Genomic DNA, 57340 nt, shown 5'->3' with positions numbered 1-57340 from the left:
GACGGGCGCTTGATCAACGCAACGACGTTGCGGAACTGGTAGTAGTGCCGCAATGGGCTATGCATTGGATAGTTGCGCCCGAGCACGCGGACCGGCTCACCGCCGAGCTCGTGACTCATGCGCACACCCAGGGGACACCGAGAACCTGGAAGCCTTTCCGCTTTGCGCGCACACACCATTCGAGATCGACGAAATCGATAAACAGCGCGTCGTCCATCGGACCAATGCTTGCCCACCAGCGCAGGTTGATACATGAGCCCGAGGTAATCAGAAAGTCGACATCGATCGGCTGATTGCCTGTTGGCGATACACGTTCCAGCGCCCACCATTTGAAGCGAACGAACGATGCGACGCCGCGCAAGCGAGGGTCGTCGTAGGCGGGCCCGACCAGCGCAACGCGTTGTTGCGACGCGTTGGCGCGCGCGATGATCGCCGGCAACTCGACAAACAGCGATCCGGGCGGTTCGCTGTCCTGGTCGAAGAGGATCGCGACTTCGAAATCCTCGCGAATGAGTATGTCGATACCCTGATTGATCGCGGTGGCAATGCCGAGGTTCTCGCCGTTCGGCAAGTATTCGATCGAATCCGATAAGCCCAGATCGCGGGCGGTAGAGACTGACGGCGTGTTTGTCGATGACAACGCATCGCATGAAGGACGCGAGGCGGTTGGCGCGCTGCACGCAGGCCGCGTCGGGATGGTAGAAAACCACGACTGCGCCCGAACGCGGCTTCGGCGGCTCGCCATTCACTTCGTTGACATGCATAGGCGCAAAGCGTCCCGCCAGTCGGGCGCGCGTACGCCAAAGCTGGCAGCGAGCTTGTCGTTCGACATCCGTGAGTTGCTCGGGCGTGTGGCCGGCGTCGGATACGACGCAGCAGGTATGGGCTTCACCGTGGGCTTCTTCTCGAGTTGCGAATACTCGAAAATAGCTTCAGCGAAACCGTGCCACGACGTACTGCCCGAGGCGGTCAGGTGATAAACGCCTGAATGCTTTTCCCACCAGTCGGACTGATTCGGCGCAACGGCTTGCGCAAGCACGTTTGCGCTCAGGGCCGCAATCGTGTTGGACCACGTCGGCGCTCCATACTGGTCGGCAACCACGCTGAGCTCATCGCGCTCTGCGCCGAGGCGCAGCATGGTGAGCAGGAAGTTTTTGCCCCGCGCCCCATATACCCAGCTCGTGCGGAAAATCAGATGCGCGCAGCCGGACTGCGCGATCGCCTGTTCGCCCGCGAGCTTGCTCTTGCCGTACACGTTTTGTGGATTGACCGCGTCGGTCTCGACATACGCGCCGGCCTTGGTGCCGTCGAATACGTAGTCCGTCGAATAGTGAACCAGCGCAGCGCCGAGTCGCTTCGCTTCTTCCGCGAGCACGCCGGGCGCTTCCGCGTTCAGACGCATGACCGCGTCGATATCGGTTTCGGCTTTGTCGACCGCCGTGTGTGCAGCGGGATTTACGATGAGTGCCGGCTTCACTTCGCGCACGACGCGCCGCACCTGCTCCAGGTCGGCGAGGTTCAGCGCGCTGCGCTCCAGCGCGACGACTTTGCCCAAACCTTGCAGCGTGCGCGCCAGTTCAAAACCGACCTGGCCATTGACGCCGGTCAGAAGGATCGTTGGTTGATCACCCGCGCTCATACGACCTCAGGAGAAATGCTCAGCGTCGGCGAGGCGCTTGGCCGCCGCATCTTTCGCCGCGAGCAGCGGCTCGAAATCAACAGGCCATTCGATACCGATGGCGGGATCGTTCCAGAGAATGCTGCGCTCATGCTCGGGGAACCAGTAGTCGGTCGTCTTGTAGAGGAACTGCGCGGACTCCGACAGCACAAGGAAACCATGCGCGAAGCCAGGCGGCACCCACAATTGCCGATGGTTCTCCATCGACAACGTCACGCCAACCCACTTGCCGAAGTTCGGCGAACTCTTGCGAATATCCACGGCGACGTCGAACACTTCGCCTTCCACGACACGCACGAGCTTGCCCTGCGCATGTTGAATCTGATAGTGCAAGCCGCGCAGCACGCCTTTCGCGGAACGCGAATGATTGTCCTGCACGAACGTCACGCCAGCCTCGACATGCTCCGCGAATTCCACGGCATTAAAGCTCTCGTAGAAATAGCCGCGCGCATCGCCGAACACCTTCGGCTCGATGATCTTGACTTCGGGCAGCGCCGTAGCGGTTACTTGGATGGCCATGCAACTTGGTCCGTAAGAATGTTTTGCAGATACTGCCCGTAGGCATTCTTCGCGAGCGGCGCGGCGAGCGCGAGCAACTGCTCGGCGCCGATCCACTGCTGGCGATACGCGATTTCCTCGGGACATGCGACCACGAGGCCCTGGCGCTTCTGCAACGTCGCAATGAACGTGGCCGCTTCGATCAGCGAATCATGCGTGCCCGTGTCGAGCCACGCGTAGCCGCGACCCATGATCTCGACATTGAGCGCGGCGTTGGCGAGGTAACGCGAGTTGACGTCGGTAATTTCAAGCTCGCCGCGCGGCGACGGCTTGATGTCCGCCGCGATGTCGCAGACCTGCTTGTCGTAGAAATACAGACCCGTGACCGCGTAATTCGAGCGCGGCTTCGCGGGCTTCTCTTCGATGGACAATGCGCGGAATTGCTTGTCGAACTCGACTACACCATAGCGCTCCGGATCATGCACGTGGTAGGCGAACACGGTCGCGCCGTCGGCCTGATCGTTCGCACGCTCTAGCTGCTTCGCGAGATCATGACCGTAGAAAATGTTGTCGCCGAGAATCAGCGCCGACGGGTCGTTGCCGACGAACTCGCGCCCGATGATGAACGCTTGCGCGAGGCCGTCCGGCGAAGGCTGAACCGCATACTGAATGTTCATGCCCCACTGGCTGCCGTCGCCGAGCATGGCTTCGAAGCGCGGCGTGTCCTGCGGCGTGGAGATGATCAGCACGTCGCGAATGCCCGCCACCATCAGCGTGGACAGCGGGTAGTAGATCATCGGCTTGTCGTAGACCGGCAGCAGCTGCTTCGAAACGACATGGGTGATCGGATAGAGCCGGGTGCCGGATCCGCCCGCGAGAATAATGCCTTTGCGCGCCATGACCGTGCCTTTACGCGCGTTGCGCGTAGTTGGTCTCAACCCACTTGCGGTACTCGCCCGAAGCGACTTCGTCAGACCATGCCTGATTGTCGAGATACCACTGAACAGTTTTTGCCAGACCCGTTTCGAATGTCTCCGCGGGCTTCCAGCCCAGTTCGCGCTCGAGCTTGCGGGCGTCGATTGCGTAACGGCGATCGTGGCCCGGACGGTCCTTCACGTAAGTGATCTGGTCGCGGTACGAACCGGCCGTTTTCGGACGAAGCGTGTCGAGCAGATCGCACAGCGTGTGCACGACCTCGAGGTTCTTCTTCTCGTTCCAGCCGCCGACGTTGTACGTTTCGCCCGGCACGCCGCGCGCGAGCACTTCGCGAATCGCGCTGCAATGGTCGCCGACATACAGCCAGTCGCGCACGTTCTGACCGTCGCCGTACACCGGCAGCGGCTTGCCGCCGAGCGCGTTGGCGATCATCAGCGGGATCAGCTTTTCGGGGAACTGGTACGGGCCGTAGTTGTTCGAGCAGTTCGTGGTCAGCACCGGCAGGCCGTACGTGTGATGGTACGCGCGCACCAGATGGTCCGAGCCCGCCTTGGTCGCCGAATACGGGCTATTGGGCGCGTACGGCGTGGTTTCGGAGAACTGCGGATCGGTCGCGGACAGGGAGCCGAAGACTTCGTCGGTCGAGACGTGCAGGAAGCGGAACGCTGCCTTCGCGGCTTCGTCCAGCGTGTTCCAGTAGCTTCGCGCGGCTTCGAGCAGCGTGAACGTACCGACAACGTTGGTTTGCACGAAATCGGCCGGGCCGTGGATCGAGCGATCAACATGGCTTTCCGCGGCGAAGTGCAGCACCGCGCGCGGCTTGTGTTCGGCGAAGAGCGCGTCCATGGCGGCGCGGTCGCAAATGTCCGCGCGCACGAAGACGTGCTTCGGATTGCCTTGTTGCGACTTGAGCGTGCCGAGATTGCCGGCATAGGTCAGCTTATCGACGTTCAGCACCGCTTCGTCCGACGTATTCAGCCAGTCGAGCACGAAATTGGCGCCGATAAAGCCGGCACCGCCCGTAACCAGGATCATGAAATTCCCTTCCAGATATCAGCGACGGCCCGACATTCATGAGCCGGCCGCTCGCCACGCGTTGTGGTGTTCGATTATTGCGGCGCCCGCGGCCTTGCACGGCACGCAGGCGCTTGGACGCCAATCTTATGAAGCCCAGATTATAAAGCCGCGCGGAGCAAAAACTAGAACCCTAACAACTTGAAACAGCTTGACAAGTATGGTTTCCGGTGCAGTTTGCGAAGTCGCATAGGGGCGTTGATGCTTGCCGGGTCGGCGGGGCGTATGCAAAAGATTAACGCGCGGTCAGATGCTCAGGCCGAAAGGCAAATCGCGGCGTTGCGCGAAAGGAATCGAAAAGCATAGAAGGGACATGCCGCGGACCGCGTCATTGTGCCGCCGGCGGCATTTGCAGGACGGGCGAGCGCCCGTCCATGAGCTGTAGGCGCTTCAGGCCGCGAGCATCCAGCGCAGCGTATCCATGAACGGAATGGCTTGCACCTCGGGAACCAGCGAGCGCAGTTTGGCGGGCGAACCGGCAAGGACCTTCACATCCGTTTGGCGGACGAAAGCCGGATTGACATGCACTTGCAGCTTATGTCCGGTCATGTCGCTGGCCGCGGACAGAATCTCGCGCAGCGTATACGGCGTGCCGGTGCAGACGTTCACCGTCTCTCCTGCCGCATCGGACGTCAGCAACGCTTCGTAAGCACCCGCCACATAGCGCACGTCTGAGAAATCGCGCGCAACGTCAAGATTGCCCAGCTCGATAGATGGCTCGCGCCGCGCGAAATGCTCGACGATCTTCGGCACCAGGAAATTGGACGCCTGGCCGCGCCCGGTGTAGTTGAACGGCCGCGCGATCAGGATAGGCAGCCGCTCGAACCACGTATGCACCATGGTTTCCATCGCCGCCTTGCTCGCGGCGTAGTGGTTGACGGGCGTGAGCGGGAAGCTTTCGTCGATCGCATCGCTCGTCACGTTGCCGTACACGTTCGCACTGCTCGCGATGAGCACCTTGCGCGGCGTGTGGCCGGTCGCGGCGCACGCTTCCAGCAGGTTCAGCGTGCCGATCACGTTGACTCGGTAGAAGTCGAGCGGATCGTCATGGCCGACGAAGCTGATCGCCGCAAGATGCACGATGTAGTCCGGCCGCACGGTTTCCATCACATGCCGGCAGTTTTCCGGCGACGTGATGTCTAGCCTCAGGCGCGTGGCCGTTTCGGGCTCGTCATGCCCGGCAAAGGTTTCGATCACGGTATGGCCGCGACCGGCGAGGTTCTCAACCAGATAGCGGCCAGTAAAGCCGCTCGCTCCAGTGACGAGCGTGCGGACGGGTTGCTTCGCATGGGAAGACGACATGCTTTCTCCGTTCACGAGGGTCAGCCTGTTGTGATGCAATATTGCGCCGGTCGTTCACTGCGGCGGATGCGAACTGCCGCCAGCTTGCAGGCGTAGTGGTCGCGTACTGACCGCCTGTGGCCGCGCTGTGGCCTTCAACCGCTCGGCACACACGTCATGGCCGCCGCACCGCGCGATGCCGGCGCTGCAAACGGGCTATTATGTCACGCTCTTTTGCTGCACCGCCCCAACGCGGCAAGCCTCCTGCATCGCCGCGCGTATCGAACCGCCAACATTCCGCCGATGACACCGTCAACCGCGCCTTCTCCCGCTTTGCCAATCTCGCAGCAGCCCGTGCCTCTGGCTTTCGGCGATCTGCAAGGCTGCCGCACGCCATTCCAGCGACTGCTCGCGAAGGCCGCGCCTCCCGCCGGCACGCCGCTGTGGTTCGCGGGCGACCTGATCAACCGCGGCGCCGAATCGCTTGCGACGCTCCGCGACATCATTGCGCTCGGCGATCGCGCGGTGCCGGTGCTGGGCAATCACGATCTGCATTTGATGTCGGTATCGGCGGGCATTCGCAAGTCGAAAAAAGGCGACACGATCGACGACATTCTCTCGGCGCCCGATGCCGCCGATCTGCTCGAATGGGTTCGCCATCGCCCGATCGCTCATTACGAGAACGGCATGCTGATGGTGCATGCGGGCGTCGTGCCGCAATGGGACGTGAACCTCACGCTCGAACTCGCCGACGAATTGCAGCGCGCGCTGCGCGCGCCGAACTGGAAGGAAACGCTCGCCGGTCTGTATGGCAACGAGCCGAGTTTATGGACGCCGCAATTGAAAGGCATCGAGCGGCTGCGCGTGACCTGCAGCGCGTTGACGCGCGTGCGCTTCTGCAAAGCCGAAGGCGCAATGGACTTCAGCAGCAGCGGCGGCCTGAACGCCGCGCCGCCTGGCTGCATGCCGTGGTTCGACGTGCCGTGGCGCAAGACCGCGGACGTCACCGTCGTATTCGGCCATTGGGCCGCGCTTGGCCTGACGTTGCGCGACAACCTGATCGGGCTCGATTCGGGCTGCGTGTGGGGCGAGAAACTGTCAGCGGTGCTGCTCGCGGCGAATCCCGCGGAGCGCACGCTCACTCAAGTGGAATGCGAGAACTGCCGCGCGCGCGGCGGCAACTAGACAGCGCTCGTCCGAAAGACGTTGAGACGCTCAGACGCTTGGCGAGCGGCCGGACTGATCGACCGGTTCGATCAGCGTCTCGTTGCTCGCTGACGACTCCACGCGCTCGACGACCAGTGCGCCGCTCGTTGCCGCGCCACCCTGCATTTCCGTCAGCGCGGCCGCAACGGCGCCCTGCGCTTGCGCCGCCAACGCGCGGCGGTCGGCGCCAGGTAGAAGCGGTTCGCACACGTAGACATGCGCGGTCAACGGGCCGCCGCGCAGCAGCAGATTGAGCGAGTCGGCGAGCGAAAGATCGTCGATATAGGCAGGCGCCGTCGACTGCCGGCCATGCGCGTCTTCATACATGATGCACAGCGGCTGCACCGGCACGGACGCCGACACCGCCGCCTGAAACATGTTCGCGTGAAACGGCAGCAACTCGAGACCATTCGACGTCGTGCCCTCCGGAAACACGCACATCAATTCGCCGGCGCTCAAACGGTCGGACAACTCGTGCATGATGCGCTTCGCGTCGCTGCGTTTCTCGCGCTGGATGAACACTGTATCGAGCTGCTGCGCGAGCCAGCCGACCAGCGGCCAATGCCGGATTTCCGCTTTCGACACGAACGGCGTCGGCCGCCATGCATTGATCACGTAGATGTCGATCCACGAAATGTGATTGGCGACCACCAGCGCACCGCGATCGAGCCGCGCGCCATCGTTATGGACGACGAGGCGCATGCCGCACAGCCGCAGCATCTTCAGCGACCACGCGCGATTGAGCGCGTGACGCCGGTCGGCATCGGCTTTCGGAAAACGCGTGGCGACGATCCACATGCCGTGCAGAAGATGCGCGATGAGACGGGCCTTACGTAATGCGAGCTTCATGGTCGGAGCATTTCCTGGCGAGTCTATGCGGTCTATGCGGTGGCTGCGGTCAATGCAAAGTCAGTACGTGTCGATGCCTGAGTCATACCGCGAATCTCCGCGCAACATCAACGCTGTTCGAACGCGAGACGACCCGACACGATGGTCGCACGCACGCGCGCCGGCAGTTCGTAACCGAGGAACGGCGTGTTATGCCCCTGGCTCTTCAGCGCGCGCGGCTCGACGCGCCAATGCGCGTGACGGTCGAACACGCACAGGTCCGCCACGCTGCCCACCGCGACGCGGCCAGCCGCGTCCAGATCGAGCACTTGAGCCGGCGCGGCCGTGATGCGGTTGAGCGCCTTCGCGAGCGGCACGCCGGCTTCGTCGGCCCATTTCACCGTCAGCGACAGGAACAGCTCTAGGCCCGTTGCGCCCGGTGTGGCTTCGCCGAACGGCAGCAGCTTTTCGTCGTCATCGACGGGCGTGTGGTCCGAGCAGATCGCGTCGATCGTGCCGTCGACGAGACCCGCGCGAATCGCTTCGCGATCGCGCTGCTGTCGCAGCGGCGGATCGAGGCGGAATTGCGCGTCGAAGTAACCGATGTCGAGATCGATCAGATGGACGTGATTCACGGTGACGTCGCACGAAACCGGCAAGCCCTCGGCCTTGGCCTCGCGCATCAGCGCAATGCCCGCCGCCGACGACACATGCGACAGATGCACCCGCGCGCCCGTCACGCGCACGAGTTCGAAGATCGTATGCAGCGCGATGGTTTCTGCCGCGACGGGCACGCCCGACAGGCCGAGCCGCGACGCCAGCGCGCCGCTCGCGGCCACGCCGCCCTTGCCGAGGTAGGCGTCCACAGGACGCAGCCACACGGTGAAGCCGTACGTCTTTGCGTATTGCAGCGCGCGCATCAGCACCTGGGTATCGACCACCGGCGCGTCGGCCTGCGAAAAGCCGATGCAACCGGCCTCGGTCAACTCCACCATTTCGGTGATGACCTGGCCTTTGAGGCCGACGGTCAACGCGCCGAGGGGATACACGTGCGCCTGATCGAGATTGCGCGCGCGGAACTTCAGCATTTCTACGAGGCCGGGTTCGTCGAGCGTGGGATCTGTGTCGGGCGGGCACACGAGACTCGTCACGCCGCCCGCGAGTGCCGCGGCCATTTCCGATTCGAGCGTGGCCTTGTGCTCGAAGCCAGGCTCGCGCAGACGCGCCGACAAGTCGACCAGACCGGGCGCGATGTGCAAGCCGCGGGCATCGATGATTTGCGTCGCCTCGAAGTCGGCGTGCGCGTTGCCGAGTGCGACGATCTTGCCGTCCGCGATGAAAATGTCCTGCTGCTGTTCGGTGCCCGCTGCGGGGTCGATCAGCGTGCCGCCTTGAATGTGAATCATGAACTCTCCCTCTGCTAAACGTCGTTCGATACTGTAGCAGGGGTTTCGCGGGTCACAGACTTTGACTTGGCGCGTTGCCGCGACAGAGGTTTGGGTCTCACCGCCACGCCCGTCCCAGGCGTGTGCGCGTCGATCAAGACGACCGACGCTGCATTTTGGTCACGTGGTGCTGAGTGGCCGCAATGCGGACACTCATGCACACGTTGCGCGAGCGTTTTTGGTACGATCTCCCAGCACGCGGCGCAGCGCTGCGAAGGCTTTAACTGGAGCGCGTTCGAGATATGTAGCCTCGTACCAGCCTCTACCGCTTTGTACGCGAGCATTTTGTGCGTCATGCTGAACCCGGCCGACAGGATCTCGCGATTCAGTCCAGCCTTTTGCCTAACCATCCGGCCAGGTTTGTCATTCGTGCGCCCGGCCGAACGGCTCATGTTCTGCGTGCGCAGTTCCTCCGTGGCGAGCACTGCACAGGACGCGACCATGCCGGAGGTCGTGGTGTGAAGAAACTCACGACGAAGGTTGCCGATGCGCGTATGAAGTCTCGCCACTTGCCGCCCGAGCCGCTTATGTCGGACAGACCCACGCTGTTTCCTCGCCTTGCAACGCTGCAGGTCCGCCATCCGCGCAAGCTCGTTGCGGATGAATCGTGGATTGGCGATGGTCTCGCCATTGTCGAACGTGGCCCAGTCGTTGATACCGAAGTCAACGCCGCGGTGATCGTCACCACTGCGCACGCGGGCGGAGGCCGCCGCCGATACTCGCAACGTGACAGACGCGAACCACTCGTCGTTCTTGCGCAGGATCGTGAGGTCGTTAGGCTTCACACTGTCGCCGAACCGATGCCGGCCACGCGCGCGGATCGACATGGCGTCCTTGCCGCTGCCTAGCCGAATCGTCGCGCCGCGCGCGCCGCACTGCATGAGTTTCCAGCCTGCCGGGTCCGGGTAGCAAAAACCTGAAAACCGCTTGCTGGCCTTGAAGCGCGGGAAGCCCGGCGTCTGTCCAGCCTTGAGACGGCGAAAGAACGCCTGAAACGCCAGATCCAGCCTGCGAAGTGTCTGTTGGAGGGCGTGACTGCCTAGTCCGACAAACTCCGGGCGATCAGCCTTAATCGCCGGCAACACGTTTTGCTGTTCGTAATAACCGATAGACCTACCAGTCTTCCGATAAGCGTCGATTCGCTCCTCGAGCGCCGCGTTGTACAACTCACAGTGCAAGCGGGTCCACGCCGTCAGACGCTCGGCCTGCGTAGCAGTGGGGTAGAGCCTGAAGGTGACTTTGCGGCGTTGCATACTTTCCATACCAACGTGATCGAAGCCTAGAGCGGAATGTAGACAACATCAACAGCTCTAGCCGCCATCTCCCGCGGGCGATAATTTATGCGCTGCTCCAATGCTAGCTTCTCAATCATTATTGCCCGCGACAATCCCCATCACCGCCATGCGCACCGCGATGCCGAACGTCACCTGATTCAGGATCACCGATTGCGGACCGTCCGCGACCTGCGAATCGATCTCGACGCCGCGGTTCATCGGGCCCGGGTGCATCACGATCGCATCCGGTTTCGCGAGCGCGAGCCGCTCGGGCGTCAAGCCCCAGCTCTTGAAGTACTCCTGCGCCGAGGGCAACAGCGCGCCGCTCATCCGCTCGTTTTGCAAACGCAGCATGATGATCACGTCGACGTCCTTCAGCCCTTCGTCGAGGTTGTGGAACACCCGCACACCCATCTGTTCGAGGCCGCCCGGCAGCAGCGTGCGAGGACCGATCGCGCGCACTTCCGGCACGCCGAGCGTGGTCAGCGCATGAATGTCCGAGCGCGCGACCCGCGAATGCAGAATGTCGCCGACAATCGCCACCCGCAGATTCGTGAAGTCCTTCTTGTAGTGGCGGATCGTGTACATGTCGAGCAGCCCCTGCGTGGGGTGCGCATGACGGCCGTCGCCGGCATTGATCACATGCACGTGCGGCGCGCAGTGCTGGGCGATCAGATACGGCGCGCCGCTCGAAGCGTGACGCACGACGAACATGTCGGCGTGCATCGCCGACAGATTGTTGATCGTGTCGAGCAGCGATTCGCCCTTGCTCGTCGACGATGCATTGATGTTCAGATTCAGCACGTCCGCCGACAAACGCGTGGCCGCGATTTCGAACGTGGTGCGCGTGCGCGTGGAGTTCTCGAAGAACAGGTTGAACACCGACTTGCCGCGCAACAGCGGCACCTTCTTCACCTCGCGATCCGTCACGCTGACGAACTGGCTCGCGGTGTCGAGAATGTGATTGACGATCGCCTTCGGCAAACCTTCGATCGACAACAGATGCTTGAGCTCGCCGTTTTTCGTGAGCTGCGGGTTGCCCTTCAGGAAGCCATAACGGAAGCGCTCGGTGGCGCTATCGGCGGAATCCTGCGGAGCCTGGGTAGCGGTGTTCATGATTTACCTGCTTGAAATACGGGCTTCAACGTGTTGGTGCGATGCGGCGTTGGCAGCCGCACTTGCATCTGCACTCAATCGACGCGTGCTTCGGTATGAAACGTGAAACGCGGCTGATCGGCGCTGCTGGTTTCGTCGCGCGCGAGCACGAGCGTGGCGTCGGCGGGCACATCCACCACGCCGCCGACAAAGCGTGCCGCCACCGGCAACTCGCGCCCGCCGCGATCGGCGAGCACGGCCAGTTCGACCGCTGCCGGACGGCCGTAGTCGTACAGCTCATTGAGCGCCGCGCGAATCGTGCGGCCGGTGTACAGCACGTCGTCGACCAGCACGATGCGGCGGCCGTCGACGGAAAAAGGCAGCGACGTCGGGCTCGCCTGCGAGTGCAAACCTTTCTTCGCGTAGTCGTCGCGATGCAGCGCGACATTGACGACGCCGAAGCTCGGCAGGTTCAGATCGCGCGCGAGCCGTTCGGCGAGCCATGCGCCGCCGCTGTAAATGCCGGCCAGCACGGCGCCGTCGGCGCCGTCGTGCGCACCGAGCTTGTCGCCGTACGCGGCGCGAATCTGGTCGAGCAGCGCGCGGTATAGCGCTTCAGCGTCAATGGAACTCATGGGTGTCGGAAAGTCCGTCAAGATATTGCTGAAGGATGATGCTGGCGGCTTCGGCGTCGAGCATATCGGCGCGGCCCTTGTTGGCGCGCGTGGTCGCTTCCGCCTCGACCGACGAATAGCGCTCGTCGACCCACGTCACCGGCAAATTGAAGCGGCCGTTCAACTGATTGCCGAAGCGCTTTGCGAGCTGCGTCATTTCGTGCGGCGTGCCGTCGGGATGCATCGGCAAGCCGACCACGAGCGCGTCCGGCTTCCATTCGGCAATCAGCCTGCCGACTTCGGCGAAACGATATTCGCGGCTGCGATTCTGCACGATGACGAGCGGCCGCGCGCTTCGGGTAAGCGAATTGCCGACCGCGACGCCGATGCGCTTTTCCCCGTAATCGAACGCGAGCAGCGTCGCCTCGCGTCCGCCCGGCAGGCTCATGCGGCGCCTCTCATGCGTGCCCGGCCTCGCCCGACAGCATGGACAGCGAGACCCCGAGCAGCGCGAGCGCGGCTTCGAAGCGCTCTTCGGCGGGCACGTCGAACACGATTTTCGGATCGGCCTCGACGGTGAGCCAACCGTTCTTCGAAATCTCTTCTTCGAGTTGGCCCGCGCCCCAGCCGGCGTGGCCGAGCGTGAGCAGAAAACGCTCGGGACCGGTGCCGCTCGCGACCGCCTCGAGCACGTCTTTCGACGTGGTCATCTCAAGACCGCCCGGCACCGACATGGACGACGTGTAGGTATTGCCGTCTTTCGGATCGTGCAGCACGAAGCCGCGCTCGGTTTGCACCGGGCCGCCGAAGTACACGGGAACGTGAAGAAGAGGCTCGATTTCGAGCTTGAGGTCGATGCGACTGAAGAGCGCTTCCAGGTCGATATCAGTCGGCCGGTTGATCACGAGGCCGAGCGCGCCGCGCTCACTGTGATCGCAAAGGTAGACCACCGTTCCGGAAAACGTCGGATCGGCCATGTTCGGCATGGCGATCAGGAACTGGTTGGTCAGATTGATGCGATCGGTACTCTTAGACATAGTTCGGATTTTAGCAAAGACGGTGCAGGATGGCGGGGCTTTGAGCAGCGTGGAGCGGCGGCCGGAGTGATGCGGCGTGCCGCGAGCCATCGACGGCGATTCATGTTGCACTCTATCACGCACGCGCGCGTTGCCACGGTGCCGATTCGAGGTGCGCGGCGGCTTGCGCGGCGCGGTGTTGGCGTGGCTTGGCCGCGTGGTTCTCATGCGGCCCGCGGGAGGAGCGCGGCGCCTTGCTGGCGTTGCTTGCCGCTCGCGCTTGAATTACGCGCCACCCTGTTCAGGTTACGTGCCGCTCGCGCGAACTGCGCGCCGCCTTGCCCACTTGCGTGGCGCTCACGCCTCGATCACGCGCCGCCCTGCTCGATCGCCCGCGTCAACGCAGCGAGCGCAGCGCTGCTGGCCGGCGGCGCCACGCCCGCTGCCACCTTGTGCAGCGTCGCGCGCAACGCCTCGGCCGCATTTTCGAGCGCACTGGCCGCGGGCGCGTCGACGATCACATGCGCGCGCACCGCAGGCGTCGAAACGCCGGCGTGCGCGCGACGCCGCCATGCGAGCCCGAGCGCATCCGCGAGCAGCGCGACGTGGCCGAGGCCCAATGCGCAAGCCGCGGACCCGAGCCGGTACGCGGCGTCGCCGGCTTGCAGTGCTTCGCTCGGGTCGGCCTTTTCCGGCTGATCCGCGGCGCGCGCGTGTTCGGCGAGCGCGGAGATGGCGGCGTCCGCCGTCTGCAAAAAGTCCTCGTAGGCATGGGCATTGACGCTCAGCACGCCGAGGTCGCGGGTCATTGACGTTTGCGCGCTGAACGATTGCGCCTCGACCGCGCCGGCTTCCCAAAGCATTTCCGATGCCTGCGTGCCCGCGACGTGCCAGTCGACCGTCAAGCCGTAATCGTGCAGCACCTCGACCTGATCGGCGTCCTCAGCGGCGGCGCCGAACAGCGCGTAATCGCGCCATAGCAGGGCGAGCGTGGCCCGCACGAGCGAGCGCTGCGCGCGTTCGATGCCGCGCGCGTGGTCCGCAAGCGCGAGATTGCAGCGCGCGTAGAAGCGCCGCGCGTCGGGCTCGCCGGCCGCGCGCCCGCTGACGCGCAACGCGCGCGCGCAGGCCTTGGCGAGACGCCAGAAATCATACGGGTCGGGACCGGCCAGCTCGGTGAGGACGGCGTCGAGTTCGTCCAGTGCCGCTTGCGTCGCTGCGCGCGCCGCCGCGCTGCCTGTGTCCGGCTGCGAGCGCAGCACCGGCAGCAGCGCGCGCTCATAGCGCGCCCGCAGATGCGCCAACTGCTCGGCCGGCTGCGCGTGAAACGACACGGGCGGCACGGGGCGCGCGGTCAACGCGAGATCTTCGTACGCAACGGGCGACGCGGCGCTGTGCTCGCCGAGATGGGCGCACAGCGCGCGGTAGTGATCGAACAGCGTCGGCGAACAGGCGAGTTCGCGCAGATTATGACGCTCGAGCGCCGCCCGGAAGTCGCGCAACGCGGCGCCGAAGCCCGGCCGCACGCTCTCGGCCTCCGCCGGATCGCCGGCCGCGAGCGGCGAAAGCCTCACCAGCACATCGGCGAAACGCGTGGCGCTCAGCCAGCCGGCGCTGCGCAACGCGTGCGAGACGCGCACCAGGGCGGTCGTGCAACCGGTGTGCTGCTCGAACGCCAGCAGCGCTTCAGCGAGCGCCAGCTCCGCGGGGCGTACGGCGCCGCCGCGCGGGTTGGGCAATGCGTCGAAGGAAACGGGAGCTGCGGATCGAAGAGTCATGAGTTGGCGACGGAAAGTCGGCGGGCCGCCGCCTGGCGCTGCGCGCAGACTGAGCGCCTAACGCGCGAACCGGCGACTGAACAGTGACAAATGCGCAATGACAAACGCGCAACGACAATGCGCGGCGATGCGTGCCCAGTGACAAATGCTGAAGAGCCAATGCCCCGTGCAATACCGGGCGATGTCAGCTTGTGATTGCGACACCGCCGGCACGGCGACGTTCCGGCGCGATGCCACACTCTGGCCGAGCGCCGCCGGCCGACTTCGATGTCAGATCTGGACCATCTCGAAGTCTTCCTTGCGCGCGCCGCATTCCGGGCACGTCCAGTTAATTGGGACGTCTTCCCAGCGCGTGCCCGGCGCAATGCCTTCGTCCGGCAAACCGGCTTCTTCGTCGTAAATCCAGCCGCAAATCAGGCACATCCAGCTTTGATATTCCATTCTTGTGTCGCGTCGTGAAGTCCGGGGAAACGGGAGCCATGATGGTACCGTGTTGCCGCCCCAATGCCTAGCAATGGCAAACGCCCAATGCAGGCGGCTCACGACGGCGGGCAGCGCTGGGCGGATCACGCGGCGCAACATGTGGCGTCGCGCCACACGGCGGGCGCGCGTTGCGGTGCGAAACGGCCGGCACAATTGCGACAGAAGCGACAGGGAACGGCTCTGTGCGAAAAAACGCCCCCGCGCCGGTTTAGGACGCATAATTGAGCCAATTGCGCACCTGATGCGCCGAAAATACTGCTCCTCGTAAATCTTCATGCCCAGCGACACGCCTCCGATCGTCCTCACCTTCGGTCTTTCCGATCCCACCGGCGGCTCAGGCCTGCAAGCCGACCTGATGACCCTTGCCAGCATGGGTTGCCATGGCGTCTCCGTGCTCACCGGCTACACCGTGCGCGATTCCGCAACCTGCGACGAGGTTAACGGACTCGATCCCGAAGTGGTCGCCACCCAGGCGCGCATGCTTCTCGAAGACATGCCGATTGCTGCGTTCAAGGTCGGCGCCTGCACGCGCGCCGAAGTCGTGAGCGCGATCGCCGAGGTTGTGGCGGATTACGACGACATTCCGCTGATTCTCGCCCCGGACTTCACGCTCGACGACGAACACGTGCTCGCCGCCGACGAACTGCGCGAGGCCATCGCCGATCTGCTCGCGCCGCAAACCACCTTGCTGGTCGCCGATTCCGCCACGCTGCTCGCCCTCGCCCAGCCGGACGGCGACGCCGAAGCGCCGAGCCTCGACGCGGCGATCTCGCATCTGCTGTCGCATGGCTGCGAATACATTCTGTCGACGGAAACGGGCACGCACCGGCTCGTCAACACGCTTTTCAGCGAAGACGGCCAGTTGCGTCAGGACATGTGGGACCGCGGCAGCAACCGGATCATGGGCATCACCGACACGCTCGGCTCGGCGATCGCGGCGCTGCTCGCCAACGGTCAGGAGCCTGCCGAGGCGGTTCGCGAGGCGCAGGAGTATCTGTATCAGGCGATACGCAGCGCATTCCGGCCGGGCATGGGCGCGTATATGCCGGACCGCTTTTTCTGGGCTCGCGGCAGCGACGACGAAACGCCGCCGGCCGCCGGCAAGGACGCGGCGCCAGGTGAAGCAAGACACTGACTCGCGCGCGGTCCGTATCGCATTTTGCGAATTTGGCGCGCGGAGCATGCCGCTGGCGCGGTCCCGCGCCAGACAGCCGCTTGATGCGATGGCCCGCCGTCGGCATCTCTACGCCTTGGTTTAGTCATGCAACTCCGCGTACGCAGGCGCCTTTCACCCTGCCGCGAGCAAACGATCCTGGCCGAGATCGATCGACTCGACAATCCGCGTCCTAATAGCTTAGTGGTGTTGGGCTTTGACGAAGCATTTCTCGCGAAAGTGCGCGGCCTGGCCGGCCGTTTCGACCTTGCGCCGACGAAGAATACCGGCGGTTTGCTCAAAGGGAAGCGCAACCACTTGTGGACATGTACGACGGTTTCGTCGACTCGATGCGCGACGGCGTCGTCTCCAGTTCGGCCGTGAATCTCAGTCGCCCGGAACGGAAGGTGCTGCTCGAAGGGCGCATCGGCAGAGAAGTGATTGCGAGCGGATGGACCGGGGACATCGACTGCATGTAGCGAATGCCGGATACCCGAGCGCGCACGCCGGCTTTTCGATTGCTTTGCCGCCGGACGCGCCCGACGGCTTCCATGTCGCTGTCGCCCATTCCGCGAGCGCTTGCACAGCGGGCGTGTGGCGGGTTGGCACTGTGTTTAGTCGCTGTGTTAGCCCCTCCGTTTAGTACTTCAGGAACATGAAAATGGAAGAGCCCTGCAGTCCAGTGCAACGCTTTCGCAGCGCCACCATCACGCTCGAGGACAGAATGCGCATGCACGGCCAGAAGCCGGTCACGATCTGGCTCACGGGCCTGTCTGGAGCAGGCAAGTCGACCATCGCATTCGAACTCGAACGGCAACTCGTTGCGCAAGGCCACGCCTGCTATGTACTCGACGGCGACAACGTTCGCCGCGGCTTGGGCAGCGATCTCGGCTTCGATCCGCGCGACCGCCACGAAAACGTCCGCCGCGTCGCGCATGTTGCACAGTTGATGAACGACGCGGGCCTCATCGTCATTGCGGCGCTTATTTCGCCGATGCATGCCGACCGCGCCATGGCGCGCGACATCATCGGCGCCGGCAGTTTCATCGAGACGTACGTATCCGCATCGGTCGCCACTTGCGCTGGCCGCGATCCGAAAGGACTGTACGCGAAGGCACTGGCGGGCGAGATTCCCGCGTTCACCGGCATTTCGGCGCCCTATGAAACGCCGGTCAATCCGGAAGTCGTCATCGACACCGCTTCATTGACGCTGAGCGACAGCGTGGCCCGCATCTTCGGCTACTTGCGCGCGCATTCGCTCGCGGTTGCGGCATAGGCACACGCATAGTTTTCCGAAGCGCTGCGAAGCGCGAAGCGAAAGAAAAACCCGCATTTCTGCGGGTTTTTCTTTGGCAAGGCGCACCTCGCGGTGCGCTTTCGCATGAGCTCCCGACCGAGCCTGTAGGCCAGGCCCAACCGGGGAGCGGACACAAAATTACATGTCCATGCCCATGCCGCCCATGCCGCCGGGCATGCCGCCAGGCATCGGTGCATCTTCCTTCGGCAGTTCGCAAACCGCTGCGTCGGTCGTCAGCAGGAGACCTGCCACCGATGCTGCGTTTTGCAGTGCCGTGCGCGTGACCTTCGTCGGGTCCACGACACCGGCGTCGACCAGGTCGACGTACTCGCCGGTCGCTGCGTTGTAGCCGTAGTTGCCCTGGCCAGCAGCAACTGCCGCCACCACGACGCTGGCTTCTTCGCCGCCGTTCGTGACGATCTGGCGCAGCGGCTCTTCCATTGCGCGCAGAACGATCTTGATACCTGCGTCCTGATCGGCGTTAGCGCCCTTCAGACCGGCGATCGCCGTACGTGCGCGGATCAGCGCGACGCCGCCGCCAGCAACGATGCCTTCTTCCACAGCTGCGCGCGTTGCGTGCAGTGCGTCTTCGACACGTGCCTTCTTTTCCTTCATTTCGACTTCGGTCGCAGCGCCGACCTTGATCACTGCAACGCCGCCTGCCAGCTTGGCAACGCGCTCTTGCAGCTTTTCACGGTCGTAGTCCGACGTTGCTTCTTCGATCTGCTTGCGCACTTGCTTGACGCGCGCTTCGATGTTCGCACCTTCGCCAGCGCCGTCGATGATCGTCGTGTTTTCCTTGCCCACTTCGATACGCTTCGCCTGGCCCAGTTCTGCCAGCGTTGCCTTTTCGAGCGTCAGGCCGGTTTCTTCAGCGATGACCTGGCCGCCGGTCAGGATCGCGATGTCTTCCAGCATGGCCTTACGGCGATCGCCGAAGCCCGGAGCCTTCACAGCAACCGTCTTCAGAATGCCGCGGATGTTGTTCACCACCAGCGTTGCCAGTGCTTCGCCTTCGACGTCTTCTGCGATGATCAGCAGCGGACGGCCCGCCTTGGCGACCTGTTCCAGAACCGGCAGCAGATCACGGATGTTCGAGACCTTCTTGTCGTGCAGCAGCACGAACGGGTTCTCGAGCACGGCAACTTGCTTGTCCGGGTTGTTGATGAAGTACGGCGACAGGTAGCCGCGGTCGAATTGCATACCTTCGACGACGTCCAGCTCGTCTTGCAGCGACTTGCCGTCTTCGACGGTAATCACGCCTTCCTTGCCGACCTTGTCCATTGCTTCAGCAATGCGGTCGCCGATCGACGAGTCGCTGTTTGCCGAAATCGCGCCGACTTGAGCGATTTCCTTGTTGGTCGTGCACGGCTTGCTGATCTTGCGCAGTTCTTCGATTGCAGCCGTCACAGCCTTGTCGATACCGCGCTTCAGGTCCATCGGGTTCATGCCCGATGCAACGTACTTCATGCCTTCGCGGACGATCGACTGAGCCAGGACCGTTGCGGTCGTGGTGCCGTCACCTGCGTTGTCGCTGGTCTTGGAAGCCACTTCCTTGACCATTTGCGCGCCCATGTTCTGGAGCTTGTCTTTCAGTTCGATCTCTTTCGCGACCGACACACCGTCCTTGGTGACCGTCGGGCCGCCGAAGCTGCGTTCCAGGACAACGTTGCGGCCCTTCGGACCCAGCGTGACCTTCACAGCATTCGCGAGGATGTTCACGCCTTCGACCATCTTGGCACGGGCGGAATCACCGAATACGACGTCTTTAGCTGCCATCTTCTAACTCCTTGAATTCTCTGGATATAACCGTGTAAGTAGCGCTTTGCGCTTACTTGTTGACCACGGCCATGATGTCTTCTTCGCGCATGACCAGCAGTTCGTTGCCGTCGACCTTGACGGTCTGGCCTGCGTACTTGCCGAACAGAACGCGGTCGCCAACCTTCACGTCGAGGGCGATTTGTGCGCCCTTATCGTCACGCTTGCCCGGGCCGACGGCCAGGATTTCGCCCTGATCCGGCTTTTCTGCTGCGGCTTCGGGGATCACGATGCCCGACGCGGTCTTGGTTTCTTGATCCAGACGCTTGACGATCACGCGATCATGCAAAGGACGAAGGTTCATACATACTCCTCTCTTGATTGAGACTGAAGAACGCTTGGAAAACCCGGCTGGCCGAGCCAACCGGCGAAGTTGTTAGCACTCTCGTGCGACGAGTGCTAATTATATGGACAGGTGGTGACAAATTCAAGAAGGGAGGGATCGTTGGCGAGTTTCGTCCAACTTTGAAGCTGGTTTGCTTCAGCTTGAGCCGCGAGCGTGCGGAGCAGGACAAATTACCCTTGTACATACAAAGGCTTACGGTCGCGAATTGCCGTAATTCGACGCGGCAACCTTTACGTTTGGCCCGTCAGATTCGATGTGCGAGGCAATCCACGCAAGGTCGGTAAAAACCCTTACCAGCCGGAGCTTCACGCTACGCTGCTTGAAGGTCTTGACGGCCGCATAAGGTTAGGCCGCAACCACAGAACCGCCAGCGAGCCGCTTGCGCCAGGCAATCCAGCCGACAACAATCGATAGTATCGCCACGACAAGCGGCGCCACCCCATGTCCGTATTCGCCGTGCACTGTCACGGTTGCCAGCGCGGCCAACATCACAGTGCAGCCGAGCGCCGCGCCCCACAGCCGCGTCCGTGCTCGCGCCAGCAGAACAGCGGTCATGAGCTCCAGCGAACCGGTCACGAAATGGAACCAGTGCGGGTATCCCCACTTCAGGTATTCCTCGAAGATGGATCGCGGGGCGACGATGTTGCTGAGTGATCCCACGACGAAAAAAGCCGCGAGAACCAAAGGTAATATCTGGCGCCAGGAAAACTTGGACATTCGTTCTGCCTTCTCCAATGAAGGGCTGCCGAGCATCAGTGTGGCCGCCTGTCGACGAGCCGATACGAACTGCGCTGTTCATGCCGTGGTGGCCTTGTAGGCCGCCGCAAAGACATCGCGAGGCGATGTCGTGCCCGCGACGTGCTCGGTGCCCGCAACGCCGAGATCCATCCAGCCCGCGTTGACGGCATCGAACATCGCTTCGGCGGGTCCGGTGTGGCCCTTCGGAACGCCGAGCTGTTCGAATGCTGCCGCCCACCCGGCCCGCGGGATGGCAAAGGCCTTGACGTCGCGCTGCAAGACTTCGCCCAGTTGGGCGGCGACTTCGTCGGCGCTGACCATCGAGCCAAGCTCGACAACGCGATGCCCGGACCACGTCGGCCCGGTCAGCAGCGTCACCACCTGGGCGCCGATATCGTCGGTCGCGATCATGGTCGACTTCCGGCTCGTCGGGTTGTAGTAGACGGGTAGCGTGCCGTCCTGGGCAACGTGCAAGCCGTAAAGGAAGTTTTCGAAAAACCCGCCGGCTCGCACATAGGCGATCGGCAACGTCAGGTGGCGCAGTCCCTCCTCAAGAAGCGACAGGGCCGTGATTATTCCCAGCCCGCTCGTTCTGTTCGCACCCATCGACGACAGCACAACCACCCGCGGCGGCACTGTCCTGTCCAGCGCTTCGACATAGTTCGCGATCACGCTCTTTGCTTCCCTGAAATCCGGCGACGGTGCCCAGACCGCCGGCAGCATGACAAATGCACCTTCGACTCCTTCGAGCGCCCTCTCTACGGCGGCCGCATCATTCCAGTCGCCGTCGACCAGTTCCACACCTTGATCCGCCCAATTGGCCGCCTTCTCGCGATTGCGGACCAGCGCCCGGACTTTCTTGCCTTGCGCCAAAAGATGTTGCGCCGTTGCGCCGCCTACGCGTCCCGTGATTCCCATAACCAGAAACATGTACTTCTCCTGAAATTAGTATCCTGCGACTCCACCACACGCCCGGCCCAGAGCTCCGCCGGAGTGAGGAACGGTCTTTGTTTGAGGGCAGGTCTATCATAGAGACCTCTGCCTTCCATCGTAAGGAGGCAGTTTTTTGTTACCAGAAGAGTCAAAGGGAACCCGAATGAGCACGTCCCAGAATGCGATCGACAGATTCAGCCGATATCAGCGTCAATTGGCCGACGCCCAGCCGGCACACTGCGCGGTTCGCGACGTGTTGGACCGCATCGGCGACAAATGGAGCATGCTCATGGTCATGGAGCTCGCGACGCGATCGCAGCGCTTCAGTGAGCTTCACCGGGCCATCCCGGACATTTCCAAGCGCATGCTGACCCAGACACTGCGCGATCTCGAGCGCGACGGACTCGTCACTCGCCATGTTTTTTCAACGAGGCCGCCGACCGTCGAATATCGTTTGGCCGCACTAGGCCAATCCCTGTTGGAACCGATGGCGGCCCTCATCGATTGGGCCGATCGTCGTTATCCGGAGATCCATGCCGCGCGCGTCCGCTTTGACGGCGCACCCGGTGATGTCCCGCGCTAGATGCCTGGCCTGATGTGAGGGTGATGGCGAAAGCCTGAAGCGGTCAGCTTATGTTGGGCTTCACAGACGGCGCGGAAGGACGCATCACTCGTTTAGTACTCGACTTGGGACGCCGAGGCGAAAACCGCATTCAGAACGCGTAGCAGGCGCGCGCGCCGACGCGGTCATACCGCAGAGGCCATCACATTTTCTCTGACGGCGCGACCCATTGCGTCGCCTTGCCCGAATCCAGGGCTTCCACCAGCGCGGCGAGCGGCATTGGCTTGGCGATGTAATAACCTTGGGCTTGCCCCGCGCCGATTTCGCGCAACGCAGCGAGCGTCATCGCATCTTCGACACCTTCCGCGACTACACGCAAGTCAAGCGATTCGGCCATGCGCACGATCGCCCGAACAATAGCCCGCGTGCGCGGATTCGACGATAGGCCGAAGGTGAACGACTTGTCGACCTTGAGGCCGCTAAAGCGATACTCGTGGACATAGCTGAGTGACGAAAAACCGGTCCCGAAATCGTCCAGTACCACGGACACGCCGTTGTCGGCCAAGCGCTGCATCGTACGCCGTGCTATCTCTGGCTCCGCAATCAGCGCGCCCTCTGTTAATTCCAGACAGATGCGCGACGGCGCGACTCCGTGCTGCTGGAGGAGCGCGAAGACGTCGTCCGCAAAATCCTCGCGAGTCATGCTGTAACTGGAACAGTTCACATGTACGGGCGGCCAGCCGGCGAGCCCCGGCTGCGCGAGTATCACTGCGATACGATTGAGCATGTATAGATCGAGCCGACCCATGACCCGGAGTCCTTCCATCGCAGGCAGAAATTCTCCAGGGGTGAGCACCCGGCCGTCTGGCTGGCGCCAGCGAATCAGGGCTTCGAGCGCAGTCAGACGACCAGTGGCGGTACAGACGATCGGCTGAAAGAAAGGCACGAGTTCATCGTCTTTTTTGAGCGCAGCGCGCAAGCTGCCTTCCTGTTGCATCTGATCCGAAACCTGGCGTCGCAATTCCTGATTGAACACCACGTAACTGTCACGCCCGCCGTTTTTTGCCCGGTACATCGCCGTATCGGCATCGCGCAGCAGGTCCGCCGGTTCGCCGTGAAAGTCATCGTCAGCGGACACAATGCCGATACTGCATGACGAAAAAACCACGTGATCGCCGATAGAAAACGGCACGTCGAATGCTGACAGTATCCGCTCGGCGAGCTCGATAGCGTCTTCGACGGAAGCCTCGGCGGAGAGGATCGCGAATTCATCTCCGCCGAGGCGCGCAAGCATGCATTTATCCGCGAGACAGTCACGCAGCCGCGTGGCCGCCGACACCAGCAGCTGGTCGCCGAAATGGTGACCCAGACTGTCGTTCACAACTTTGAAGCGATCGAGGTCGAGAAACATTACTATCAGTTGCTGCCCGGCGTCGCGGTGCCTCGTCCATTCCGCACCAAGCCGCTCGAGCAAATAACGGCGATTAGGCAGACCGGTCAGTGCGTCATGAAAGTTCTCGTGCCACAGTTGCGCGTTTGCCTCGTCGAGCTCCCGCGTGCGTTCCTGAACGCGTGCTTCCAGCTCGACGTTGGCAGCATGTAGTGCATCGGCGGCGCTGCGTCGTGATAACGCAGTGTCGATGTGACGTGAAACAAAGGTCAGCAGTTCCTGATCGCGCGGCGTGTAGTGGACGTCCGGGGAGTAGCTTTGTACTGCAAGCATGCCCCGTACGTTGCCGCCTTCGAAAAGCGGGATGCCGAGCCAGGAACGCAGATTGAGCTGATCGTGGTCAAGTTCCACCTTTCCTTCGCGAATGAGGCACTCTGCATCGGCGCGATTCAGTAGACACGGCCGACGCAGCGAGATCACGTATTCCGTGAAACCTCGTTTGCGACGTCGCGGAGCCGGCTGATGGTGAACGAGTTCATCGGCGTAGTAAGGAAACGAAACCGTTTCGGTATTCTCATCGTAAAGCGCGATGTAGAAGTTATGCGCGTCGAGCAGTTCTCCGAGGATGCCGTGGAGATTGCGAAAAAACCCGACCATGTCTCCCGGCGCGCTAGACAGTTCCGCGATTTTGAAAAGCGCACCTTGCAAATGTTCCGCGCGTTTGCGCTCCATTACCTCCTGACGCAACGCAGTGTTGAGTTCTGACAGTTCGGATGTTCGCCGGGTGACGGTTTCTTCCAGATTGGCGCGATGAAGAATTCGGTCCAAGGCCATTGCAACGTGACCCGCGACTACCAGGAACAACGCGCGGTCTTCGGCGCTATAACTGCGCGACACGTCGTACACCTGCATGGCAAGCATCCCGAATACTTCATCCGATGCATTTTTTAGCGGCGCGCCCATCCAGAACTCCGGGCGGTCGCCAACGCAATAGAAACGTCCCTGCTTTTCAGCCTCGATAATCCCCGCAGCGTCGATCAGCAACGGTTGTCCACTGGTCAGCACGTGGCCCGTCAATGACAGGCGGTCCGGGTCGACGACGTCGTAGCTTTCCGGCTCGAGCGCCTCAACGTCGATAACATCGACGTAATACGGATAGGTGATGCGTCCGCTTGCCTGTTCATACAGCGCTAGATAGAAGTTTTCCGCGTCGATTATCGTCGCGAGCTGCCGGTGCACGGCGAGCAGGAAAGCCGAGCGCTCGCGGACAGTGCTGGCTATGTAGGCGATCTCGTACAGTACCTGCTGCGTCTTCTGCGCGCGCGCGAGCGCGTCGGCAAGCAGTTGCACTCCCAGCGCATTCGCGAATGCGGCAAGGGCCTCGTTATGCGGCTGGGAAGGCGGTGCAAGGAGCCATCCGAAAGCGCGGTCGCTGGGTCCCGTCGGCCAGCAATGCAAAGCTTCCGCCTCACAAAACTCGCTGAGTTTATTGTTGGCCAGAACTTCCGGCCATCCCCGGTGTGTGCGGGCATGCGCCGCCAGATGTAGTTTTTGTCCCGCGCGATACCATGCCCACTCTCTCCCGCGTAGAAGGTCGCCCGACGCTCGAAGGAGGTTATCGATCGATGCTGTCGCCTCTGTTGATGCAGTCAGGTGCATCACTGGACTTCCGGCAACTGTCGTCGGATTGTCGTCCTTCACTCCTGTCAAGCCGCGATGGTCCCCGGGAACGATATTCATCGACGCTCCATGCAATATTGGTCTTGCATGCCTCCACATCCAGTAACGATCTCTATGGCGTCGGAGCTTTTTAGAATTTGGCTGCCGACACTCGCTTAACGGCAAGTGGGGGGTTTTCCTTTATGGCGACATGATTTCCATGTGGGCAGCGGTTTTAAGGACATCGCAGTCCGGGCTTCTGCGCTGCTGGCGAGACCGTCATCACCCATCGGCTAAAAAGTCATCGTCAACCGACGCGAAGCGTGTCCATTTAGCGTCACAGGCGATGTTCGGTTTGCCGACAAACTGTGGCTAAAGTAACAACCTGGTCTGCGCACAGACCTGACCGGACATATCCAATGCGGAGGCGCGGGCGTGCTCGGGGGTGGGGTGTGCGATGTCGCGAGAGACGCTTGTCGACCCGAAGCGGTCCTCGACCTTTCTCCAAACGAGACATTCGTTGCTTGTGGTGAAGCTTCGGATGGTTGACATTTGTCACAACTGCAAGGGCACTTAAACTAGGCCGGCACAAACTGCCTTCTTCGTGATGCAAATCGGGACCGCAGTCCTCCGGGACATGACTCGCGAGGTCTGCTACGACTTTCCGCGGCGAGGTTGGGTTCGCGCCGTCCGACCTGCTCGGCATACCCTCAGGCCCTCCCAGTAGTCGCTGTTGGCATGATCAGCTATTTCGGGAAGTAGAGGGAGATCCGGCGGCTGCATCGGCGAAGGGCGCCCAGGATGGACATTTTTTGGGTTCAATCCACGTCGGCTTCTCGCCATCGATTCGCTCACCTTCGAAATGCATCCCACTGTGACGTAGCCCGACGAGGCTAACAGGGGCAGCAAACATTCAGTGGCGATCATCCGCTTCCAAGCGCGGCGCGATCGATGAGCATCCTCTGAAAGTGGGTCCCCGAGTGAGGTCCCGACTGCTCCGGGTGATCCGACCTCCATCACAATGCACGTTTTGTCCGGGCGAACGTCGCCTCTGTCCGTTGAGTGCGACGCGGCTCAGGCTCTAAATTGGCGGCATTAAACCCAACGGGCGCTTGCGAGAAGCAAGGTTACCTCGCGCGCCATCTCGTCCGAGCAAACCGCCAGCGCAGGGGAGTGGTCGGGCGACTCTAGAGGAGACACCGCCATGGCCCATCAGATAACCTTCCGTTTTGAGGACGGAGTGACCCGCTTCATCGAGTGCAAGGAGGGCGAGCGTGTCACCGATGCCGCCATTCGCGCCAGGATCAATATTCCACTCGATTGCCGTGATGGTGTGTGTGGCACATGCAAGGCGGTCTGCGAGTCCGGCGACTACGTATTGGGCGACTGCATGGAAGATGCGCTCAGCCCCGAAGAGGCGAGCGCCCGCAAAGTTCTCACCTGCCAGATGAGCCCGTGTTCCGACTGCGTAATCCAGCTCGCCACGAATTCCGATGTCTCGGGAACCGGCCCGTCCTCGCACCAAGGACGGATCGTCGCCTGCGAACGAGCGTCGGACACCACGATCACCTTCTCGGTCGAGTTGGAAAAGCGCGGGGATCTCAGCTTCCTTCCCGGGCAGTATGTCAACATCCGGGTGCCCGGCACCGATCAGACCCGCTCCTACTCGTTCAGCTCGGGGCCGTCTGAGTCGCGTGTGTCCTTCCTGGTGCGCAATGTGCGTCAAGGGGCGATGTCGAATTGGCTGTGCGAATCCGCCAAGGTAGGAGACCAAATCGAATTTCGCGGCCCGCTGGGAAGCTTCTACCTGCGTCCCATTGAGCGGCCGGTGCTGTTTCTGGCGGGCGGCACGGGCCTCGCGCCGTTCCTCTCAATGCTGGACAAGATCGTCGCAGACGGCGGCAGTCCACACCCGATCCACATGGTCCTCGGTGTGAACACCGACGAGGATCTGGTCGGCATCGACCGACTCGAAGCCTATATGCAGCGCCTGCCGAACTTCACCTATGCCTGCACCGTCGCCAGTCCCGAGAGTGCCTTTCCCAACAAGGGCTTTGTGACCCACCACATAAGCGCTTCCCAGCTCAACGGTGGGGACGCGGATGTCTACCTCTGCGGTCCGCCGCCGATGGTAGATGCGGTGCGCGAATTTCTGTCGTTCGAAGCGATAACGCCGCGCAACTTTCATTACGAGAAGTTCGCGGGCACCGGGCTCGTGGTTCAGACCGGCGAGGAGCGCATCGCTCCTGTCGATGTCGATGAAGCCTTCGACATGCGGATGGCGCTCGAACTGGGAGCGGCTCAACTGACCATGGGCCGGCTGTCGAGCGAGCAATTGATCGTGTTCCGCCAGCTCGCCGAGGCAACGGCGCCGTTCGTGTCTGGGCGGCGTTTTACTGACGTTGCGCGCTATATCGAGGCCAACCACGTTTTCCACCTGTTCACCATCGAAGCTTCCGGCAACGCTCAGCTGATCGCGCTCTACCGACAACTGGCCGTAGAGGACTACATCGCTCGCGCGCTGACCGACCAGATAGAGATCGTCGGCGATATCGTCCAGCAACACCGGGACATCGTTGCCGCCTTTGAACTGGGCGACCTGAACGCGGCACGGGACGTGATTGCGCTGCATGCGCTTCATTCCAAGGCCACGATGAGCCGCGCGCTGGAGCGTATGACCTTGGGCAAGACGGCCCCCGTCATCGCAGCGCCACCCGCCTCGTCTGCCCCGCCTGTCGTGCCGCAAAGTGTGCCGCAGATCTGCCCATTCACGGCCAAGACCCTTCCGCCCTATTCACACGAACTGGACTGGCCCGACGGGCTGGAGCCATTCAAGGTGGTCGATGACGGCTCGCAAGGCGACCCTTACGAGCACTACCGCTGGATGCGCGAGAACGCGCCGGTGCTGCGTTGCCAGTCGGCGACTTCGGATGTGTGGTTCCTGTCGCGCTATGACGATGTCTACCAGGCGATCCGCAATCCGAAGCTATTTTCCTCCGAAGTCGTCAGCCCGCCACCGCTGACGTTCCTGACACTGTTCGACGCGCCCGACCATTCGCGCTTGCGCAAGGTCGTCCAGCCGTCGTTCCTACCGCTGGCGCTCGATCCCTTCATCGGGCAGATCGGACAGAGGGCGGAGCATCTGCTCGACGCAATGATCGCCAAAGGCGGCGGCGACGTCGTCGACGATTTCGCTATCCCGCTCAGCATCTCGACCATCTCCACGATGATCGATGTGCCGAACGAAGACGAGGAAAAGATGAAGTTCTGGTCGGACGAGACCTTCAGCTACTTCGGGCGCCTCGCCCGCAATGCGCCAGGGACTGGCACCGACGAGCAGAGCGCGCAGGCTTTCTTCGCTTACCTGAAGCAAGCGATGGAGCGGCTCGCTCGCACCGACAGCCAGTCGATCGGCGGGCATATCGCGCGCATGTGGAAGGACGGGTTGCTTACCGAGAAGGAAGCGAAGGAGTTGTGCGCGTTCGTCTTCATCGCCGGGCACGACACGACGACCATCCTCGTCGCCAACGCTTTTCGGATGTTCACCGAACAGCCGGAATTGCTCGGACGGATCCGCGAAAACCCCACCGACGCGGATCGTTTCGTCGAGGAGGTGGCGCGCTATCGTGGCACCGTCCAGCGCGTAAGCCGCATCACCACAGAGGCGACCACTGTTGCGGGCATCGATCTGCCCAAGGGCGCGGTGGTGCGCTTGCTGCTTTCGGCTGCGAACCGTGACAGCCGGAAGTTTGCGGACGGCGAGAGGTTCGACATCGACCGCGATTCTAACGGTCATTTGGGTTTTGGCAACGGCATGCACAAATGCCTTGGTGCTCCGCTCGCCAAGCTGGAGACGCTGATTGCGACGAAGGCTCTCGCCCGCAAGATTGGCGATATCGCGCTTGATCCGGCACGACCGATCCAGTATGTCAGGGGCAATAACCTGACCAACTCCGGGCCGGAACACCTGTTCGTGAAGTTCCGTGGGTTATCGGCCTAAAGCGGATGACAGAAGGCGCGGTCGAGTCAACCCGCGCTTCCCTTGTCGGACGGCACGGATCGATCATGCGCCGCGGAACGGTATTCGGTTGGCCGCAGCCCGGTCTGCTTGCGGAAGAAGCGACCGAAATAGGCCTCGTCCTGAAAGCCCAGTTCACTGGCGATCTGCTTCACGCTGAGCGTCGAATAGCCGAGCAGCCGCTTGGCTTCATGGATCGAGCGCGCATCGATTGCCTCGATTGCCGAGACTCCGAAGGTCGCGCGGCAGATGCGCGAGAGCTGGCCGGTGCTCACGCCCATCTCGTCGGCATAGCTGCCGACCGGGCGCCGCTCACGGCAATGGCGGTCGAGCAACGCGCGGAAACGCTCGATCCGCCCGGCCATGGTCCGTTGCTCGGAACTGGTTGAAAGCCGGGCGCTCTCGCTGAGGCGCCCGATCTTGACGAACAAGGCAATCGTCAGTGCCGCGCCCGCGGTGAACTGCCAGCGCTCGTGGCTCTCCGCCTCGCGCCCGATCGACTCGAATAGGTCGCCTAGAGACGTGCCACGCTCGACCACGGGATCGACCGACAGCACTGTCGGTGCGCGGATGAATTCCAGCAGCTCCGGCGCGGCCGCCATCGCCAGCGATTCCAGTGCGGACTGCGCGGCAGTGATGACGTGACCGTCGACGTCGCTGCGAAAATGAAAGCCGTGAACCGAGCGCGCTGGTACGACGATCAGGCATGGCGCAACGACCGCCCAGTTCTTGCCGTCGATGAACGTTTCGCCGCCCCCGGCGGTGACGTAGAGCACCTGGATCAGCGCGTCATGGACGTGCGGCTTGATGTCGAAGTCGAAACGGCCGGCACGCAGGGGAATGCGTTCGTGATGGACCATGTCGACCCAGGATTCGTCAGCTTCCGCGCCGTAGAGCGAGAAATGCAGAACGGTCCGTCGGCGCTGTGTGTCATTGGCCATGATGCACGTTATGTCCTGCTCTATGTGATCTCTGTCCATTGTTCCATAGGCGCCGTGGGCGTTCAATGGCCATGCGGATTTCCGCTACCGAAATCGCATCGAAAATTTCAGAAGGGATAACTACATGAGACAGGAGCTTGAAATTAGCGCCGCCGCGCCGGCCCCTTACTCGCTGACCCTGGACGGAAAGGTCTGCGTGGTCACGGGTGCGGGCAGTGGCATCGGCGCCGGTATCGCGCGCGCGTTCGCCAGCGTCGGAGCACATGTGGCGCTGGTGGACCGGAATATTGGCGGCGCCGAAGCTGTCGCCGCCGAACTCCGGCACGCCGGTGCGGTGGCGCAGGCGATCCGCTGCGACGTGTCGGACGAAGCCTCGGTTGCCAAGGCTGCCGGCGCGGTTCGTGCAGCGCTCGGCCCGGCCAGCGTGCTCGTCAACAATGCGGGGCTGCTGCGAGCCGGACCCCTCGACACGGTGTCGATCGCGGATTGGAACCAGGCCATCGCCGTGAACCTGACCGGCTATCTACTGTGTGCTCGAGCTTTCGGGGCCGACATGCTGGCGGCAGGGAAAGGTAGCATCGTTCACGTTGCCTCGATTGCGGCACTCAATCCGCAGACCAATAGCGGTTCGTACAGCCCGAGCAAGGCGGGCGTGCTGCTGCTGTCGCGTCAGTTGGCAGCGGAATGGGGCCCTCGCGGGGTGCGCAGCAACTGCGTACTGCCCGGCATGATCCGCACCGCGCTGTCCGCGAAGTTCTACGAGGAGCCCGGCTTCGAGGCTCGCCGCGCCGCCGCCACCGCGAGCCGCCGCATCGGCGAGCCGGAAGACCTCGCCGGCCCCGCCCTGTTCCTCGCCTCCGACCTGGCTGCCTACGTCAATGGCGCGGAGGTGCTGGTCGACGGCGGGCTCGATTGCATGTTGATGGACATGGTCCCGCGCCCCGGCTTCAACGCCACCCCGGCGGCCGCGTGAGCACCACCATAACGACAAGGAGAGTGGATATGGTCAAGGAGATCCCTTGCGATCTGATCGTGGTCGGATCGGGTGCCGCGGGCCTCGCCACCGCGATCACTGCACGCAAGCGCGGCCTCGATGTCATCGTGCTCGAAAAGGAGCCCGTGTTCGGTGGTACCACCGCGCTGTCCGGCGGAGTCTTGTGGATTCCGCTGAGCAAGTATGGCCGGCAGCAGAATCCGGCTGACACCGTCGAGCGTGTGCGCGAATACATGATGAGCGAGACCGGCAGCAACTACGATGCGGCCGCGGTCGAATGCTTTATCGAGAACGGACCGAAGATGGTCGAGTTTTTCGAGCGGGAGACCGAGATGAAGTTCGTGCCAACGCTCTATCCGGACTATCACCCGGATGCGCGTGGCGGCGTCGACATCGGCCGCTCGATCCTCGCCGCGCCATATGACATTCGCGGGCTCGACAAGGACATGCGCCGTCTCAAGCCGCCGCTCGAGACGATTACCTTCATGGGAATGATGTTCAATTCCTCGAACGCGGACCTCAAGCACTTTTTTCGCGCGACGAAGTCGATTGTTTCGTTTTTCTACGTAGCCAGGCGTCTGGCTACGCACGTCAAGGAACTGGCGCTCTACCGGCGGGGGATCAACGTAACGAGCGGCAACGCACTTGCCGCGAGGCTCGCAAAGTCAGCGCTGGCGCTCGACATTCCGATCCACACCTCGACGCTCGTGGAGGAACTGCTGTGCGAGGACGGCAAGGTAGTCGGCGTGCGCGCGAGCGCAGCGGACGGCGACCTGCGGATCACCGCGAGGCACGGCGTTGTGCTGGCTTGCGGCGGCTTTCCGCATGATCTCAAGCGCATCGCGCAGGTCTATCCGCATGTGAAGCGTGGCGGGGAGCATCTCTCGCCTACTCCCGTGGGCAATACGGGCGACGGGCTGAACATGGCGGAAAAGATCGGGGGGGCCGTGGCGCTCGGCTTCGACGATGCGTCGGCCTGGATGCCGGTCTCGAAGGTGCCTTTCGGCAAGGGCCGCACCGGCGTATTCCCGCACCTGCTCGACCGCTACAAACCCGGCGTGATCGGCGTGCTGAAGAACGGCCGGCGTTTCACCAACGAATCGAACTCCTACCACGACGTTGGCGCGGCGCTGATGCGCGCCTGCGAAGGTGAACGGGAGACGGCAATGTGGCTGATCTGCGATAAGGTCGCGCTCGGCAAGTATGGACTCGGCTATGCGAAGCCCGCGCCCATGCCGGTGGGGCCGTTGCTACGCAAAGGCTATCTCGTCAAGGGGGAGACGTTGGGCGACCTGGCGCGCAATTGCGGGATTGCTTCGGAGGCGCTCGAGAAGACGGTCTCTGCCTACAATCGCGACGCCGAGCGCGGAGTAGACCCGGCGTTCCAGCGCGGCAGCACCTCGTTCAACCGCTATCTCGCCGATCCGGACCACAAGCCCAATCCTTGTGTTGCGCCGATCGCGACCGGCCCATTCTATGCGGTGAAGGTCGTGATGGGCGATCTGGGCACGTTCGACGGCCTCAGGACCAGCGTCACCGGCGAGGTGCTGCGCGCCGACGGCAGCCAGATCGACGGCCTTTATGCGGTCGGCAATGACCGGCGCAGCGTAATGGGCGGCAACTACCCGGGCGCCGGCATCACTCATGGGCCCAACATGACGTTCGGCTATGTCACCGGCAACGCGATTGCCTCCAAAGCGGTGACTCACAGAGAGAAAGAGTACGCATGAATACCCAGCCCTTGTTTCTGGCAAAGCCCCTGGTGGATTTCCGGATCTACACCATCGCGCTGCGCAAGATGCCCGAGTTTCTCGACGTATTCGACAGGCTCGCGATGCCGATCCTGCGCGAGACGCTTGGACATCCGCTCGGCTTCTGGACAAGTCTCGTCGGACCGCAGAACCAGTTCACCCACCTGTGGGGGTATGACGATCTGGCGGACTACGAACGACGTTGCTTTGCACGCGATACGCATCCGGATTTCCCGGCCTATCTCAAGGCGTCGGGCCATCTGATCGTGGCACAGGAGACACGGCTCATCCGTGCCGCCGCGCTGGCTCGTGTCGCAGAGTGCGCCGATGCTTGAGGACTTTGCTGTTAGCTAGAGCCCAGAATCAGACTGCTCCGTCCTCTGATTGCCGCAGAAACTCGAACACTCGAACGACAGTGCGTCGGATGCGGTGTGCAGGCAAACAAGCATCGTGGATCGTGTCGGCGTGGGGGACGGGCGATCGTTGACGATCTGGCCAGCACAGTCGAACGTCTCTTCATGGCCGAAGCCCGTCCCACCTCAAAGAGCGAGAACGGGATCGATCTCATTGCCTGTCAGCCCGAATTTCGCCATGCGAGCGCGATGCTCTCGCGAGCCAAGATATGAACGAAGCTGCGCGTTCACCGCATTGCGCAGATCGTTGTTTCGTCTGCCAAACGAGAACGCTCCGGATGGAACCTCTTGTTGCTTGCCGTTCGTTTCCGGTTTGTGCTCCACGGACTCAAAGATCGAACCTCCGATACGATCCGCCAGTATGCGGTTTCCCAAGGCTGTGCTCGCATACGCGTCGATCGCCCCCGAGCGAACTGCCTCAATCGCATCGGCCTGATGCTCGAAGGTTGCTATCTGATCCTCACGGACGCCTGATGCTCTCGCCGAGTCGTGTTGCACCTGTCCGGCAATGATGCCAAGGCGCGCATCGTCGCATTTGGCGAGAGACGCATAACTGATCAGCGCTTTCGGATTCCCAGCCCGAACCATGAACCCATCTCCTATCGCCCACACTGGCACGCTGAACGCGACCAGATTGGCACGGTCAGGCGTGACAAACAGCGGAGCATTCATGTCCCACCGGCCGGTTTCAACGCCGGGTAGAAGTTCACTGAACGTCGTCGGGTGATGCTCGATCCATGTGATCCCGATCGCTCGAAGAACTGCTTCGGCCAGGTCAATATCCGCGCCAGTCGCGGTGCCGTCTTCTTCCGTCCAACCGAACGGAGGTTCTTCGATGTACGCAATCGTTACCTTCATCGCTGGTTCTCGTGAAACAGAACGGCCATCAAACGCTGGAGCCGATTGTTGACGATTCTACTTGCATACGCGGATGTCACCTTTTGACCGAACCGTGCCCTATGCGATTCGCGTACCAAGGTGACACCCGCCGCACTCCGCTGGCGTCCACGGTCGTTTTCGCGACCCGGAACGGTCCATGAGGCTCGCATCGGCAAAACTGCATCTTTACGATACGTGCGGTCGTTGACGATGCTGTGATGGCCGAAATCCCGCAACCGAGGTAGGCCTGGCTGACACGCTCATCAGCAGCCAGGTCACCAGTTACACGACGTCACGGTTGCGTGGGCCAGCGCAGCGACGGCCCGAAATATCCTGACACCCAAGTGCCGTTGGCAGCGAAGTCCCATGTCGGCCCGAAGCTCGCAGGGTCGCGCAACTCCAGGTCGGTGAGACCGCTCGAACTGGCCACCGCCGTGCCCGAACCGACGCCGGCTTGCGCGCCCGACGACTCGCTGTTCCAGAAGACGTCCTTGGCGATGCTGCCGCTATTGTTGCCCGCGATGCCGCCCGCTGTCGCGTTGCCGTCCGGCGTGAGCTTCGCATACGCGTACGACTGCTCAATGCGGCCGGTATTGTTGCCAATCAGTCCGCCGACCGTCGTGCCGCCGCTCATCTGGAACGCGAAGGCGTAAGAACGAACGATGTCGCCATTGTTGGTGCCGACCAGGCCGCCAAATGTGCTCGGCGCACCGGCTGTCATCGAGTTGAGCGAATACGAACGATCGATGTGCCCGTCGTTGCGCCCGACCAGCCCGCCCAGTTCACCCGTACCGGTGATGTTCACACCCGCCCACGACCGCTCGATGTTGCCGAAATTCTCGCCGACCAGCCCGCCGATCACCGAGTTAGCGTTGCCCGTCGACGTGATGATGCCTGTCGCGCCGACATTGATCAGCGTCCCGTAATTGACTGCCGCGAGCAAACCTACGGGGCCCGAGGAAGACGTCCCCGTGCCGTCTGCCAGCGTGAAGTTGCGCACCACCCCATCCTGGCCGATCACGTTGAACATTCCGGCATTGGTGGCGAGATGAAGATCGGCCGGCAGATGGCCCATGCCGTCGAACTGGCCGGTGAACGGATGGTCGGCGGAGCCGATGCCGCCGAACTCGCCCGCATCGACGAATTCAATTCCGCGCGGAGCCAGCGCATAGTTGCCCGCGAGGTTGTTGTTCACCGCGCGCAGGTCGTCCAGCGACGCGATTAGCTGATAAGCCGTGAATTGCGTGAGCAGCCCACTGAACGGCGCGGCCTGCCACGACGGATTTGTGACTACCGTTCCGCGTGTGAAAGTGCCGTTGATGTCGTACAGCGCCGTTACGATGCCGGTGCTTCGCGACCAGTCGAGCGTGCCCTGATTGATCACGCTCCCGCCGTTGTCGAATCCATAGCTGTCGGCAGAAAGCGTAAGCGACCCCGCGCCGATGTTGGCGATGGTCACGCGCGGCGCGATGGTCAGCGAGTGCGCTGCATTGAGGTCAAGCGACGCGTCTCCGCGCCAGCGCAGACTCGCTTCCACGTCGATGTTCCCTTTGCCGTTCGCGCCCAGCTTGCCGTCGGCACCATTCGCGAGCACGTTGACCGACGCGCCGCGGCTCAGGCTGGCGCCGAGCGTGTCGGCGGTGCGCGCATCGACGGTGAAATCCCCAGTCGTGATGTTCCACTGTCTGGCCTGAACATCTGCGCCGCCCACCTTGACGCTGCCACCCGACATATCGACTACGCCGCGGCTGCCGTCCGCGTTGCGAGCGCTGATCTGAGCGCCGCGTGCATCGATGTTGCCGGTGTTGACGCGGTAGTTCGTGGTGGTGTCCGCGACGAGCCAGACGTGTCCGTCGCGCGTGGCCGTGCCGGTCGCGCGCAGCGCGCCCGAGTGACCGGCCAGCGCGAAGATGTTGCCGTCTGCCGCCTGAAGGTTGATGGTCGCCGCTTCGACGGTGCCGGTGTTTCTGATCGTGCCGCCACTTCCCACATCGACGGAAAGCTGCTGATACGCGCTGTCGAACAAGCGCCACTTGACGCCCTACGGCAGATTCCGCGTTGCCGTTTGGCGCATCAATCTTTCCTGCATTGACGACCTTGCTGGCCGATATAAGCAGAACGTCGCCGCCAGACGACGAGATCTTGCCGAGGTTGACGACATTCGCCGTCGAATTCCCAGTGTAGGCCGTTCCGCCGATTGTGCGCGGATTGAGGAAACTGTCGTCGGAAACGTCGAGGGTCGATGCCAGGAAGCGGCCACCCGTCGAAATCACGCCCGTTCGACCGATCAGCACGCCATTTGGGTTGATGAGATACACACTGCCCGTCGCGTTGAGCGCGCCGTAGATCGCGGAAACATCGCTGCCGGTCACACGGTTGAGCGTCGCGCCCGTGCCGTTGTTGATCGATACGGTGTTCCCCACGCCGATCGAAAAGCTGTCCCAATTGATGATGCCACGCCCGCCTGCCTGCGTGATGTTCAGCTTCCGGCCGTTCTGAGCGATGCTGCCCGTGCTGCCGACAAAACTGCCGCCCTGCGGCAGAGGTCCTGCCGCCACACTCGCGTGACCGTAAAGAAGCGCCGCGACGGTAACTCCTAATCCGGCCCACCGGCAGGCTAACGACCGCCGGCGATCATGGAGTACGCGTGTGCCACGCGCTAGCGCTGCAACGGTCATAGGCCCCCCTTTCCCCGCGCATCAAGGCTTCACCATCCCGAGCGAGCGCGCTTGACTCCGGGCCCGTCGGCACCCCCACTGATCCGAAGGTTAGCAGGCGGCACAGCAGTAGTCGGTCAAAAGTTAGCGGTTTGCGCTCTGGTCCCGCGGGAGCCAGGTCGGACCTTGGCGCCGCACGTGCGTCGGTTGCTGCGAGACCGTGCTATCACCGCAGCATCCACATGACGCAAAGACCGGATTCATCGCGGGACTGCACAATATCAAATTCAGGGGAACGGCCCTCTTGATTATGCAACTTGGGGCGACACGCGGCGTGATCGAGCGGAACAGGTCTTCGCCGGCAGAAACAACAACGCGACGTTCGACAACGGGACAGAGCGTCATCAACTGCCGATATATGCCTACTTCTATTCCCTTGCCAACACGACTCAGCCTGCGCGCGGTCGGCCGCCTCCGACCCACAAGGGTCACCCGACCCAGCGACGCTTCGATGGCAGTTACCTGGCTGCAATGGCCATTCGGTTGCACGCGTCGGTCGATGGGTGCTCAGCCAAAAACCAACGGTCAGCTGTCTCCGTTAGTGAGGCAGCTTCAGCTGGCTTTACTGGTATCTTGACATCCGCAATCGTGATGTAAGGGTTCAGCGTAGGCAAGTATTCGCGCACTGACATACGCGACGGAATGCGACATCGCAATGATATCTCCGTCCGACGCCTTAAATTCTCCAACTTGCTGCCGATATAACGAGAGGGTCCGCAGACCGATTCGTGGCCTCAGTATCTTCACTAGCACAATGACCAGAACAATATGACCAACCCGAGAATACTTGCTTTACTCGCGCCATTGACCATGCTTGCTGCATGTTCGGTCGTCGCGACGCCTTATTCGCCTTCCGTCGAAAATATCCAGACGCTCAAGAGCGCAGCGCCCGTGCACGCGCGCATCGGCGACTTCAGCAGTCTGGACGGGGGCAACAATCGCTATCCGTTAGCCGTGCGCGCAAACGTGATGCGCTCGCCCGTCGGGAATTCGTTCGCGGAGTACCTTTCGAATGCAGTTACGCAGGAGTTGACGCTGTCCGGCACGCTTTCACCGTCGGCATCGGTCGAGCTCGATGGAGTACTCCTCGAAAACAATGTCGATGTTGGCATCGGCACGGCTACTGGGACGATCGCGGCCCGTTTCGTCGTCAAGCGCGACGATGCCGTGCGCTACGACCAAGTGAAAACCGTGCGCAGCGAATGGGATTCCTCGTTCGCGGCGGCGATCGCCGTGCCGAGAGCTACTCAGCAATATCCGCTGATCGTGCAAAAGCTTCTCCGCGAACTCTATTCCGATCCGGCGTTCATCAGCGCCATCCGCTAATCCGTCCATTACTTCAATCAGGAAATTTTTCATGGCATTCAGCAACGTATTTCGCGCGGCATGCGCGGCCGGCGTGATCGCGCTTCTGTCGGGTTGCGCGCACGACATCACGATCTCGGGCGACAACGCCGCGCTCGTTTCGAAGACAGTTGCGCCGATCGACAAGACGGTCGGCCTCGTTATCACCGACGAAGAGCGCAACAAGGAAGTCGTCACCCCGGGCGGTGGCGGCGACAAGGTCGCCTACAAGCCCTATCAGGATCTTGAACTGCCGATCTATCTCGAACTGAGCAACGTCTTCAAAGACGTCGTCAAACTGAACACTGTGCCCGACGCGGCGACCTTGCGGTCGAAAAACCTGAGCTACATCGTGACCCCGACGATTACGACTACCTCGTCTTCGCCTAGCCTGCTCACTTGGCCGCCGACCGACTTCACGGTGAAGCTCGAATGCACCGTGACCGACCCGAGCGGCAGGATCGTGGCGAAGAAGGCAGTTACGGGCTCGGGCCATGCCGAGTTCAGCGAATTCAAGCGCAATTTCGGACTGGCCGGTCAACGAGCCACGCTCGACGCCGTTCAGAAGATGCAGTCGGCGATGCAGGAAACCGCTGAGCTTCGGTAGTAAGCGGGCGCTTTTGCGAATGTGTGCATGCCCGGGTAATCGGGCATGCACCTTAGCACTGCCGTTGTTCGGGGCGCTGTGGGACCGCTGGAGTTGGTTTTAATTCGAGGGCGGCGAGTGGCTGGGCTCGGAGTGCACCGGCCGTTCGAGTGGCCGCCCTACGATTCAGGCGAGCGGCAGAAACTGGCCGCCTTGGCAATACCACTGCCAATTTGCTCGCCGGAACCCGGCCATTGCGCGGGGACGGACGAGACCTTGGGTACTCAAATTGGATGGCGACCTCGACCGACCGCTTGTGGCCCGTTTGAGGAAACTGGTCCTCATCGACGCTGAGGACTTGTTTTGGTCCGGAGGCTTACTTCGGCCGTGCAAAATTGCTCGGACTTCGGTTTTCCAGTCGAGCAGCAATTCGGCGACGCGGTTGGAATGTTCTGGATTCGCATCCAGACCCATTCGCAGGCTCGCGATGTTGTCAAGGTATGCCGCGATTGTCGACACATTCGCTCCCTCACCCTGCAGCATTGAGAAAACGATGGGCAGGTACCCGTAATATTCGTCGCGTGCTGCCGGGCTGTTTGCGACGCCAAGCGGGTCCCAAACATAGAACAGAACTTCATCCACTCGCCGGTACAATTCCAGCTCTTCATCGGCCAATTTGTGTCCCATTACTTCTCCCTTATTCGCCACTCGCTATCCGGAGACGGACACGGAAATTGTCCACGATCTAGGCGGTGGCGTCGAATGACCGGACGTGCCCCAACCCGAAAGCTCAGCCAGCTCCCCACCCATCACCCGGACCTCCAGGCGACCATCCCTTTTGCCCCGAAGCGGTCACCACATCAACTCATTTGTCGATAACAGGTTTGCGGTCCAAAGCGGCCGTCGTTCTGACCACCGACGACCGCGAACCGCCTTCCATCCGCTTTCCACCGCCTAACGCCGTCTCGAGCTTGTTTCGATCGAGCCCGCCTTCCCACGCCGACACCACGATCGCCGCCACCCCATTGCCGACGATATTGGTCAAAGCCCGGCATTCGGACATGAAGCGGTCGATGCCGAAGATCAGCACCATTGCGCTCACGGGAACCGTCGGCACGACGGACAGGCTCGCGGCGAGCGTGATGAAACCCGCGCCCGTTACGCCGGTCGATCCCTTCGAGGTCAACATGGTGACGAGCAGCAAGGTGATTTTTTGCGCGAAGGACAAGTGCGTGTTGGTCGCCTGCGCGAGGAACAGCACGGCGAGCGTCATGTAGATGTTGGTGCCGTCGAGGTTGAACGAGTAACCGGTCGGCACGACGAGCCCGACGACGCCCCGCGGGCAACCCAGCCGTTCGAGCTTGTCCATCAGTTGCAGCAGGGCCGCTCGGACGTCGAGGTGCCGAGCACGATCAGCAATTCGTCGCGAATGTAGGCGAGAAAGCGCCACAGACTAAAGCCGCACAGGCGCGCGACGAGGCCGAGCCCGACCGCCACGAACAGAAATGCGGTGAGATAGAACGCGCCGATGAGCTTGAGCATCGGCACCAGCGACAGGATGCCGTATCGGCCGATCGTAAAGGCCATCGCGCCGAAGGCGCCGATCGGCGCAAGACTCGTAACCATCCGCACAATGCGGAAGAACGCTTTCGAAAGTGTCTCGACCAGTTGGGTGACCGGCGCGGCGGGCGCCCCCATCAGCGCGAGCACGGTGCCGAACAGCATCGCGATCAGCAGCACGGGAAGGATATCGCCCTGAACCAGCGCGCCGACAAACGGATCCAGATAAAGAGATCCTTCGACGACGTGCCCTACGGAAGCGCGCCGTCGATCGTGATGCGTCGCAGTAACGCGCAGGGGCGGGGGGGTGCTCAGCCGGCGAAGCGCGGCTCAGGGAAGTCGTGACCCCGGGTGGCTTCGTCCGGTTCGGGCGCGCAACGCGCACGTCGCGTCTCGCGATGGCGCGGCGCTCGTCGACGCGACTCCGGGAATCTACCGATCACGCCGCTTTCAGCGGCGGCAGACTGCTGACCAACCCCACGTTTTTTGGAGCGTGGGGTTTTGTTTTTCAGGCGTAGGAATTCGCACGATGGCCCGTGACGCTGCGGACCAGAAAGGCGCGAAGAACAGTAAAAACGCGCTGCGGGGCGCGGGCGCAGGCACTGCTCAGCCACCTTGCGCAGCCCGCGCATCCTCGCGTAGCGATGCCCGTGCAACTGCTTGGCGTCCGCGAAGCTGCGCTCCACGGTTTCCTTGCGCCGCTTGTAGATCGCCTTGCCCCAGTCGGTCAGCCGCCTTGCATTGACGCGCTCCTTCGCGCGCTCCCACACGTGCCGGATCAGCACCTTCACATGATTGGCGCTCGCCGTGCACTGGCCGCGCACCGCGCAGCCGCCGCACCGCGCAGGGTCGGACCTGAACTCCTGGTAGCCCGCGCGGTTCGTGGTGCTGTAGCGCAGCACCTGTCCCTGCGGGCAGGTGTACTCCTCGCGATACCGGTCGTATTTATAGTCCTTCCTGTAGAAGAACCCCGGTTTGTGGCTGGGCGTGCGGTAGCCCATCACCCCGTCGATGCCCCGATCCACCAGCCCCTGACAGATGGCCGGCGTGAAGTAACCCGCGTCCAGCCCCACGGCCTGCACATGGAATCCGAAGCGCCTGCGCTGCCGGTCCAGACGCGCCAGGTAAGGCTGACTGTCGTGCACCGAGGCCGGCGTCACGTGGGTGTCGGTGATGATCGAATAGCGCGCGTCGACCGTGCGGTGATCCAGATAGAAGAAGCCCGTGGGCTTGTCGTCGCGCACCATGTAGCCGCTGTCCGGGTCGGTGCGGCTGATCTTCGTTTCCTTGTGCTCGCCGCCGGCAGCCGGACCCGACCCGGCATCGTCGCCGCCGCCTTTGCGCCCATCACGCGCAAGCGGCTTTTTACCGTGCGCGGCACGGTCCGCATCGACCGCGGCATCGAGCTCGGCCAGATACGCCGAGGGCGTCTGTTCAAGCTGGACCAGATCGAACTTGCGCTTGTTGGCGTTGGCCTTCAGGTGCGTGCTATCGGTGTAAAGCACCCGGCCCTCGACCATGTCACGCCCGATGGCCTGCTCAACGATCGCGTCGAAGATCTCCTGGTAGACCGTCGTGTCGGTAAAACGGCGCCGCCGGTTCTGCGAGAACGTCGAGGCGTCAGGCACCCGGTCGGTCAGCCGCAGGCGGGCAAACCACCGGTACGCGACATTGACCTGCACCTCACGCATGAGCTGGCGCTCGCTGCGCACCCCGAAGAGGTAGCCGATGAACAGCAGCCGGAACATCATCACCGGATCGAGCGCGGGCCGCCCGTTATCCGCGCAGTACAGGTGCGCCACCTTCTCGCGGATGAATTCCAAATCCACCGCCGCCTCGGTCTTGCGCAGCAGATGGGCCTTCGGCACGAGCTCCTCGAGCGTGACCATCTCGAGTTCGTGCTGCATGGGTGTCGGTTTCCTGAGCATGACGCCCATTAAACGACAAAGCCCGGCGCGTGGCCAGGCTTTGGGGGTACTTTGTCAGCAGTCTGAGGATGATCGATGCATCGATCATCCTTGGGCATCGAAGACGCGTGGATGCGACGCGCTAACGGGACCGTGGGCAATTTACTTGTTGTGTGCCAGTCGTCCGGATTAGCCATCACCGGCGGGACGGCTCGCCTGCCGCCCGTCAGCGGGCTGCAGCGCAACACGCAGCTGATCAAGCGTAAAGGGCTTACGCACCGCCGACCATTCGAAGCCAAGCGCTTCGTCATGCGGGACAGCGTTTCCCGACGCAAAAACAATCCTGAGTTCCGGACGGATGGCAGACGCGCGTCGCGCCAGTTCGGTGCCTGACATGTCTGGCATGACGACGTCGGTGAACAGGACGTCAAAGTCATTCCCGCCAAGCGCGTTCAGCGCCTGCGCCGCGCTTGCCGCGGGCTGCGGACGCATCCCGATCAGCATCAGCAACTCGCACGTCGCGTCAAGCGACGCGACGTCGTCATCCACGACCAGGATGCGCAGGCCGTTCCCGCCTCCGGCTGACAGGTGCGCGTCGCCAGGGCGGGCGCCGCCTGGACCGCTCTCGCTCGCATCGCCATTGCTGTTGCCGAGCACCTGCCGCACCTTGGCGGCGAGCTGCTGGCGGCTGTATGGCTTGCTCAGCAGCTCTACCCCCGGATCGAGTCGCCCGCCATGCACGATCGCGTTCTGCGTGTAGCCCGACGTAAAAAGGACCTTCAGACCCGGCAACATCTGAACCGCCCTTCGAGCCATTTCCGGACTGCGCAGCACGCCTGGCATCACCACGTCTGTGAACAGAAGATCGATGTGCACGCCGCTCGCCACGATGGTCAGTGCCTGATCGGCGTTATTGGCCCTGAGCACCGCGTAGCCGAGGCCGGAGAGTAATTCGACGACGGTCGACTGGACCTTCAGATCGTCCTCAACGACGAGAATTGTCTCGTTGCCGTGCTTCAGTCGGCCGGGCGTGGCTGGCGTAGTGTCAACCGCCACCCCGGTGGACCGGGGCAGATAGATCCTGACGGTTGTTCCCTCGCCGATCTCGCTGTACAGGCGGATGTGGCCGCCGCTCTGCTTGACAAAGCCGTAGGCCATGCTCAGACCTAGCCCCGTGCCCTGACCCTCCGGCTTGGTGGTGAAGAACGGGTCGAATGCACGTTCCATCACTTCCGGGCCCATGCCGGCTCCGGTGTCTGTCACGGCCAGCATCACATACTGCCCAGCCGCGACGTCGGGGAATGCCAGCACATATTCGTCGTCGAGCGTGGCATTCGATAGCTCAAGAGTGAGCTTGCCGCCGTCGGGCATGGCGTCGCGCGCATTGATTGCCAGATTCAGGATCACGTTTTCCAGTTGATGCGGATCGACGGTGGTATTCCACAGGCCCCCGGCAACGACCGACTCGATCGCGATCGTCTCACCCAGCGCCCGTCGCAGAAGATCGTCAAGTGCGCGAAGCTGACGTGCAGGATTGATGACGAGAGGGGCCAGAGGCTGCTGACGACCGAAGGCAAGCAGCTGTGACGCGAGCTTGGCGCCACGATCGACGGCGTCGATCGCGTTACCCAGCCGCTCTGCGCTCCAGTGATCGCGGCCATGCCTGCTTTCAAGCAGTTCCAGGTTGCCTCGCAGTACCTGGAGGACATTGTTGAAGTCGTGTGCCACCCCGCCCGTCAGTTTCCCGAGCGCTTCCATCTTCTGCGCCTGGAACAATTCGCTCTGCGTCTGCTCAAGAAGCTCGTTCGCGCGCCGTCGCTCAGTGATGTCCCTGGTGATTTTCGCGAATCCGACCAGTTCGCCGTCCTCGTAGATGGCGTCGATAACCACGTGCGCGAAGAAACGGCTGCCGTCGCTACGTACTCGCCAGCCTTCGGCCTCGAAACGACCCTCCCGCCTTGCTGTGTCCAGCCCCCTGAAGGGGACACCCGCAGCCACATCCTCCGGGGTGTAAAACCGCGAAAAGTGCGAGCCGATGATCTCGCCCTCGGTATACCCCTTGATTCGCCGCGCTCCCGAGTTCCAGCTCGTGATGTGCCCATCAGGCGAGAGCATGAAGATGGCATAGTCGGTGACGCCCTGAACCAGCAGGCGGAAGTTTCGTTCGCTCTTGAGCACGGCGTCGTGAACCGCCCTCTTGTCGCTGACGTCGCGAATCACCTTGCCGAAACCGATCAGCTGGCCCTCGCTGTCGCGTAGCGCCGTCATCACGACGTTGGCCCAGAACGTCGTTCCGTCGTTGCGCACCCGCCAGCCCTCCGTCTCATAGCGTCCAGTTTCCGTCGCCACCCGAAGCGCCGCCTCGGGTGCACCCGCAGCCCGGTCGGACTCGGCAAACAGGACAGAATATGCCTGTCCTATAATTTCCTCGGACCGGTAACCCTGGATGCGCTCGCCGCCGGGGTTCCACGTCAGGACAATGCCATCGGGCGAGAGCGCGAAGATGGAGTAGTCGTCGGTGGATTCAGCCCATAGCTGGAGCCAGACGGTGCTGAATTCTGCCGCTCGGGGGTCAACGTCATTCATGTGTATATGATCATGGTGGTCCTCCGTCGCGCGCGGCGTGAGGAAAAGAAAGAGCGGAGCAAGAATTGCGCCTACGTGGTGCCTGTATCTGAACGGCCACGTTCACCGGCCGTGTTTTCATCGCGTGCGAAGCTGACGCGTTGGACCGCCGTCGCGGCCATAGCCTAAGGAAAACCAGGCGACTGTCGCAATTTATCTCGCTCAGAATGGAAATAATTCTTGCGTAATGGGAATTCCTTGCCGCCACATTACTGCCTGTCGCGGAGGGCTTGTCATCCGTTGACTTGCGCGACCATGCGCAGCAGATCTTGGAGGCGATCGCCAGGGATCTCTCCGCACCGCAGGCGAGACAGGCGCAAATCGGCAAGTCGAAGGGTCTGACGCACGAGTCTGATCAGGCGCCCGAAACGGCTGCGCAAAGCCATGCAATGCTGCGTGCGCGGCACAGTTGTGATATCAACCAGCTGTCCGCGGAATACCGTGCGCTGCGCGCTGTTGCACTTCGACTCTGGCTGGATGAAGGCGGGGCCGAACCGCCCGGACTGGACGACATCGTTAGCTTTAATGAAGCGATTGATCAGGCGCCAACAGAGTCGGTGCGTTTCTTCAGCAGCCACAGGTGGACGGGTCACGCAACCCCTTCTGAGTATGCTCGGGCATGACATGCGCAGTCCCTGCAGACTATCCAGATGACCGCGCATCATCTTGCCAAACTCGATGCTGGCCAGCAGGTGTCCGCCGCTGCGGCCCGGGCCACGAACAGTCACTCGGCGTCAGTATCTTATTCGTCGACACCCATTAGCTGACCCGGTGTCTAGTGAGCAAACAATACCCTCGGCTGCGTGAGCAGCCGATTCTTATGCTACCGACCGAATGCAGTAACCGAGCGCACCCGATTTTTCGATTCATGGCTGCGACGCATCGCGCCAGACACCCATCAGGCTCAAGTGATCGGCGTACATCGGTTGCCTGTCGCCCTGGTGGCTTTGCCACCCCAGGAGAACTTTGGTGCCGCAACGTCTCCATCACGTTCGCACAATACTCCTGCTTGCCAAACGTCCAGCACCAATCCAGGTCTGGCTCGCGTTTCGGGGGGCGGTCCGCTTTTCTGCACATCGGGGGGGACGGCGGCACGGTATCCGATTCAATCGCGGTGGTTTCTCGCCAGTCGACGATCAGGGCTTGCCGGTCGTCGTGGTAAGGCTTAAGCGAAGCAGCGGGTCACATCAAATAGCTTTCGCTCCTTCAACATGTGGAAGCATGCACGGGCGAGCTTGTCGGCCAGTACGTTGCGGGCGATCACCGGATTAGTGTTCGCTTTCTTGCGCTCATAGAACTGCCGGGCTTCGGGGCTAAAGGCGGCTGCGCACCAGTTGCATGCGTTTGCGAGCCAGGCAGCAGGTGAGCCAGGTAGCGCGCGTCGGTCTGGTCGCCGGTGCGCTTGAGGCCGTCGTATTTTTTGATCGCCGTGGTGTTGGCCAGATGTACCACGAAACCGGCCGCCTGCAGGCCGTCGACAAGCCAGTACCAGTTGTATCTGGATTCGACTACCACGCCTGCCAGCTCGGCCCGCCGCGGGGCAAGAAACGGCAGAATCTTTGCCGGGCCGTTCGGTAATCGCTTTTGGCGACCACGCGGTCCGTTTCATCAAGCCACGCGTCCCAATTCTTAGCTGAACCTGTATATGTTCCGGGACCGGAAACCGTTCCTACGAGTCCGGGTGGTTGGTCCTGCCTGTGCCATAGCAATGCCGTTTTGTGCCAGGGTCATTCGGTGATGCGGAAGCGATCGAGGTCCTGATCCTTGAGCCATCGTGGTGCCCGCCCCCGGGCCGCTCCACGTATCGCCAGTCTCAGGGTTGCGGTACTTCGCTGCCGCCGCGCGGCGAGTTTTTTTTCGAGGATTGCCGAACACGTCCTCAGGCGTAAATGCGAACTCCGCAACAGTCGCGCGTACCTTTTCAAGCGCTGCCGCCGCTTCCTGCCCTCGCGCCTCAGCGATCAGTTTCTCAAGCTGCTCTTTTTGAGCAAGTAGTTCTCTGTAGCGTGACATCGTCTTGAATTTCCATTGGGGATGATGGACCATTCTACCAGGCGAAAGTGTTTGTCAAACGTCCATCCGGGGTGACAGAAGCAAGGCGCAATCTTTGCTCCAGTCATTACCAGCAGTAGTTCAACTCCGACATTCGCTGTCTTGATCATCGATGAAAAGAATCTCTGTCCGCCGGTCAGGCGTTCACGGTCGCGGCGTCTTTGCGCTGCGGCCACTATGCGCCGGCGAGCTTATCCTCGAGTACACCGGTACCGTGATGAGCTGGAAGCGCGCGATAAGTCTCCATCGGCGGTTCGGGGAGGAGGGTCATACGTTCCTCTTTGGCCTTTCCAACGGCTGCGTCATCGACGGTTCTCTTGGCGGCAACAGCGCGCGCTGGCTGAACCACGCCTGTGTCGCCAACTGCGAGGCCGTCGAGGATGATGGAAGGGTCTACATTCAGGCTGTATCCAATATTCAGCCGGGCGAGGAGCTGTTCATCGACTACGGTCTGACGACAGACGGTAGCCCCTCAGTTGCAATACGGGCGCAGTATGCCTGCCGCTGCGGTCACCGTCGATGCCGGGGAACGATGCTGGCAGGTGCGTAGGCAACATAAGGCAACACCTCCGGATCGGGTTGAGAAGCGCTGGTAACGCTATGGAATCCGCTTGCGGGATTGCGACCTCTGGGGCGCACGTGATCTGCATCAGAGCCGACGTCGACTATAAGCGTTGCCTCGCCACCATCTGTTCATAGGTGCGCGGAGTCGGCAATCCGATTCCATCAGATCAAGTGGCAATCAGGACGATGGGAACAAAGGCTGCATGTCGGCGAGCGGGCCCAGGAGTAAGCGCGCATTAGATGGCGACGTGAGGAGGGTTTGCGTCTGGGACTGCCCTTGAACTATCCCGCTGACGCGGCAGCCGCGGTCGGCTCGTCGTAGCGCGGTCGCGCGTTCTTCGATGCTCGCTGCCGCTAGCGGCGTTCGACTCGCTGCCGCTAGCGGCGTTCGATAGTCATCAAAGAACGCGAAGATTGCGGATCTTGGCGATCTGCGATGAGCGCTTCAGAATCATGTCTGTGATGTATTCGGGCAGCAGCGCGCGCGGGATGTTCGCCGGTACGTCATCCACGAGCTGCGACGGCACGTGGACGACGAAGTCGTCCGGTGCGCTCCGTAGGCTGTGCTCGTAGGCGACGCGGTATTGCATGGCGAATCCGGGAAGCGGTGGGAAGTCGATTCTAGCAGCCCACACTGCGGCCGCGTGAACGCCGGTGCTGTTCGAGCACCTCGTTCTGTCCGTCTTGTCGTTGTTCAGAATCAGAAAGCCGTGCGCCCCGAAAGGCGGTGAAGGTCAGCCGTTCGGGTACGAGCGAGGGATTCGGCGGCACTAACGCAGTGCAGCGAGCAGCAGGATACGCAAAGCGAAGCGATTACGACGAATGCTCGGCAGCAACGGCGCTTACAACGCCGCCGTCGGTCGTGCTTTTGTCGTCGGTTGCCGCCAGTCGATGCCTTCCAGCAGCATTGATAGTTCACGGCGAATACGGGCATCGGGTGGCGCCGCTTGTCATGGCGGCACTATCCATTGTTGCCGGCTGGATTGCCTGGCAAAAGCGGCTCGCCGTCGGTTCCATTGCAGGGGCCTAAACCTGGGCGCCAGCTCTGATTCCAGGCGGCGCTATTATGGCGATCATCCCCGGCGCCTTTACGCCGATCCTTGACACCGCAGCAGCGCCGTAAGCTCGTGGATGTCAACCGGTTTTGTAAGATGCCGGTCAAAGCCTGCGTCCATTGCTGCCTGCCTGTCGCGCTCCTGGCCCCACCCGGACACTGCTACGAGCAGCAACTTTGTACCCCACGGCTGCTGCCGGATACGCCGGGCAACCTCGTAGCCATCGATGTCTGGCAGTCCAATGTCGAGCAGAACGGCCTGCGCATCGCAATGTCTCACCAGCTCCAGCCCGGCGAGGCCACTGCCCGCGATATGCACGTCATGGCCTTCCAGCTCCAGCAGCATGGCGAGGCTCTCCGCGGCGTCCCGGTTGTCGTCCACCACCACGATACGGCAAGGCGTCTTCTGCGACTGTCCCTCGGGAGCTGGGGGTAATGGCTCGCGCCTTGTACGGTCATTGGCCAGCGGCACTCGAACGACGAATTCGCTGCCCTTTCCAGGACCTTCGCTGCGCGCTTCGATGGTGCCGCCGTGCAGGGCAACCAGGCCGCGCACGAGTGCCAGCCCGATACCCAGGCCACCCTGGGAGCGCTCAGCCGAGCCTGGGACTTGCGCAAACATGTCGAACACTGCGCGAAGTTCCTCCGCTGCGATACCAACACCGGAATCGCAAACGGAGATTACAGCGCAGTCACTATCAGTAGCCACGCACAGGGAAATGCACCCGCCTTGCGGCGTGTATTTGGACGCGTTATGCAGCAGATTGAAGAGGACCTGCGTAAGCCTGACCGGATCTGCGTCGAGCTCAACCGGCTCAGGACACACCGAAACCGTCAGACTTTGTGCCGCCGAGTCGATGGAAGACTGCACCATTTCCACCGCGTCGCGCACCACGCTTGCCAGCTCCGTGGGTTGCCTGCGCAGTTGCAGCTTTCCTTGAGCGATGCGCGACACGTCGAGCAGATCGCTCACGAGCCGGGTCACATAATCCACCTGGCGCCCGAGCATGCCGTGCATCCGGTCCATTTCGGTGTCGCCCGATGACTGGCGACGCAGGATTGCCAGCACATTGTGCATGGACGAAAGGGGATTACGCAGTTCATGTCCCAGCGTAGCGAGGAACTCATCCTTGCGACGATCAGCCTGCGCGAGCTCATCACGGCTGCGTGCGAGGGCCTGCTGTGCCTTCTGCTGCTCCGCAAGCGCGGATTCGGCGCGCTTGCGGGCCAGCAGCAGTTCCTGCTCATATTTCTGGCGGTCATGGACCACGACGACCGCCAGTTGATGATAGACGCGCATTCCACGCTGGCGCGCAACCGCGTTAAACAGCATTGGCACACGGTGACCCTCACGATGCAGTACGTCGAACTTCACCTCCGCCGCAGACCCCTGCATCTGCATCAGCGGGAGCCAGTGGGTGTGGTGGAACAGGCGTCCCCCCACGGTGAAAAGATCCTGGATACGGCGCTCATGGACCAGATCGGCTGCGCGGTAGCCTGTCCATGCGCAGAACGTCGCGTTGACCAGCCGGATGGTGCCGTCGGGTTCAGTGACCAGCAGTCCGCAAGGTGCGTATTCGGGCAGCTCAGGCCACGACGTCAGATCGTCGGGAGGGCCGGTCATGGTCAGCCCTCCAGCTGCTTCAGGAATTCTTCCATTGCGTCGATACTGGCGGCCGGCGCGCTCAGATGCGGGCAGTGGCCGACGTTTTCGATGATTCGCAGCGTGCTGTTACGCATGACCCGGTGCATATAGTCTCCGACCGGGCGTGGGGCAATCAGGTCGTCGCTGCACTGAAGCAGCAGGACGGGACTGTCGATACGACGCAGATCGTTGCGATGATCCGAAAGGAAAGTAACGCGCGCAAAGTGCGAGGCAATCTCGGGATCGGTGCGGCAGAAACTGTTCGTCAACTCTTCGCCAAGTTCGGGCTGGTCTGGTGCGCCCATGATTGCCGGCGCCATCGTGCTGGACCATCCAAGGTAGTTGCCGTCCATCGTCTCGAGTAGGCCCTCGATATCTTCGCGGCTGAAGCCGCCGATGTAGTCGCCGTCATTGATGTACGACGGCGAAGGCCCAATCATGATCTGGGCGGCGAACCGGTCGGGCGCCTCTATTTCGGCCAGCAGCCCGATTATCGCGCTGACCGAATGGCCGACGAAGATCACGGGCCCTTCCGCTACGTCCGCGACAATCTCAAGGACATCGGCTGCGTACCCGTGCAGGCTACTGTACCTGTCGCGGTCATACGCGCTCAGGTCCGACTGGCCGCAGCCAACGAGGTCGAACAGCACAATCCTGAAACGGTCGCTGAAAGTGGGGACGAGGCGCCGCCACATGTTCTGGTCACAGCCAAAGCCGTGTGCGAACACCAGGGTTCTAGCGCCCTCACCAATGACATTCACGTTATTGCGTTGATGGATGTTCACTTAGGGCTCCGCGCCAGAACAGGAATCGCACGAGTGTCAGACAAACGAGCCTGACGAATCGTATCTTTTACAGCAACGTCTCCGGCGCTTTCCCGGGCGACATGATCCGCGATGAACAGGAGGCGTGGGTAGGCACTGCTCCCGAGCCCGACCGACCCGCGGCCGGCTCACCTGCAGTCAGGCGAGGGTGGACTCGCGAGAGAAGTGGACATGGGCGACGCATTTAGCGAAGGCGAACGCCGGGCGGCACGTCCGTTGCTCGAAAACCGTAGGTCCGCTCAGACCGGTCAATTGTAACGTCGTATGCACACGGAGGTAATCATGGCCACCACACCATCGCTGGGCACCGCTCACGTTCACCGCACACCTGTGGACTGGATCGCCGGGGCGCTCGTCATCATCGGCGCCCTCAACTGGGGACTCATCGGCCTCGTCCAGTTAGACGTAGTGGCCGCCATCTTCGGCAGCGGAACTGTCCCCGCGCGCATAATCTACGTCCTTGTCGGCATCTCGGGTATCTACTGCCTGGTTCGAGCCTTCATGCCGCCGAAGAGCGGCCGCGTTGCCAGCACGTAGGTGTCAGATGCAGTTTACAACGCGCACATGGCGCGGTTCACTTTTAACGTGACTGGCCAAGCACGTTGGGCACGTCGATACCGACGCCTGTTACCAGGGTCGCCAGGTAACCGGCCTGCTGCAGTTCTGCGCTGTCGTCCGTCCATCGCTCCGGGAGCAGGAGGGAGCCCGCGGCGAATGCTCGCTCACCCGTGAAGAGGGCTGTCTTTCCCGAAGCGAAGGTTTGACCGGGATTTTTTCAGTTAGCCCGCGCAGGCGTGCGCCAGACGCAGACACCCGCGGCGCTATTGGCCGGACGCGGCGAGTGCCGAGGAGACGGCGCGTTCCAGGTCGGCAATTCCAAATGGCTTTGCTAGCACGAAAGAAGCATCGAATTCCTCCGGCACGCCGCTGCGCCCGTATCCAGTACTGAAGACGAACGGAATCTGACGCTCCCGCAGAATGTGCGCGACAGGAAATACCGGTCGTCCATGCAGGTTGATGTCCAGCACCGCGAAGTCGAATATCTCCTTGCTGGCAAAGTCGCAAGCCTGGTCGACGTGTGCCAACGAAGCTGCGATCTCGCACCCGAACGATTCGAGCATGTCCTCGATCAGCAAAGCCACGCTGCCCTCGTCCTCTACTACCAACGCTTTCAAGCCGACCAGCTCGGTCATGGGTTCCCCGCTACTCTATTGTTAAAGGAATGGTGAGGCGGCAGCGCAGGCCCTCGTCCTGAAAGGACAGTTCAACGTGGCCGCCCAGATCCCGCGCGATGCATCGTTCGATGAGGCGTGTCCCGAAGCCGCGATGCTCGGGCTGCGTGACAGGGGGCCCGCCGCGTTCAAGCCAGCATAAATCGAGCGTACTGCCGCGTTCTTCTGTACGCAGATCCCAACGGATGGCCAGCGATCCTTCGGCGGCGCCCAGGGAGCCGTATTTCGCGGCGTTGGTCAGCAGCTCGTTGATGCACATCGTCAGATTCAGCGCGACGCGCGGAGCAACGGTAATGGGAGGCCCTTCGATGACCGTGCGCTCCTGCATGGAACCCGTGAGCGGGGTCGTGATCTCGCGTACGAGCGCTTCGAGCGGCGCGTCCTGCCAATGCCGCTTCGCAAGCAGCTCATGGGCCCGTCCCAGCGACAGAAGCCTCGATTCAAATGCGCCCACGAACTCGTCGACGTTTCTGGCATGCCTTGCCGTCTGTGTTGCCAACGACTGAACCGTAGCCAACGTGTTCTTGACACGGTGGTTCAGCTCGTCGATTAACGTTTTCTGCCGGTTTTCCGCCTCCTTAAGCTCGGTGATGTCCACGAGCATGTTGATGGCGCCCACCAGTTTTCCGTCGGCATCATGCAGGGGCGTGGGGTGCGGCAGGAAAGGCACGCGCGTCCCGTCGGGGCGCTCCGCCACGGCTTCCAGGCCGCGCACGGGCCGATCTTCGCGCAGTGCTACAGCCATAGGACATTGGTCGTGGGGCAGTGGCCGTCCGTCGGGCCAGAAGAGCCGCCAGGTCACGCACCAATGGTCACCCGCCACGGGCGTACGCCCAGCCATCTGCACGGCAGCCTTGTTGTAAAACGTAATACGGCCATGCGCGTCAGTGGTATAGACGGCCGCAGGTAGTGCCTCCAGCAGTTCGCGCATGTGTTGCTCCCGTTCGCGCAGCCGGTCCTCAAGGCGCTGTGTTGCCGTGACGTCCTGGATCACGCGCACGCCATAGCGGAACCGGCCCTGCGCGTCGCGCACTGACGAGCTGAAAACATCCAGGTAAGCGATGGTTCCGTCGGACCGCTGGGCTCGCTTGCGCATCGAATAGTGTGCCAGGTCGCCGCTTACCTGACGCGCGTACATTGCGGCGTCCCTTCCCCGGTCTTCCTCGTGCGTGTAATCGGTAAAGCGCATACTGAGCAGTTCATTTCGAGTGCGCCCCAGTATCCGGCAATGAGCATTGTTCACGCGCAGCAGACGGCCATCCGCATCGGTTTCGGCGATAGCGACGGTCGCCGCCTCATAGGTTGCGGCGAGACGCTCTTCGCTCTCGCGCCGCGCGGCTTCGGCGTCATGCAGCATCGTCACGTCGGTCGTAAAGCAGCGCGTGTTCAGCAGTTTTCCGTCGACGAAGCGTCCGTTGGACGTCACAAGCACGTGCCGGATGGACCCGTCCTTCGCGCGCAGACGCGCCGGAAACCGGACAAGCGGCTCTTTCGTCGCCAGCCGTTGCAGAATCTCGGTGATAACACATTCGTCAGCGTGGAACTCCGAGATATGCCGGCCGACGTATTCTCCTTTCGTGTAGCCAAGCAGATCGAGTTCGGCCCTGTTCGCCCTAACGATGATTCCTTCGCGATCGACGATATGCAAAGCAACTGCGCCGTTTTCAAAGAAATCCTCGAGGTCCTCGGTGTTCCGGCGGAATTCGTCTTCCAGGTGTTTGCGGGCCGTGATGTCCTGAAAGCAGTTGATGGCTCCTTCGATACTGCCGTGTGCGTCTCTCAAAGGCCGGATGTTGACGAGTGCAACAATTCTTGAGCCGTCAGGCCTTTCCATCACAACCTCGGCATTTTGCGTCACCGTGCCGTGGAAGATCGCGTCGGCCATCGGGCATTGCTCGTGAGGAACAGGCGTACCGTCTGGCAAAAAAAGCCGGTGCGACCCGCAAAAGCGCTCCTCACCCATCGTCGGCGTTCGCCCCCAAAGCTCGGCCGCCTGTGCATTGCACCGAAGAAGCCAGCCATCGCGGTCGCAAAGATACACCGCGCCGGGTATCGCGTCGAGCGCACCTGGCGTCGCGGCCAGAAGCGCCTGCAGTTCCGTCATCGTTTGTACGGTGTCCGGGATTCGTTCAACATTCGACATGGTCCAACCGGGATGAAGACTGGCACGGGTAGCCCCGGCAGCGATATGATAAGAAAGAGCCCCGCTGCGCCACAAATACCACAGCACCTGTGACTGGTCGTCCTTGCAGCCAAAAATCGCGATTATTACAGAGCATACACCCGGTGCGCCGCAGCCTGGAGTTCAGCGCCGGAGCCGCCAATTCGGCTGCCGTCGTAGAATCGGCGATGTGCAGTGACGATGTACCGAAAATGGACGAATTCTTTGTTTCACAGTCAAGCGCCGTATCGCGCATAGTGTCTGCCAGACAGGCCCTGCTCAAAGACGCCAGCGGCGGCCCGAGTCCGGACAGATCAGGCGATAACGAAATCAGGCTCGCAGAGCTTGAGCGACTGCTACTCGATGTTCGCGCCGGACGCATCCCAGACTTCTGGATGCCCGCCGCAACGGGTCGGGTGCGGCTTTTCGTGACGATGGACTGACCGCAGTATTGACATCCGTTAGCCGTCCTTCAACGCCTGTGGCGCGGCCCGCGTGTTTGCGGAATGGCCCGGACCGGTGCGGCAACACTCAACCGCCCGTACCGTGTGGGATGAGGGTGGGGTGCACCGCCGCGTCACCGGGGCCGGTTGGACGGCTATGCACAAAAGTGCTGGTTACCCTGCTCACGCTCATTGCAGCGACAGTCTCCTGGTCGTCCGACCGCACCTTGATAGTGCCGCCGTGCTCTGTGACAATCTCCCGGGCAATGTACAGGCCGAGACCCAGGCTGCCGAGCGGTCGGGCTTCGGCATCTGCGCCGCGCTGAGCAGGTTAAAGGTCCTTTGCTGCAGCGCGGGCTCAATCGGCGTGCCGGTATTCCTCACTTTGAACGTGATCTCCGTCTCCGCGTCTGTCATCACCACCTGCACCGGCCTCCCACGCGCGCCAGCCTGATCGCATTATCGACGCGATTGCCCAGCACCTGCTGCAGGTGTCGGCCGTGACCAGACGCCCAGCAGGGCGGCTAGTGCCGTCCGCACGATCTGGCAGTCGGGATGAACTGCTCGCAACTGGTCAGTCAGCCAATTTCAACGGACCTGCTCTCGTTGCTCGAGCCGCTCATTGACAAGGGCGACGCCACGCGCAATAGCGCCGGATGGCAGCAGGCGCTTTCCCGCGTTCATGGAATGATCTTGCTGAACGCGTCGAAGTGAAGCGGCTCGTGCATGCCGGGCGGAACTTGCGCAGGTGCTTCTTTGTTTCTGTCCATGCTGGCGCATTGACTTAAGCACACGGTTGGGCGCGGACGTTGAGTGTCCGCTCTCTGAAAATGCGACCAGCGCTTGTGCGTCGGGTCGCGTCAGCCGTCTTTCAACTCATCGCCCAAAAGCGGGCGGTGGAAATCGGCTTCCCGGAAGCGGCCGGTCGTCAGCGCGTACTCCCGACTCTATTCGGTCACTCGACCCTGAAATGTGCAAAGCCCACTATCGAGTGAAAATACAACGGTCGCAGGAGCAGCTATACACGGGTGAGAGGCAACGGTAGAGACTGGTCACGGTGCCACCGCGGCGAAAATTGTCGTCCGCGGGAAGTTCGTGTCGTTCGCGGTCGCAACCCAGTGGAAAACATCAAGTCAACGCGCGGTCACGTCGAAAGCGACTATTTTGTATCCGGAATCGGCGTACTTATTCGCTGCTTCTTCCGCTTCTTCGCGGGAAAGAAAGCGCTTCGCTTCTTTCATCTCGGGCGCCAGGCCAATGTCGCCATCCTCCGCGCTGCAAAGGAATTTTTCGCCGGTTTTCACAACGTAAGCGCTCGTCATTTTGAACCTCCAAAAATTTGGCGAAACGTCATTTAGTCTAGCACTGCGCGGGAGGCGGCGAGTGTTGTCTTGGCGGTCGATCTGAATGTTGAGCGGCCGAAACCGACCCTCATTGGGCTCCCGGCACATCGAGGCATCACTTGCTCTTCACGAAGTGCAGCAGACGTTCATCAGGCGATGGTTTGCTGACCAGTCATCGGCCGTTGCCAAGGTCCAACGGATGTAGCCAGTGGGCAGCGTCAGGGCGCTTTCCTGTCGTTCCCACATGGATTGCCGCGAACGGCAGGCTCCATGCAGTGAACACGTGCTGCCATCGCCGGACGCCCGGTAATTTTTCAACCGAGTGTCACCGCTTGATCGCGGCGTCGGTCTTTCCGTCCTCAGACAAGCCGATGGGTCAGAACCGTTGATCGACGCGGGCCTCGATTGCTCGTGTGACACGTATCGATTGTATAAGGCGCGCCTCGCGATGCCCGAAAGTGACCTGTATCACGGCTGGCACTTCGGGTGGCTGTGCACCTTCAGGTGGCGGCATGATCGTTGCGCGGAAAAAAGCGGCCGATCTTCTCGTGAAGTGGATCGTCTTCCGCCCGTCGCCATTCCGGAGAAATCATGCGCCGCTCGTTTAACAGAGTTGCCTTACCCAGGAAGACCCTTGGAGCACTTGCAGCTGCAGCGACCGCCGCCGCTATCAGTGCCCTATGGGTCGAGCATCGCGCCCGCAAAGCCGAACGCGACGACCCGCCCGTCGGCCGCTTCGTCGAAGTGGATGGCGTAGCGGTCCATTACGTCGACAAGGGCACCGGGCCCGCCGTCGTGCTCCTGCATGGAAATGCCGTACTGCTGCAGGATTTCATCGCATGCGGGTTAATCGACCGGTTAGCTAAGCGGTACCGCGTGATTGCGTTCGACCGCCCCGGCTTTGGATACAGCGGCCGGCCACGCGACCGACTGTGGACTGCCACGGCTCAGGCAGCACTGATTCGACAGGCGCTCGTGCAAATCGGCGTTGACCAACCCGTGGTACTCGGACATTCCTGGGGCACGCTCGTCGCGCTGGGTATGGCGGCCGACGCTGCGGCAGACTTACGCGGTCTCGTGCTTATTTCCGGTTACTACTTTCCGACTGCACGCGCCGATGTAGCGCTCGCCGCGCCGGCAGCGCTTCCCGTCATGGGTGATGTCCTGCGTTACACGGTTACGCCC

46 protein-coding genes and 5 pseudogenes (2 of these 51 only partly in view) are annotated in these 57340 nt (G+C 62.1%); 17 read left to right on the top strand and 34 right to left on the bottom strand.

Features of this window, described 5'->3' with window-relative positions:
• The 6 genes and pseudogenes from ABIE53_RS05530 to ABIE53_RS05505 form a co-directional block, all read right to left on the bottom strand.
• Window positions 1-764: pseudogene (locus tag ABIE53_RS05530) on the bottom strand (glycosyltransferase family 2 protein) (it extends 160 nt beyond the left edge of the window).
• Window positions 746-1639 (bottom strand): dTDP-4-dehydrorhamnose reductase, encoded by an 894-nt coding sequence (rfbD, locus tag ABIE53_RS05525; RefSeq protein ID WP_192700120.1) that lies wholly within the window; start codon window positions 1637-1639, stop codon window positions 746-748. The pseudogene ABIE53_RS05530 and the gene rfbD overlap by 19 nt, the downstream one beginning before the upstream one ends.
• Window positions 1640-1645: 6 nt before the next feature.
• Complete coding sequence (gene rfbC, locus ABIE53_RS05520; RefSeq protein ID WP_053857616.1) at window positions 1646-2197, bottom strand: dTDP-4-dehydrorhamnose 3,5-epimerase; 552 nt, start codon at window positions 2195-2197, stop codon at window positions 1646-1648.
• Window positions 2182-3075 carry a glucose-1-phosphate thymidylyltransferase RfbA gene (gene rfbA, locus ABIE53_RS05515; protein WP_006048652.1) on the bottom strand — a complete coding sequence of 298 codons (894 nt, stop codon included), beginning with the start codon at window positions 3073-3075 and terminating at the stop codon, window positions 2182-2184. The genes rfbC and rfbA overlap by 16 nt, the downstream gene beginning before the upstream one ends.
• 10 nt (window positions 3076-3085) lie before the next feature.
• Window positions 3086-4147: a dTDP-glucose 4,6-dehydratase gene (gene rfbB, locus ABIE53_RS05510; RefSeq protein WP_006048653.1), complete on the bottom strand. Its 1062-nt coding sequence runs from the start codon at window positions 4145-4147 to the stop codon at window positions 3086-3088.
• Between the two features lie 429 nt (window positions 4148-4576).
• Complete coding sequence (locus ABIE53_RS05505; RefSeq protein WP_192700119.1) at window positions 4577-5488, bottom strand: GDP-mannose 4,6-dehydratase; 912 nt, start codon at window positions 5486-5488, stop codon at window positions 4577-4579.
• Between the two features lie 282 nt (window positions 5489-5770).
• On the opposite strand from ABIE53_RS05505, the gene ABIE53_RS05500 reads away from it, so the two are divergent.
• Entirely contained in the window at window positions 5771-6652 is an 882-nt protein-coding gene (locus tag ABIE53_RS05500) for a symmetrical bis(5'-nucleosyl)-tetraphosphatase (protein WP_192700118.1), read from the top strand.
• A 30-nt stretch (window positions 6653-6682) separates the two neighbouring features.
• Here the strand turns inward: ABIE53_RS05500 and ABIE53_RS05495 are convergent, their stop codons facing one another.
• From ABIE53_RS05495 to ABIE53_RS05455, 9 genes are all read right to left on the bottom strand, one after another.
• Window positions 6683-7522: a lysophospholipid acyltransferase family protein gene (locus ABIE53_RS05495; RefSeq protein WP_006048656.1), complete on the bottom strand. Its 840-nt coding sequence runs from the start codon at window positions 7520-7522 to the stop codon at window positions 6683-6685.
• 107 nt (window positions 7523-7629) lie between these two features.
• A complete protein-coding gene (locus ABIE53_RS05490) occupies window positions 7630-8907 on the bottom strand; it encodes a dihydroorotase (protein WP_192700117.1) in 1278 nt (425 codons plus the stop codon).
• A 14-nt stretch (window positions 8908-8921) separates the two neighbouring features.
• Window positions 8922-10199: an RNA-guided endonuclease InsQ/TnpB family protein gene (locus tag ABIE53_RS05485; RefSeq protein WP_192700178.1), complete on the bottom strand. Its 1278-nt coding sequence runs from the start codon at window positions 10197-10199 to the stop codon at window positions 8922-8924.
• Window positions 10200-10310: 111 nt separating this feature from the next.
• A complete protein-coding gene (locus ABIE53_RS05480) occupies window positions 10311-11336 on the bottom strand; it encodes an aspartate carbamoyltransferase catalytic subunit (RefSeq protein ID WP_006048658.1) in 1026 nt (341 codons plus the stop codon).
• 74 nt (window positions 11337-11410) lie between these two features.
• Window positions 11411-11950, bottom strand: a complete 540-nt coding sequence (pyrR, locus tag ABIE53_RS05475; RefSeq protein WP_192700116.1) for a bifunctional pyr operon transcriptional regulator/uracil phosphoribosyltransferase PyrR — start codon at window positions 11948-11950, stop codon at window positions 11411-11413.
• The gene (gene ruvX, locus ABIE53_RS05470) at window positions 11937-12377 is read right to left on the bottom strand and encodes a Holliday junction resolvase RuvX (RefSeq protein WP_192700115.1); all 441 of its coding nucleotides are present in this window, start codon (window positions 12375-12377) and stop codon (window positions 11937-11939) included. Before ruvX ends, pyrR begins: the two co-directional genes overlap by 14 nt.
• A gap of 10 nt (window positions 12378-12387) precedes the next feature.
• A complete protein-coding gene (locus ABIE53_RS05465; RefSeq protein ID WP_029971036.1) occupies window positions 12388-12966 on the bottom strand; it encodes a YqgE/AlgH family protein in 579 nt (192 codons plus the stop codon).
• Window positions 12967-13313: 347 nt separating this feature from the next.
• A complete protein-coding gene (locus ABIE53_RS05460) occupies window positions 13314-14723 on the bottom strand; it encodes a FimL-related protein (RefSeq protein WP_192700114.1) in 1410 nt (469 codons plus the stop codon).
• A 270-nt stretch (window positions 14724-14993) separates the two neighbouring features.
• Entirely contained in the window at window positions 14994-15164 is a 171-nt protein-coding gene (locus tag ABIE53_RS05455) for a rubredoxin (RefSeq protein WP_006047743.1), read from the bottom strand.
• A 316-nt stretch (window positions 15165-15480) separates the two neighbouring features.
• On the opposite strand from ABIE53_RS05455, the gene ABIE53_RS05450 reads away from it, so the two are divergent.
• The 3 genes from ABIE53_RS05450 to cysC all read left to right on the top strand — a co-directional run bounded on the left by ABIE53_RS05450 (window position 15481) and on the right by cysC (window position 17635).
• On the top strand, window positions 15481-16341 hold the full coding sequence (locus tag ABIE53_RS05450) for a hydroxymethylpyrimidine/phosphomethylpyrimidine kinase (protein ID WP_006047744.1): 861 nt from the start codon (window positions 15481-15483) through the stop codon (window positions 16339-16341).
• Window positions 16342-16685: 344 nt separating this feature from the next.
• Window positions 16686-16838 carry a hypothetical protein gene (locus tag ABIE53_RS05445; RefSeq protein ID WP_192700113.1) on the top strand — a complete coding sequence of 51 codons (153 nt, stop codon included), beginning with the start codon at window positions 16686-16688 and terminating at the stop codon, window positions 16836-16838.
• Window positions 16839-17020: 182 nt separating this feature from the next.
• Window positions 17021-17635, top strand: a complete 615-nt coding sequence (cysC, locus tag ABIE53_RS05440; protein ID WP_192700112.1) for an adenylyl-sulfate kinase — start codon at window positions 17021-17023, stop codon at window positions 17633-17635.
• A 159-nt stretch (window positions 17636-17794) separates the two neighbouring features.
• Here cysC and groL read toward each other — a convergent pair whose 3' ends face one another.
• From groL to ABIE53_RS05420, 4 genes are all read right to left on the bottom strand, one after another.
• A complete protein-coding gene (gene groL, locus ABIE53_RS05435) occupies window positions 17795-19435 on the bottom strand; it encodes a chaperonin GroEL (RefSeq protein ID WP_053857609.1) in 1641 nt (546 codons plus the stop codon).
• Window positions 19436-19487: 52 nt separating this feature from the next.
• Window positions 19488-19778: a co-chaperone GroES gene (gene groES, locus ABIE53_RS05430; RefSeq protein ID WP_006047749.1), complete on the bottom strand. Its 291-nt coding sequence runs from the start codon at window positions 19776-19778 to the stop codon at window positions 19488-19490.
• A 387-nt stretch (window positions 19779-20165) separates the two neighbouring features.
• Window positions 20166-20537, bottom strand: coding sequence for a DoxX family protein (locus ABIE53_RS05425; RefSeq protein WP_192700111.1), 372 nt, complete (start codon window positions 20535-20537; stop codon window positions 20166-20168).
• 78 nt (window positions 20538-20615) lie between these two features.
• Window positions 20616-21488 (bottom strand): NmrA family NAD(P)-binding protein, encoded by an 873-nt coding sequence (locus ABIE53_RS05420; protein ID WP_192700110.1) that lies wholly within the window; start codon window positions 21486-21488, stop codon window positions 20616-20618.
• Window positions 21489-21654: 166 nt separating this feature from the next.
• Here ABIE53_RS05420 and ABIE53_RS05415 point away from each other — a divergent pair, with 166 nt between their 5' ends.
• Entirely contained in the window at window positions 21655-22074 is a 420-nt protein-coding gene (locus tag ABIE53_RS05415; RefSeq protein ID WP_192700109.1) for a winged helix-turn-helix transcriptional regulator, read from the top strand.
• 181 nt (window positions 22075-22255) lie between these two features.
• Here ABIE53_RS05415 and ABIE53_RS05410 read toward each other — a convergent pair whose 3' ends face one another.
• Entirely contained in the window at window positions 22256-25183 is a 2928-nt protein-coding gene (locus tag ABIE53_RS05410) for a bifunctional diguanylate cyclase/phosphodiesterase (protein WP_192700108.1), read from the bottom strand.
• Between the two features lie 1123 nt (window positions 25184-26306).
• On the opposite strand from ABIE53_RS05410, the gene benC reads away from it, so the two are divergent.
• Window positions 26307-29102: a benzoate 1,2-dioxygenase electron transfer component BenC gene (benC, locus tag ABIE53_RS05405; RefSeq protein WP_192700107.1), complete on the top strand. Its 2796-nt coding sequence runs from the start codon at window positions 26307-26309 to the stop codon at window positions 29100-29102.
• Window positions 29103-29128: 26 nt separating this feature from the next.
• On the opposite strand, the gene ABIE53_RS05400 is transcribed toward benC, so the two are convergent.
• The gene (locus tag ABIE53_RS05400; RefSeq protein ID WP_192700106.1) at window positions 29129-30061 is read right to left on the bottom strand and encodes a helix-turn-helix domain-containing protein; all 933 of its coding nucleotides are present in this window, start codon (window positions 30059-30061) and stop codon (window positions 29129-29131) included.
• A gap of 124 nt (window positions 30062-30185) precedes the next feature.
• On the opposite strand from ABIE53_RS05400, the gene ABIE53_RS05395 reads away from it, so the two are divergent.
• From ABIE53_RS05395 to ABIE53_RS05385, 3 genes are read left to right on the top strand one after another with little or no spacing between them, the layout of a single operon-like run.
• The gene (locus ABIE53_RS05395) at window positions 30186-31034 is read left to right on the top strand and encodes an SDR family NAD(P)-dependent oxidoreductase (RefSeq protein ID WP_192700105.1); all 849 of its coding nucleotides are present in this window, start codon (window positions 30186-30188) and stop codon (window positions 31032-31034) included.
• Window positions 31031-32785: an FAD-dependent oxidoreductase gene (locus ABIE53_RS05390; protein WP_376914773.1), complete on the top strand. Its 1755-nt coding sequence runs from the start codon at window positions 31031-31033 to the stop codon at window positions 32783-32785. Before ABIE53_RS05395 ends, ABIE53_RS05390 begins: the two co-directional genes overlap by 4 nt.
• Entirely contained in the window at window positions 32782-33141 is a 360-nt protein-coding gene (locus ABIE53_RS05385) for an NIPSNAP family protein (RefSeq protein WP_192700103.1), read from the top strand. Before ABIE53_RS05390 ends, ABIE53_RS05385 begins: the two co-directional genes overlap by 4 nt.
• A 204-nt stretch (window positions 33142-33345) precedes the next feature.
• Here the strand turns inward: ABIE53_RS05385 and ABIE53_RS05380 are convergent, their stop codons facing one another.
• Both ABIE53_RS05380 and ABIE53_RS05375 read right to left on the bottom strand, forming a co-directional pair.
• Complete coding sequence (locus ABIE53_RS05380) at window positions 33346-34077, bottom strand: transporter substrate-binding domain-containing protein (RefSeq protein WP_192700102.1); 732 nt, start codon at window positions 34075-34077, stop codon at window positions 33346-33348.
• A gap of 313 nt (window positions 34078-34390) precedes the next feature.
• Window positions 34391-36776: pseudogene (locus tag ABIE53_RS05375) on the bottom strand (two-partner secretion domain-containing protein).
• Window positions 36777-37706: 930 nt separating this feature from the next.
• On the opposite strand from ABIE53_RS05375, the gene ABIE53_RS05365 reads away from it, so the two are divergent.
• A complete protein-coding gene (locus ABIE53_RS05365) occupies window positions 37707-38141 on the top strand; it encodes a hypothetical protein (RefSeq protein WP_376914771.1) in 435 nt (144 codons plus the stop codon).
• A gap of 31 nt (window positions 38142-38172) precedes the next feature.
• On the top strand, window positions 38173-38766 hold the full coding sequence (locus ABIE53_RS05360; protein ID WP_192700099.1) for a hypothetical protein: 594 nt from the start codon (window positions 38173-38175) through the stop codon (window positions 38764-38766).
• A gap of 165 nt (window positions 38767-38931) precedes the next feature.
• On the opposite strand, the gene ABIE53_RS05355 is transcribed toward ABIE53_RS05360, so the two are convergent.
• The 4 genes and pseudogenes from ABIE53_RS05355 to ABIE53_RS05340 form a co-directional block, all read right to left on the bottom strand.
• The gene (locus tag ABIE53_RS05355; RefSeq protein ID WP_376914768.1) at window positions 38932-39432 is read right to left on the bottom strand and encodes a hypothetical protein; all 501 of its coding nucleotides are present in this window, start codon (window positions 39430-39432) and stop codon (window positions 38932-38934) included.
• Window positions 39433-39610: 178 nt separating this feature from the next.
• Window positions 39611-40518: pseudogene (locus ABIE53_RS05350) on the bottom strand (cation:dicarboxylate symporter family transporter); the annotation flags it as partial.
• Window positions 40519-40901: 383 nt separating this feature from the next.
• Window positions 40902-42233, bottom strand: a pseudogene (locus ABIE53_RS05345) (IS1182 family transposase); the annotation flags it as partial.
• Between the two features lie 168 nt (window positions 42234-42401).
• Complete coding sequence (locus ABIE53_RS05340) at window positions 42402-44798, bottom strand: hybrid sensor histidine kinase/response regulator (RefSeq protein ID WP_192700580.1); 2397 nt, start codon at window positions 44796-44798, stop codon at window positions 42402-42404.
• Between the two features lie 269 nt (window positions 44799-45067).
• On the opposite strand from ABIE53_RS05340, the gene ABIE53_RS05335 reads away from it, so the two are divergent.
• On the top strand, window positions 45068-45460 hold the full coding sequence (locus tag ABIE53_RS05335; RefSeq protein WP_192700579.1) for a hypothetical protein: 393 nt from the start codon (window positions 45068-45070) through the stop codon (window positions 45458-45460).
• Window positions 45461-46156: 696 nt separating this feature from the next.
• Here ABIE53_RS05335 and ABIE53_RS05330 read toward each other — a convergent pair.
• Window positions 46157-46450: pseudogene (locus ABIE53_RS05330) on the bottom strand (IS110 family transposase); the annotation flags it as partial.
• 551 nt (window positions 46451-47001) lie between these two features.
• Here ABIE53_RS05330 and ABIE53_RS05320 point away from each other — a divergent pair.
• A complete protein-coding gene (locus ABIE53_RS05320) occupies window positions 47002-47439 on the top strand; it encodes an SET domain-containing protein (RefSeq protein WP_192700577.1) in 438 nt (145 codons plus the stop codon).
• A gap of 412 nt (window positions 47440-47851) precedes the next feature.
• Here the strand turns inward: ABIE53_RS05320 and ABIE53_RS05315 are convergent, their stop codons facing one another.
• The 3 genes from ABIE53_RS05315 to ABIE53_RS05305 all read right to left on the bottom strand — a co-directional run bounded on the left by ABIE53_RS05315 (window position 47852) and on the right by ABIE53_RS05305 (window position 50937).
• The gene (locus ABIE53_RS05315; protein ID WP_192700576.1) at window positions 47852-48043 is read right to left on the bottom strand and encodes a hypothetical protein; all 192 of its coding nucleotides are present in this window, start codon (window positions 48041-48043) and stop codon (window positions 47852-47854) included.
• Window positions 48044-48541: 498 nt separating this feature from the next.
• Window positions 48542-50131 (bottom strand): hybrid sensor histidine kinase/response regulator, encoded by a 1590-nt coding sequence (locus tag ABIE53_RS05310; protein WP_192700575.1) that lies wholly within the window; start codon window positions 50129-50131, stop codon window positions 48542-48544.
• 2 nt (window positions 50132-50133) lie between these two features.
• The gene (locus ABIE53_RS05305) at window positions 50134-50937 is read right to left on the bottom strand and encodes an alpha/beta fold hydrolase (protein WP_192700574.1); all 804 of its coding nucleotides are present in this window, start codon (window positions 50935-50937) and stop codon (window positions 50134-50136) included.
• A gap of 321 nt (window positions 50938-51258) precedes the next feature.
• Here ABIE53_RS05305 and ABIE53_RS05300 point away from each other — a divergent pair, with 321 nt between their 5' ends.
• Complete coding sequence (locus tag ABIE53_RS05300) at window positions 51259-51513, top strand: DUF378 domain-containing protein (RefSeq protein WP_192700573.1); 255 nt, start codon at window positions 51259-51261, stop codon at window positions 51511-51513.
• A 284-nt stretch (window positions 51514-51797) separates the two neighbouring features.
• Here the strand turns inward: ABIE53_RS05300 and ABIE53_RS05295 are convergent, their stop codons facing one another.
• Entirely contained in the window at window positions 51798-52169 is a 372-nt protein-coding gene (locus ABIE53_RS05295; protein ID WP_192700572.1) for a response regulator, read from the bottom strand.
• A gap of 10 nt (window positions 52170-52179) precedes the next feature.
• A complete protein-coding gene (locus ABIE53_RS05290; RefSeq protein ID WP_192700571.1) occupies window positions 52180-54351 on the bottom strand; it encodes a PAS domain-containing sensor histidine kinase in 2172 nt (723 codons plus the stop codon).
• Window positions 54352-54557: 206 nt separating this feature from the next.
• Between ABIE53_RS05290 and ABIE53_RS05285 the strand changes: the two genes are divergently transcribed.
• A complete protein-coding gene (locus ABIE53_RS05285; RefSeq protein WP_376915761.1) occupies window positions 54558-54812 on the top strand; it encodes a hypothetical protein in 255 nt (84 codons plus the stop codon).
• 555 nt (window positions 54813-55367) lie between these two features.
• Window positions 55368-55526, top strand: coding sequence for a hypothetical protein (locus ABIE53_RS05280; protein WP_192700582.1), 159 nt, complete (start codon window positions 55368-55370; stop codon window positions 55524-55526).
• A gap of 419 nt (window positions 55527-55945) precedes the next feature.
• Here ABIE53_RS05280 and ABIE53_RS05275 read toward each other — a convergent pair whose 3' ends face one another.
• On the bottom strand, window positions 55946-56134 hold the full coding sequence (locus ABIE53_RS05275; RefSeq protein WP_192700570.1) for a hypothetical protein: 189 nt from the start codon (window positions 56132-56134) through the stop codon (window positions 55946-55948).
• A gap of 612 nt (window positions 56135-56746) precedes the next feature.
• On the opposite strand from ABIE53_RS05275, the gene ABIE53_RS05270 reads away from it, so the two are divergent.
• Window positions 56747-57340, top strand: the 5' portion of a protein-coding gene (locus ABIE53_RS05270) for an alpha/beta fold hydrolase (RefSeq protein WP_192700569.1). Its footprint extends 462 nt past the window's final position; the window shows 594 of its 1056 coding nt (coding positions 1-594); the start codon lies at window positions 56747-56749; its stop codon lies off the right edge, out of view.

Origin of the sequence: Paraburkholderia sp. OAS925, assembly GCF_040543975.1 — a bacterium.
GTDB classification, from domain to species: Bacteria; Pseudomonadota; Gammaproteobacteria; order Burkholderiales; family Burkholderiaceae; genus Paraburkholderia; species Paraburkholderia graminis.
This window is presented reverse-complemented; position numbering and strand designations above follow the sequence as displayed.

What these genes read in the sequence shown, in the direction of transcription:
- ABIE53_RS05295 (WP_192700572.1), bottom strand. Translation starts at nt 52,169, where the DNA reads ATGACCGAGCTGGTCGGCTTGAAAGCGTTGGTAGTAGAGGACGAGGGC.
- ABIE53_RS05455 (WP_006047743.1), bottom strand. Translation starts at nt 15,164, where the DNA reads ATGGAATATCAAAGCTGGATGTGCCTGATTTGCGGCTGGATTTACGAC.
- ABIE53_RS05500 (WP_192700118.1), top strand. Translation starts at nt 5,771, where the DNA reads ATGACACCGTCAACCGCGCCTTCTCCCGCTTTGCCAATCTCGCAGCAG.
- ABIE53_RS05290 (WP_192700571.1), bottom strand. Translation starts at nt 54,351, where the DNA reads ATGTCGAATGTTGAACGAATCCCGGACACCGTACAAACGATGACGGAA.
- groES (WP_006047749.1), bottom strand. Translation starts at nt 19,778, where the DNA reads ATGAACCTTCGTCCTTTGCATGATCGCGTGATCGTCAAGCGTCTGGAT.
- ABIE53_RS05450 (WP_006047744.1), top strand. Translation starts at nt 15,481, where the DNA reads ATGCCCAGCGACACGCCTCCGATCGTCCTCACCTTCGGTCTTTCCGAT.
- ABIE53_RS05490 (WP_192700117.1), bottom strand. Translation starts at nt 8,907, where the DNA reads ATGATTCACATTCAAGGCGGCACGCTGATCGACCCCGCAGCGGGCACC.
- ABIE53_RS05425 (WP_192700111.1), bottom strand. Translation starts at nt 20,537, where the DNA reads ATGTCCAAGTTTTCCTGGCGCCAGATATTACCTTTGGTTCTCGCGGCT.
- ABIE53_RS05360 (WP_192700099.1), top strand. Translation starts at nt 38,173, where the DNA reads ATGGCATTCAGCAACGTATTTCGCGCGGCATGCGCGGCCGGCGTGATC.
- ABIE53_RS05340 (WP_192700580.1), bottom strand. Translation starts at nt 44,798, where the DNA reads ATGAATGACGTTGACCCCCGAGCGGCAGAATTCAGCACCGTCTGGCTC.
- ABIE53_RS05465 (WP_029971036.1), bottom strand. Translation starts at nt 12,966, where the DNA reads ATGTCTAAGAGTACCGATCGCATCAATCTGACCAACCAGTTCCTGATC.
- ABIE53_RS05480 (WP_006048658.1), bottom strand. Translation starts at nt 11,336, where the DNA reads ATGAACACCGCTACCCAGGCTCCGCAGGATTCCGCCGATAGCGCCACC.
- ABIE53_RS05355 (WP_376914768.1), bottom strand. Translation starts at nt 39,432, where the DNA reads ATGGGACACAAATTGGCCGATGAAGAGCTGGAATTGTACCGGCGAGTG.
- rfbA (WP_006048652.1), bottom strand. Translation starts at nt 3,075, where the DNA reads ATGGCGCGCAAAGGCATTATTCTCGCGGGCGGATCCGGCACCCGGCTC.
- rfbB (WP_006048653.1), bottom strand. Translation starts at nt 4,147, where the DNA reads ATGATCCTGGTTACGGGCGGTGCCGGCTTTATCGGCGCCAATTTCGTG.
- cysC (WP_192700112.1), top strand. Translation starts at nt 17,021, where the DNA reads ATGGAAGAGCCCTGCAGTCCAGTGCAACGCTTTCGCAGCGCCACCATC.
- ABIE53_RS05285 (WP_376915761.1), top strand. Translation starts at nt 54,558, where the DNA reads ATGTGCAGTGACGATGTACCGAAAATGGACGAATTCTTTGTTTCACAG.
- ruvX (WP_192700115.1), bottom strand. Translation starts at nt 12,377, where the DNA reads ATGAGCCTGCCGGGCGGACGCGAGGCGACGCTGCTCGCGTTCGATTAC.
- ABIE53_RS05315 (WP_192700576.1), bottom strand. Translation starts at nt 48,043, where the DNA reads ATGCAATACCGCGTCGCCTACGAGCACAGCCTACGGAGCGCACCGGAC.
- pyrR (WP_192700116.1), bottom strand. Translation starts at nt 11,950, where the DNA reads ATGAGTTCCATTGACGCTGAAGCGCTATACCGCGCGCTGCTCGACCAG.
- ABIE53_RS05415 (WP_192700109.1), top strand. Translation starts at nt 21,655, where the DNA reads ATGAGCACGTCCCAGAATGCGATCGACAGATTCAGCCGATATCAGCGT.
- rfbD (WP_192700120.1), bottom strand. Translation starts at nt 1,639, where the DNA reads ATGAGCGCGGGTGATCAACCAACGATCCTTCTGACCGGCGTCAATGGC.
- ABIE53_RS05485 (WP_192700178.1), bottom strand. Translation starts at nt 10,199, where the DNA reads ATGCAACGCCGCAAAGTCACCTTCAGGCTCTACCCCACTGCTACGCAG.
- ABIE53_RS05445 (WP_192700113.1), top strand. Translation starts at nt 16,686, where the DNA reads ATGTACGACGGTTTCGTCGACTCGATGCGCGACGGCGTCGTCTCCAGT.
- ABIE53_RS05310 (WP_192700575.1), bottom strand. Translation starts at nt 50,131, where the DNA reads ATGACCGGCCCTCCCGACGATCTGACGTCGTGGCCTGAGCTGCCCGAA.
- ABIE53_RS05505 (WP_192700119.1), bottom strand. Translation starts at nt 5,488, where the DNA reads ATGTCGTCTTCCCATGCGAAGCAACCCGTCCGCACGCTCGTCACTGGA.
- ABIE53_RS05320 (WP_192700577.1), top strand. Translation starts at nt 47,002, where the DNA reads ATGAAAAGAATCTCTGTCCGCCGGTCAGGCGTTCACGGTCGCGGCGTC.
- benC (WP_192700107.1), top strand. Translation starts at nt 26,307, where the DNA reads ATGGCCCATCAGATAACCTTCCGTTTTGAGGACGGAGTGACCCGCTTC.
- ABIE53_RS05400 (WP_192700106.1), bottom strand. Translation starts at nt 30,061, where the DNA reads ATGGCCAATGACACACAGCGCCGACGGACCGTTCTGCATTTCTCGCTC.
- rfbC (WP_053857616.1), bottom strand. Translation starts at nt 2,197, where the DNA reads ATGGCCATCCAAGTAACCGCTACGGCGCTGCCCGAAGTCAAGATCATC.
- ABIE53_RS05280 (WP_192700582.1), top strand. Translation starts at nt 55,368, where the DNA reads ATGAACTGCTCGCAACTGGTCAGTCAGCCAATTTCAACGGACCTGCTC.
- ABIE53_RS05410 (WP_192700108.1), bottom strand. Translation starts at nt 25,183, where the DNA reads ATGAATATCGTTCCCGGGGACCATCGCGGCTTGACAGGAGTGAAGGAC.
- ABIE53_RS05460 (WP_192700114.1), bottom strand. Translation starts at nt 14,723, where the DNA reads ATGACTCTTCGATCCGCAGCTCCCGTTTCCTTCGACGCATTGCCCAAC.
- ABIE53_RS05420 (WP_192700110.1), bottom strand. Translation starts at nt 21,488, where the DNA reads ATGTTTCTGGTTATGGGAATCACGGGACGCGTAGGCGGCGCAACGGCG.
- ABIE53_RS05495 (WP_006048656.1), bottom strand. Translation starts at nt 7,522, where the DNA reads ATGAAGCTCGCATTACGTAAGGCCCGTCTCATCGCGCATCTTCTGCAC.
- groL (WP_053857609.1), bottom strand. Translation starts at nt 19,435, where the DNA reads ATGGCAGCTAAAGACGTCGTATTCGGTGATTCCGCCCGTGCCAAGATG.
- ABIE53_RS05395 (WP_192700105.1), top strand. Translation starts at nt 30,186, where the DNA reads ATGAGACAGGAGCTTGAAATTAGCGCCGCCGCGCCGGCCCCTTACTCG.
- ABIE53_RS05385 (WP_192700103.1), top strand. Translation starts at nt 32,782, where the DNA reads ATGAATACCCAGCCCTTGTTTCTGGCAAAGCCCCTGGTGGATTTCCGG.
- ABIE53_RS05380 (WP_192700102.1), bottom strand. Translation starts at nt 34,077, where the DNA reads ATGAAGGTAACGATTGCGTACATCGAAGAACCTCCGTTCGGTTGGACG.
- ABIE53_RS05275 (WP_192700570.1), bottom strand. Translation starts at nt 56,134, where the DNA reads ATGACGAGCGCTTACGTTGTGAAAACCGGCGAAAAATTCCTTTGCAGC.
- ABIE53_RS05300 (WP_192700573.1), top strand. Translation starts at nt 51,259, where the DNA reads ATGGCCACCACACCATCGCTGGGCACCGCTCACGTTCACCGCACACCT.